The organism is Paenibacillus sp. FSL R7-0026 (assembly GCF_038004485.1).
Taxonomy (GTDB): domain Bacteria; phylum Bacillota; class Bacilli; order Paenibacillales; family Paenibacillaceae; genus Paenibacillus; species Paenibacillus xylanexedens_A.
Window position 1 is genome coordinate 1672474 of record NZ_JBBORG010000001.1, and the last position, 57671, is coordinate 1730144.

Consider the following 57671-nt stretch of genomic DNA (forward strand, 5'->3'; position numbering starts at 1 on the left):
ACAAAGCATTCTGAACAAATCAGTGCAGGTTATGGATGAACATCTAAGGCACATTGTTGTATCCTCTTTTTCTTTTATGCTCAATGAAACGTTCACCCAAGTCATGAAGGACGTGGGAAAAAATAAAACATCTCATTATTATCAGAATCTCTCGCTGCTGCAAACGTCGTTTGCTCAATTGAAGCTCGTAGAGCCACTGATTGATACCGCATATCTGACAACACCCATCGGTGATTTTTTCTCGACCAAAGATTTTCCGAATCGCAATAACTCGTTCAACAGGGAATATGGACGCTACGTGAAGCTGCAAGGCTGGAATACGATGTGGTTTGGTTCACATCAGAGTCAGTTATTCCAATCCCAAGGAAATGTGTTATCTCTGTTGCTCAAACCCATTGTGATCGATAATCATACTTATTCGAATGAATACATGGTCGTCAATATGAAGGAAGAGGCGATGCGAGACATTCTGACGCAGGATCTCATGAATAACCAGATTCAGCTGTTTTTGCTGCACAAAAACGGAAATGAAGTCATTCGGCCCAGGTCCCGAAATTACGATTTCATTATGGAGCCTGACTTTACTCAACAGTTTAGCCGTGGCGATGCTGGGGATTTTACCTACAGGAACGATCAGGGGGAGGACATGCTTGTTAACTATTCGGCATTGTCGATGAACGAGGATTGGGTCATGGTAAGTGTACAGTCCAAGGCTGACTTGTTGTCCCCCCTCCAAAAGATACGCTGGCTGATCATCCTGATCATGTTGTTTTGCATTTTGCTCGCACTCGGGTTGTCCAGGATGCTGGCCTCCGCTCTGCTGAAGCCACTGAACAAACTGCGACGCCTGATGGTTGAGGTGGAGTCCAATGATCTGGATGTACGGTTTCGCAGCAAGTATGACGATGAAGTCAGCGCTGTAGGGCATCGTTTCAATCGGATGTTGGACCAGATTCAGATTCTGTTTGAAGAAGTACGGACAACGGAGCAAGACAAACGACGGTTTGAAGTCAAGGCGCTTCAGGCGCAGGTTGATCCTCATTTCCTCTACAATACGCTTAATACGATGTTCTGGAAAAGTGAGAGCGGAGAGAAGAAGGATGTAAGTGAGATGATCGTCTCCTTATCCTTGTTATTCCGTCTGGGACTGAATGATGGGAAAGACATCACCAGTGTGGAGCAGGAGATCAAACATGTTGAACAATACATGCAGCTTCAGCAAAAATGTTACGAGGATCTGTTCGTTTATCGGATTGAGGTGGGGGACCCCTCTTGTTACGCTGTTGATATTTTAAAAATATTGCTTCAGCCCTTGGTCGAGAATTCCATCCTGCATGGATTCAATGATAAAGAAGATTTGGGTGTTATCCTGATCCGCATTGATCGTCAGGGTGACACACTACGGCTGGAGGTGGCTGACAATGGATGTGGGATGGATGTAGCCAGCATCTATGCTGAGGAGGCTCCTGACGGGGGACGCAAAGGTTATGCTCTATCCAATCTCCATGGCAGATTAAGCCTGCACTACGGGGATGTGGCCTTGATTGTATTTCATAGCAGTACAGATGTGGGAACAACGGTTGTTATCACGATTCCGATCACCTGAGGAGGGGCAGTATGGGCGAATTGACGATGTGTGTTATGGATGATATCCAGGCAGTTGTAAAGGGCATATCTTCAACTATTCCGTGGGAAGATCATCAGGTTCGGATTGCAGGCACGGCGAGCAATGGTGAGCGCGGTTGGTCCTTGTTGATGGAGCAGCAACCCGACATCGTGATTAGTGATATCAGGATGCCCAAGTTGAGCGGGCTGGAGCTAATGAAGCGGGCATTGGATGCCGGATTACGAGCCAAATTTATTTTCATCAGTGGTTATTCGGATTTCCAATATGCACAGGAGGCCATCAAGCTGGGTGCATCCGATTATTTGCTCAAGCCGTTTACCCCTGAAGAAATACTCGGTGCGGTGTTGAAGGTAAGACAGGTGATTAAGGAAGAACAGGCACAGTGCAAACAGTTGGAACAGCTGGAGCAGAAGGTGGAGAGCAGCAGTCAATACGAGCGTCACAATTATCTCCTGGGCTTGTTGCGTCATGAAATCGGGGGATTCCTGAATGAAAGTCGCTGGAACGAGCTGCATATTGATCTCGATTCATCCAATCTTCTCGTCATGGTCATCGAGGTGGATGGTTATACGCGATATGGTTACACGATGCATCTGGATGCCGAAATCGTTCCTTTTGCGGTCCAAAATATTGTGGGAGAAACCATAAACCGTTATACCAAGGGCGTTGTTTTACGGGAAAACCGATACCGGCTTGCAGCCATATTGAACACACCAAGCCAGATCGACGTCTCCGAGCTACTGGAGCAATGCCGCCAAAATGTGGAGCGATTCAGCAAAAAAACAGTCTCGATTGGTGTTGGTACGATTGCCCGCAGACCACAGGAGATCTGGACGTCCTACGCACATGCAGATCAGGCGATATCCTATCGTTTTTACAGTGAAGGAAATTGCATCCTCCAGTATGCTGAACTGGAGAATCAGGCCTGTGTGGCTCCGGTGTATCCTTTGGAGAAGGAGAAAGAGCTTTTTTACGCACTCAAATGTGGTAATGAGAGCACCTGTCACCGCATCATTGATGAAATTCTCGAAGAATGGCAGGTTTCCGAAGGTTTTCCCGAGCCACTCACGATGATTCGTTTGCTGTCTGGACTGGCTTTTGCCATCTACCGTGCCTTTTGTGATGAGATTACAGCAGAGGAACGCTTGCGTCTGGAGGCCGACCTGACAGTACTTGAGGCAATGCGCTCCTTGACGTTTGAGGGCTGGAGGGGATATATCAAACATTTTAGCAGTATGGGTTGCGAGATTATGGACAAAAAACGACTCACCGATGTCAAACAGGCGATTAGCAAAGCACAGGAATATATCAGTCTGAATCTTGCAGAAAATCTGACGCTGCATGCCTGTGCCCAATCCGTGCATTTAAGTCCGAGTTACTTTGCCAATGCCTTCAAAAAGGAAACGGGCATAACGCCGATTCAATATATTACTAAGATGAGGATGGAAAAGGCCAAAGAGTTGCTGGTTGCAGGTGTACAGGTGCAAGAGATCTGCCAGAGGCTGGGTTATGAGGACAGGCCTTATTTCAGCGGTTTGTTCAAGAAATATTGCGGTATGACGCCAACCTGCTTCCGGCAAATGTATGAGAACTGAAAACAGATACGGATCGTCATTTTTCCCACCATGCAAAGTCAGAATGTCCCTCACCTCCATGAAAGCGTAGCGATTATCATTACGTTAACGGATAACCAAACGGGTTGTCCAGACAAGCATAAGGGGGCATATCAATGGTTAAAAAGTGGATGGTGACTACGCTAAGTGCATTGCTGGCGCTAAGTTTGGCAGGTTGTTCTGCTGACAGTGGTACTTCGGCAAATAGCGAATCGGGGACCAGCGGGGAGAATGCCGGAGGGAAAACCAAAATCATATATTGGACACCAGACCGCCATGATGCTGATTTTATGAAATCCAAGATCGATGAGTTCAACCAGACGAACAAGGACAACATTGAAGTGGAGATGACCGTGATGGGGGACAACTATCCACAGGCGGTCGATATTGCTTTTGCCAGCAAGCAGGCACCCGATGTGCTGCAAGTTAATGATTTTCAGACGTATTATCAGAAGGGGTATCTCGCCCCGATCGATGGATACATGAGTGATGAGATGAAGGCTGTATTTAAAGACAGCTTGATTGAAAATAAAAACACGATTGATGGAAAAATATATTCCCTCCCCAATACAGGGCAGGTCTGGCGGCTTGTGTATAACAAGGATATTTTCAAAAAGGCAGGGATCGAGAGTCCGCCAAAAACGTTGGCTGATATGGTTGCGGATGCCAAAAAAATTACCGAAGTTGGTAAAAGTGAAGGCATCTATGGCTTTGCCAGCCCATTCAAGAGTAGCAGCGGCTTCTGGAGAGCAGCCAATACGATTGCAGGTGCAAGCAATAATGTTGGTATTGATGGTTACAACTACAAGACTGGCCAATTTGATTTTGGGATGTACAAGGATATCGCAATGGCGCTTCGTCAGATGAATCAGGATGGCAGTATGCTGCCAGGGGTAGAAAGTCTGGACATCGATCCGCTCAGAGCCCAGTTTGCTCAAGGTAAAATCGGAATGTACATTAACCACTCCGGTGAACCAGGTGTATATAAAGATCAGTTTCCTACAAAAGAAAATTGGGCAGCCGCTCCTGTGCCAACTAATGATGGAACGATCAAGGGCGCTTCACAAGTCATCGGGGGCTCCTACATCGGCATCAATGCAGATTCTGCCAACAAGGAAGCCGCATGGAAGTTTATGGAGTATGTGTACAGTACAGATCTTCAGAGTGAGTATTACGAAAAGGGATACGGAATCTCACTGATTCCTGCTGTATTAAGCTCTGACAAAAAACCAAGCATTCCGGGCATTGAAGGTTTCCTGCCCAAACGTTATGATGCCATTTTCCCGGCAAATCCAAGTGTGGTAACCGAGAGTTCACTGGAAGGCACCAAATGGAGTGAGGCTTTTTCAATCTTTGTATTCACGGGTGGTGATCTCGATACTGTGATCAAGGATCTGGATACAAGGTACAATGCAGCTCTGGAGAAAACCAAAGCGGCAGGGCTGACCAACATAACTGCTGACCCATCGTTTGATTCTTCCAAACTTCAGGGTAAATTGTCCACAGAAGACTAATAAACGTTCATAGCGGCCGTGGTTTAACCACTTCGGTCGCTTAGTCACAAGGAAAGGGGAAAAGCAAAATGATTATTAATCATGCGTCTATCGATGCACATATCGTGAACGAAACGAGTTCCCGGAAGATCTTGGGTATGGGCGGTACATTAATGATGGTGGAGGTTACCTTTGCTAAAGGTGGTATTGGAGAAGTTCACTCCCATGATGCGCACGAGCAGGTCAGTTATATCGTCAAAGGAAGCTTTGAGGTACAGGTCGGTGAAGAAACTCGCATCTTAAAAGCAGGGGATAGCTTTTATGCCGGTTTTAACGTCCCGCATGGGGTCAAGGCACTGGAGGACTCCGTCATTCTGGATGTGTTTACCCCGTTCCGTCAGGATTTCCTTGAGGTATCCCAATGAGCGATTTTTACCTTTCGGCAACGGATCTGCAACGGGCTGCCCAATATTATGAAAAACATTTTCCGGAAGAAGCCCGAAATTCGCTCACGATTGCCAATCGTGCCATCCTGAATGAATTTATCGTTCCTTATACCAACGATCTGAATCGCTGGATTCCGATGGGGACACCTGTGGACTGGCTTCACAACCCGACCAATGATCTGGAGTTCACATGGGGCATCAATCGACACTGGCATATGCTCGATCTGGGCAAGGCGTATCTGATGAAGGGCAATCCGCTATATGTAGCAGCATTTATTGACCACTTCCGTAGCTGGAGACAGCAAAACCCGGTACCTGTAAATCTGGTTTACGACGAGGCTGTGTTCTTTCAAAAACCCGGTCCGTGGCGCCTGCTGGAGACAGGGCTACGTGTGCAGTCCTGGATATCGGCATATAAATATATGGAAGCAAGTCCACTGCTAGACGAAGGCTTTCAGGCGGAGTTTCGACAAGGTCTGGACGAGCACGCCGAGTTTTTGACCCGTTACCTCGGCAGCACGGAAATCAATCATGCTATTATGCATATGCAAGGCTTGTTCATGATCGCTACGTTCTACAACGAGCACCCGCGAAGTCCACACTGGCGACAAGTGGCGATGGAACGTCTTGAGTTGTGTTTGCTGCATCAGTTGGGTGAAGAAGGGATACAGGTTGAACTGACAACACATTACCACAATGCCAGCATTGAGATGTTTGGCACGCCTTATCGATTGGGCGAGATTTCAGGGCATCCTTTCTCGGCATGGTATGCCCGCTGTCTACGCCAAATGGCTGCATTTACTGAGGCGCTGATTCGACCAGATCATCAGTCTACCGGTATTGGTGATTCGGATTGGGTTGGCGATGGACGACAACGACTGACCCTGCTTGGCGCGATCCTGGACGATGATGATTTGATGGCTCGCGGAGCGGATAGCTCGGAGTGTCTCTGGTTGCTGGGTGTGGAAAAATATGAGCGATGCCTCAGACTACAGGCTTCTTCTTCTCCGGTGTTGTCGAGCCGAGCCTTTCCGCAGACAGGATATTATGTCATGAGGGACAAGTATCAATATCTTTTTTTTGATGCGGCTGCCATGGGCGGAGCACACGGACATGCGGACGCGCTGAATGTGGAGTGGATGTGGAAGAACCAGCTTTTCTTCACGGACACCGGACGTTATACGTATGAAGAAGGGAAATGGCGTCGGTATTTTAAAAGTACGCGGGCGCACAATACCGTCACGGTGGATGGTCTGGATCAGACACCTTATCTCTCCACACAGCAATGGGGTGAACCGGAGGCTCAGGCCACAACGTTACGTTGGGAGAGCAATGACAGCTATCATTTCATTGATGCTTCGCAGGATGGATATACGCATTTGCCTGATCCAGTTACACATCGCCGGTGGATGCTTGCAGGGGTGGAGATCCCTATACTACTAATTGTAGATTGGCTGGAGGCAGAAGCAGAGCATACGCTGGAGCAACGTTTTCACCTCCATCCGCAAGCGGATATTGCGTTGAGAATGAATGAAGCTGGAGAAATGATGGCGGATATGAGCTATGAGGCATCTTCCGTAACGCTGACGATGCAATGGGTCACGTCAGGCATTGGGAAGGGAGCCTTCGCGTTGACGGAGCAGCCCGGCTGGGTATCTGAGGTATATGGCTCCAAATCGGAAACATCGGTCATCCAGGGCAAGACTGCTTTTTCGGGTAAAGTGGGGATTCTGACGTTGTGCCTGCCCGCGGATCACACAGATCAGGTTACACATGTTACCACATGCCAACTGGAACCTGACCTGATGAGATTGGCATTATCTTATGTGCAAGGTGAGGAAAAAGGGTATATTGTGATTGACAACGACACGCTGCAATGGACGAAAGAACAGAAATAAAAAAACAGTAAAGCAGGAGCAGATGCTCGCACTTGGCGAACATACACTCCTGCTTTTTCTAATCCACTTACTTGACTTTCCTTTTTCGTTTTACTCTGGCGGGTTTTTGCGAAACGGGCTTGGGAATGGCTGACTTTTTGGACGTTCCGGGAGGTCTGTTGCGATATACCCATAAGGCGTACTCCAGCGGTTGAGTGATGGCTTTATAATAGATATCCCGCTCCCCGATGCGAGCGAATACTTCACGCGCAGGTTTGGGATTAACTTCAAGCAGGTAGATACGTCCGCTTCTGTCAATCGCCAAATCCAGTGCCAGTTCACACAGGTCCCCATACGTATCTTCCAGAAACGAAGCAACATCAATGCCAAACGTTTCTGCAGTTGTGTTAATTTCTGCCCGGAGGTCGTCATCTTCGATCCATTGCTTCATGAGTCGGTTCATCGCTATTGCCTGACCGCCGCCATGCAAATTGGAGGTCACGCTTTTTTCTGCACCCATGCGTCCAGCACATCCAGTAAGCTCCCATTGTCCTTCACCGTTTTTCTGAACGAGCATGCGATAATCATGCACACGTCCATTCGGAAGCTGAAGTTGAATGCCCTTTTGTACAAGATACTTGTCTTTCATGTTCCAGTGCTGGAGCAACGCGCCAAGTCGTGATAAATGAACTTTACGTGGAGTGATGATACGACGCTTCTGATCCCGCCCCTGAACAAGCACCGTATTCGCTTCGCTACTGCTGCGTTCAATGCGCAGTATACCACGTCCGCCTGTTCCATTAATGGGTTTTAGGTAGACCAGAGAAGAAACTTTGAGCATCCGGTTTACATCGGACATATCTTGAAATAGAGCGGTTTCCGGCAGGTGTTCACGAAAGTTGGCTTTTTGTAAAAGGGTCTGGTGGATGGTCCATTTATTGCGCAGTGGCCTGTTCAGAAAGAGCAGATGCCCATATTTCTCACGAAAGGCAAGCAATTGCTGGAACCTTCGGTTACGCTGAATCCGGCAGCGATCAAAGATCAGGTCCGGGAATGATCGCCACTCCCTGGACCAGCCTTTTCCCTCATGAAAAACCATGGCTTCAATTTGTTTGCCGCCGGGGTGTACGTCGGCTGGTGTGAATACATAGATATCGAGTCCCCGCTTGCGCCCTTCAAGAATCATTCTGCGATAAACGCTTCGTTCTTCAAGAGCGCGATGTTCATTTAAGTACAACGTCATAATGCCCAGAACAGGTGAGGACACAAACAATCACCTTCTTTTTGCAGTATTCCTGTCTATCATCGTTTAGACTGACGGGCAAGATAAGCGCTGTAGTGAAATATACGTTCCAATGACCGCCGTCTGATCTGTGGTTCATCAAACTTCATGGGCTTTGCATTGGCTTCGAAGAACCAGAGTTCCCCCAGATCATCAATGCCCAGATCCATGGACATTTCTCCGAGCGTGTAACCTGATCCCCGTTCGACCTGTCTTGCGATCATTAATGAAGTGGACTTCACTCGTTTCATCAGGGTTGTTGACATTTCTTCGCCAAAAAGATCGGTCAGCAGCTTCTCAGGGTCTTCTACGCTCCCGCCGCGCGGCACATGCGTTGTAATGCTGCGGGAGCCAGCAAGTCTCGCTCCTACACCGGTTACGCTCCATTGGCCCTTGGTGTTCTTTTGTACAAGAACACGCAAATCGAAGGGGCGTTTACGAGAGGATGCCAGTTCAATGCCTTGTTGCATGATATAGGGCGTAAGTCCGGTTTCTTTGCGAATTCGTGCCCATAACTTGGCAAGTGTAGATGCTTTATAGGTCGTGCTTCTACGTGTGGTTTGTATTTTGAGTCGATAGGGAAGCCGTTCTTTTTCCTGGAATTTAAGCATCATGATTCCTTTGCCAGCTTTGCCACTCTCGGGCTTAAGGTACAGATAGGGATACGCCCGTAGAACGGCACCCAGAGAAGAAGCACTTCGCATCCGCCGAGTATAAGGGATCAGTTGCTGAGTCGATTTGGATTTCTTGAGCCATTCGAACAGATCCCATTTGTTGAAAAAGAATGGGTTATACAGTTCGATTCCTGATTGCATGCATTCGTCAATTTTACGCTGAACGGAAGGTTTTCCTTCGTCTTCCCGGTTGGGAATACGATTGTACAGAACATGGGGAAGGGGGAAAGGTTGTGAAACCCACTTTCCACTCCCCTTGTTGTACGTGTATCCTTTCACGGTGGGACCACTCACGTTCAGATCTCGTACAGTTACAATGTACACCACGTATCCCATGCTCTCGCCTGTCTGTAAGATATCCTGAAAATTTTGATGATTTCCCCTGAACATGCGCTGTTTATCATGCATGGTCAAAACAGCAATGACAGGTTTGAAATCATCATGGAGGGTCATCAAATCTCTTCCTTCTTCCGGAACTTGCTCAAATACAGGCAGTGTTCCAAGATGTGCTCCACCGACGATTTGCCCTCCACCCGGAGTGAAGGGTGACGGAAAATGGAGCGCCCGGGTTTGGCGTTCGCTTCGAACATCCATACATGTTCCTCCTGATCAATGCCCAGATCAAAGCCAATCTCACCAATCAGATGCTGGTGCTGGGTTTCAATCGCCTGGGCCAGTGTAATAGCGACGGATTTGGCCTGCTGAAGAACTTCTCCCGCACGATCGCCGAAGTTGCGACTGAGCGCCTGCTCAGGAGTCATTAGGGAGCCGCCATTTTTGATGTGTGTTGTGACGCTGCCACGTCCTGCCTTTTTGGCTCCAATCCCGACAACAACCCATTGATTGTTACCGTTTTTGTGCATGTGAAAACGGAAATCAATTGGACATTCATCAATCTCAATTAAACGTATTCCCTGCTGAACTACATATCCGCGTAGCTGTTTGCCATGTCTACCCTGAAGCATGCGCATCAGACTGTTGAAGGAACCAAAACGCAGGAGTGCATTACCACCTTTTTTGCGATAACGTGCGAAATATCCGCGTTTCGGCGAATAAGTCAGGCGGTAGATCCCGTTCCCCAGACTTCCTGCAGTAGGCTTATAGTAGACGAACTGATGGCGTTCCAACATTTCCTTCATCTGTTCAACGGAAGGATTGGTAATTGATTCTGGGATATACCGTCCTGCTGCCGGCTCGTTCTCCAGCAACGTATAGATATCCGATTTGTTGAAGAAGCTCCAGTTGAAGAACGGAATTTTTCGGCGAACAAATCGTTCCCGCAGTTGGTTGATGGCTGGTGAGAAATCTGAGCGTCTGCTCGGCAATCGGTTGTAGACGACATCGGGCAGAGGTACCGTTCTACGGGTAAAGCTTCCGTTCTCATTCAGAAAAAAACCGGATACCGTCTCATTCTGCCAATTGATATCCCGGGGAGTAAAGGCATAAATATAGGATTTTCGACTACCTTCACGGAGTAACTGTTTGATGAAACCAGTACGGGAACCGAATGGATTCGTGCTCGTCGCAGGCCCATCAGAGAGTACGCCGATCAGTGGACCTAACTGGACCTCATCATTTTGCAAATTCCGGAGATAAATACTGCCCCGTTTGGGAACGTTCATCATATTACGGATACCTGAAGCGAGATACAGATGTTTACCTGCTTTTTTGATTGGTTTGATCGTTGCAGGTACCCGGTCACGCCCGAAGCGAAGGTGCACCGTTTTTTTGCCGGACAGGTTGAGGCTCTTCATTAAAGCGTTGGATACATAAACCACTTTATCCGGTTGCTTGGTGAAATGCAGATTGCAAAAGGTCAAACTCATGATTTATCCTCCTATCCTGAAAAGATCCTTGGGCTCCATGGCAAGCGGGCGCTGCGGGCCTCAGCCGCCGTGAATCGGGATGGGTTTCAGGCCAGCTTTGCTGGATGTATTCGGCAATTTCATTGGACGAAAGACGTCCGTGAGAACATGTTGTTGCAACAGATAACGGGCATAGGCAAGCGGCCGAGTATAAGTTAGGATATGCATGCGTCGGTCGCCCGCTTCTGCGAATGAGGTGCGGCCTGGTTTGGAGTTGACTTCAATTAGCCAGAGTTGGCCCTCTGCATCTGCTCCGAAATCAAGCCCCAATTCGGCTAACCTGCCGAAACGGCTTTCCAGCAGGGTGGGGATAAGAGTAGCAGTCTGCCGGATGCTCTTCAGCAGAGTTTCCGTGCGGATCGTTCCATATCGCTGGAGCAGATATGCGTGGGCAGGATATGCTTTACCCCCACCGTGAAGATTGGACGTGAGTGAACCTTCGGGTCCTTCCCGTACCATACATCCGGTAAGCGTCCAGCGACCTTGCCCATTCTTTTGCATTAGAGCCCGTATGTCGAATGCTCTTCCATGATGGCTAAGCTCCAGATATGGCTGCACGATCATCTTACGCTCAGCCTGATGTAATGCTAGCCAGGAAGATACAGCCTGGGTATGGTTGAATGTAAGAAAAAAGGGTTCATTGTCCTCGTTACGCCCCTCCACGACCCATGTTGATGGAGTCGCTCCCTGAGACAGGCGAAAGGTATTTTTGCCATGAGTCCCGGATACCGGTTTGAAGAACAGTCCTTTGGGCCAACGGTCCAGCCATGTTTCCCAAGGAATATGCGATCCTATCCGGGTTGTGGGAGCAAGTTGTGACCTCAATTCAGGATTTCGGGACAACACACGATGTACCTCCCATTTTCCTGGAAGGGAAGAAGACCAATAACGGTGTTGATCTGTGCCGTTGGTTGGTATCCATTCCTTAAGCTGTTGTCTGACGTACCTGGAGATAGGGCGAAGACAACGATCCATAATGAGATCGACTGCAGGAACAGGTACCGAATTCCACTTCCCTTGATGATAGACATATCCCCATTGAAGAGGGAGATGGACTGCATCATTCGATATCGGGATCACAATAATCTGAAGGGCGTATTTCATGCTCCCCAAACTGAGACGACGGCAGAAAAGTTCATCCGTAAAGGGAGGTGAGCCTTCGGTTGCACGTACCAGAATGGCCAGTGTCTTGGTCTGAGATAATGGAAACATTGCGCTGCACCTCTCCTCTATCAGATTTGTTTCCAATAGGGAATAACTTTTCAAAAACCCGCCAGGTACGTAGAATATTCAAGCATGGCTTTGACGGAAGGGCGGATCTTGCTCTCACTCAGTGGTGTATTATCATTCTTGGATGGTTTGGAGTTGACTTCGAGCAGCCATACGCGCCCAGTGGTGTCTAGAGCCAGATCAATACCAAGTTCACCAAAATGAGCAGGGATGGCACTTTCGATCCCTTTTGCGATATCCAGTGCTGCGGTGTGCAATCCTGCATATGCGGAAGCTTTGGCTGATCCAGACAACTGTGTTTTGGCAACAGCATCCTTGACGGTGCTAAGACTTCCACCCCGTGCCAGATTGGATACGTAGTGACTTCCGCCCGCAATCCGGGCGACGATGGAGGTTACACTCCATTTACCTGTACGGTTCTTTTGCACGAGCGCACGGAAATCCACGGGTCTGCCACTGTTGTCAATGAGAGTCAGCCCTTGTTGGATCTGATAACGCGTTGTTTTCATTTTCCCCGACATACTGGCATACAGTTTATCCAGAGAAGTATACGTTTGTTTCCGGGTACCCCCGACGCCAGTCGCCAGAGTCAGGAAGCTTCCGTCAGTCTGACGTGAGACCCGGATGATCCCTTTGCCTAAAGAACCACGTACGGGCTTCAGAAATACAACCGGATGTCGGTTGCACATCGTCTTGAGCATGGCGGACGTCTTGAGCAAATGAGACTCGGGAAGAACTCGTTTAAGCGTTGAAATGGACTTGAGTGCGTCAAACACTTCGTTTTTGTCCAGAAACTTTTCATTGAAGGTTTGCGTGCCGTAGAGCGATTTTACTTCTTTCATAAAATGCTGTACGCTAGGTTTGTTCTCAAGCTTGCGGGACGTTAGCCGGTTATTGACGACGTCTGCTACAGGCAGAACAGTCTTTTTCCAGCCGTCATCATACACCCAGCCTTTCATATAACCCGTTACCGCTCCAATATCCTCCGGTGTGAAAAAGGATACATAGGCGCCTTGCTTACGGCAGGCGTTCACCAGTTCTTGACAGAACATCGTGATGGAGCCAAAGGGCCGATCGGGCTGATCGGGATAATCCTGGCTAACCAGTACACTGATGTAGGGTCCAAGGCGAAGCGTACGGCTGGCTGAACGATAGGATACCCTCAGGACCGAACGCGGAACGAGACCGGTCTTGCTGGCAACTGTCTGATTGATGCGCAGCCCGTCATACCTTGGTACCGGAATAACAGTGACTTCGCGGCGGAAAGAGCCAAATTGCAGCTGAAGCGGCCTTCCTGAAGGGATTTTAAGCGCCTTAAGCACCCCTTCGCCCAGCATGATGACGTCGTCCTGCAGGATGCCCGAGCCGGTAACCTGAATCGTTACTTTTTTAGTGGACATCACGGATCTCCTTCCGGGCGGCAACTTGATGTCTGATCTCGAAGTTGAACGGCATCTGAACATGGCATGTGCTTCATCATATGAGGACATATAACCCTTGGTGATTGACCCATATGGATTAAATGCATTTGATTTTGAGGCAGGTTATGGATGGCCTGTTTCAGATCGCCCTTGTTTGACAGGAGAGAAAAGCGTGTATTAACACGGATGAACAAACCAATCTGAGGAGGAATAATAGTGAACATTTATGACAAAGCCAATGATTTGGCCAAAGCACTGAGAGAAAGCAGCGAGGTGGAAGAGATTACTTCCGCGATGAAGCTGATTGAAGCTGATCCGGATGCAAAAGCAATGCTGGATAACTTCCGTGATCAACAAATGGAATTGCAACAACGTATGATGAGCGGGGATATGCCAGCTCCGGATGAGATGGAGAAAATGGAGAAACTGTTTGAAGTACTGAGCTTGAATCTGAACATCCGTCGCTTGTTTGATGCGGAGCGTCGCCTCAGTGTCATCATTGAAGACGTGAATAAAATTATTGCTGATAGCCTGGGTCATCTGTACGGTGGCGCTGAAGCGTAAAAAGGTAGTTCAAAAAGTCCACTTTTGATTACGAAGGATGCCTAGCGGCATCATCAGCATCGAATATGAAATTCAGCCGAAATAAGCGGGGGCTTACGAAGGTTGTTTCCTTCGGAAACATTGTGGTTGCTCACGTAGTTCTCCTACGCTCCGCTACTCCATTTCTAGCTTCATTCCATCTTCTCGGTACTGAAAACTGATCTTTTTGAACACGTACTAAAAGGTTGTCTTGTTTTTTGCCTGAACCTTTCATATTAGCTCTTTATCGTTCATAGACTAGACATATAGAGTCGATCAAGAACGAAGGAGCTGTGAATGGTGAAGAGGTTGAAAAAAGCAAAACATGTGATCTATCTGCTTATTGCGTTGTCGATGCTGGTCATTGCACTGCCGCGGATTTCCTTTGCTGGAGGAATGGACTGGGTTAATATTTTTGGCATCGTATGGGTGCTGTTCTCCTTATTAATCGTTGGTGCACATCTGCATTTTATTCTCGGTGTTGATGAAGAGAAGAAACGTGCACTGGAAGCCGTTCGCCGGGCGAAGCTGCGGCAGTGGGAGATGAAACTGCTGGACAAGCAGGAGCGGAGCGAGTCTGTATAAGGTACACAATGAGATCCAACATGGAAGACCGGAATCCCTTGATACAAAGGGTCCGGTCTTTTTTGGTACATACAGAATTAGCGGTTAATCGGATGATTAAATTCAGATGGCGAACTTGCCTACGAGAATGGGTAGGGGTGGGGTTATTTTCCTAAAGCCGTGTTATAATAGATACAGTATAGTACAGATGCATCTTCGGGGGTGGTACAGTTGGACGGACAAGAAGAGAACGTAACGAAGCATGAACAGTTACTTCAACATATTGAACAACTGAAGGTTGGCAGTAAAATATCAGTACGTGGACTCGCGCGGGAGCTGGGTGTAAGTGAAGGGACAGCGTATCGTGCGGTGAAAGAGGCGGAGAACTTCGGGCTGGTCGTGACCAAGGAACGAATTGGAACGGTACGGATCGAGAAGAGACCTCGGGGCATGTCGGAACAGTTGACCTTTGCTGATGTTGTGACCATTGTTGAGGGCCATGTGCTGGGGGGGAACGAAGGTCTCGCCAAACCGCTGCACAAGTATGTGATTGGCGCGATGAAGGAACAGGCAATGGCCCGTTATATTGACGCTGGGAGTCTGCTGATTGTGGGTAACCGTGAAGATGCTCACTCGCTTGCCCTCGAACAGGGAGCGGGCGTGTTGATTACGGGTGGTTTTGGGACAAGTCGTGAAGTAAGAATTATGGCTGACGAGCTTGGGCTACCGATTATTTCATCCAGACATGATACATTCACGGTGGCTTCAATGATTAACCGTGCGATCTTCGACCGGCTGATTAAGAAAAAAATTATGCTTGTTGAGGATATCATTGGTCAGAAACCTCGCTTGCAGGTATTGAAGGTGACCAGTTCAGCCGCAGATTTTCATATGTTGGTTTCAGAGACGGGTGAACATCGTTTCCCGGTCGTGGATGAATGGAACCGGGTCATCGGGATTGTGAGTCTGAAGGATGTCAGTGAGCTGAAAGAAGATCAAAGTATTGAGAAATGCGTGATACGCCGCCCGATTACGGCCTCATTGCAGACATCTCTTGCTTCTGCTGCCCAGATTATGACCTGGGAAGGCATCGATTTTCTGCCAATCGTGGATCGGAATCGCAAACTGATTGCGTCCGTCACACGCAAGGAAGTGCTACAGGCCATGCGGGATGCACAGAAGCAGCCACAACTGGGAGAGACGTTTGATCATCTGATCTGGAACGGGTTTGCCGAGGAGCGCGGTGATCAGAATGAACTGTTATTTCACGGATTCATCATTCCTCAGATGGCAACGGATCTGGGTACGATCTCCGAAGGTGTTCTGTTGAATGTGATGACACAGGCTGGCCGGCGGGCAGCGTGGGATGTTACAGGGAACGACCATGTGGTGGATAATGTAACAACTTATTTTGTTCGACCGGTACAGATTGAGGATCAGATCCTGGTTCGACCGTTAATTCTGGAAACCAGCCGTCGAACGTGCAAAATGGACATTGTGGTTACCCGTGAAGGCAGTGTGGTATGCAAAGCGGTAATGACATTGCAGTCGATTGACCATGCCTAATAGGGTACGTTGCCTCGGGCATAAACAAAGAGAGTACTCCCTGATCAAGAAGCTCTGCCGGGTTGCGCTGTCGCGCGGTTCTGGCTTCGCTTAACGAAGGGGAAGTACTCTCTTTTTGCACACATAACAAAAGCGCTTCAACGAATCATGCAGATTGTCCGGAGGTTGTACCTGATCCATTACTGGACCGTTGTTGAAGCCGCGCATAATAACTGCGGTTACGTATTCCGGCAAATACATTATACGCACCCATAATCAGAAATAGCGCTTCCACAACCACAGATAAAGTGGAACCTGTGAAGACAAACATCAGAATCAGTGCAAGCACGACAAGCATGCCACCCATCCAGATATTTGTCCACGAACGGTACAGACCGGCGCTGGTAGCATCCGAACTTCTGTGTGAACGAATACTGTTCAACGCTGCAAAAACCATGGCAACAGCAAAGATGGCGATTAGTGCATATTTGAGTACATCAATGAACACAAAGACGCAGCTCCTTTTCTGGAAAGCATTTACTGCCCTTATTGTACCATGCAGAGATGCAGACAAGGGCAGTTTTTTGCTGTTAAGCAGGAACGTGCATGCGAATCTGTACCCAAACTTGCAGTACGCCTTCCATAACCAGCATCGTTTTGACCTGAACGGTGTATTCCTTTTCCCTGACCGAGTACACTTTCTGATTCAGCATGATTCGCGTCATTTTGCTATACTCATCGATGTTGAATACATCTCTGCCCCGAAGTACCTCAAGTTCGTCTCCGAGCTTCTGTAACATCACTTTCAGAGAAGCTTCGTCTGGCCCCTTATCCGATTCTTCTGCACGGACCTTGATTTCCTTGATAACGGTTTGGCGTTTACTGTATTTTTTCAGCGTTTTGATATCCTCCTCATTCTGATGCAGCTGAAGCTGCAGCTCCTGATTGTTCAGCCACAACGCATTGTAACTCAGGTGAAATACGCCGTTGTAGACGACACATCCAGCGATCATTCCCAGAACAAACACAGCGGTCATTCGCATCAGCGGGCGGTAACGGGAAAATGGCGGAACTCTCATGAACGCTGTTCCTGTCTCATATTAGCTCCGGCCTCCGCCGCACACCCATTTCACTAGCTCGGTTCCCATATGCGCGCCCATAAAAGCAGAGATCAAATACAGGATTTGTTTGACCGCCGGAGACAGGTTACCATCCAGGAAATTGCTCTCGATGACACGCATGGGATCTATTGTGCCGCCAACAGCGGCTGCGAGTGCCCATATCTTTATTTTTCCAGAAATATCGAGCATCGTCTGTGTCGGAGGCTGAAGAGAGATCACTGCTCCAATACCTCCGATCATCGCGCCGCCCAGCACGATTCCAAACGCAATAAAGAAATCAAGAATGGCTTTGGACAAAAATGTGCTCACTGGCAACACCCCTTTCAGACCTAGCAGCACACCTCCTGTCTTCGGTCTGTCACAGGGGGAGCGGCTTGTACTTCTATTGTATGGGCGTGCCCCCGAACGTTATGATAAAATAGAATAATAAAGTCTCCTTTTAAGAGGTTGTCACGAATTTTAATAGGTGATTCCATTTTTTTATTTATTTAATTCATATATATGAGATAGATAGGGTAGCAGACGGATCAGAAGATCGATGCTGCGACTATCTGCGGCGAAAGGAAGAAAAAAAACATGAGTTCTTTTGTGCATTTGCACGTTCATAGCGAATACAGTTTGCTGGACGGCGCTGCGCGTATTCCGGATCTCGTGAATAAGGCTGCAGATCTCGGAATGACGACACTTGCGCTGACCGACCATGGCGTGATGTATGGTGCAATTCCTTTTTATAAAGCATGTATGGAGCGAGGCATCAAGCCGATTATAGGGTGCGAGGCATACATGACAGCAGGGTCCCGCAAAGAGCGGGGAAGCCGCAAGGATCAACCGATTCATCATTTGATTTTGCTGGCCAAGAATATGACGGGTTACCGTAATCTGATGAAATTGTGCTCGATTGGACATCTCGAGGGTTTTCATTACAAACCCCGTGTAGATATGGAAAGTCTGGCTGCCCATCACGAGGGTATTATCTGTCTAAGTGCGTGTCTGGGCGGAGAAGTACCACAGCATCTGCTGCATGGGCGAGAAGAAGAGGCGAGACGTGCGGCGTTACGCTACAAAAATATCTTTGGTGCCGACTTCTATCTGGAACTTCAGGATCACGGGCTTTCGGAGCAAAAAAGGGTAAATCCGCAGTTGATCAAACTGGCTGCCGAGCTGGAGATTCCGCTTGTAGCCACCAATGATGCGCATTACCTGTCCGAAGAGGATGCTGAGCTTCAGGATGTGCTGATCTGTATCGGAACGGGCAAGACCGTGGATGATGAAAATCGGCTCCGAATCGGAACGAATCAGCTCTATCTGAAAAGTGAAGAAGAGATGGCTCGTTTGTTTCCTCATGTACCGGAAGCTCTGGCAAACACCGTCCGCATTGCGGAGTCCTGTGAGTTGAAGCTGGAATTTGGCAAATCGATTTTGCCTGAATATAGACCTCTTCCCGATGGACTCAGTCCTTCGGCGTATCTGCGTCAACTGTGCGAAGAAGGAATGGAGGAGCGTTATGCGCAGTCCACACGTTGGACAGATGCGGAGCTTCGATCCGAACTCGAACAACGCTTGGCGTATGAACTCGGTGTAATCGACAGCATGGGATTCTCGGATTATTTCCTGATTGTTTGGGATTTTATCGCCTATGCGCATAAACAAGGCATTGTTACTGGACCAGGCCGGGGCTCCTCGGCAGGTAGTCTGGTAGCGTACACTTTGCATATTACCGATGTTGATCCGATGAAATACAACCTGCTCTTCGAACGATTCCTGAATCCCGAGCGGATCTCCATGCCGGATATTGATATTGACTTCAGCGATGAACGGCGTGATGAGGTCATTGATTATGTCGCACATAAATATGGCAAAGCCCATGTCGCCCAGATTATTACGTTTGGAACGATGGCTGCCCGTGCAGCTGTACGTGATGTTGGGCGGGCCCTGAATGTGCCTTATGGTGAAGTGGACAAGGCTGCAAAGCTGATTCCGGCGCAGCTCGGCATTAACATCGAGCGGGCCATGGAAGCTACACCTGAACTGAAGGCGCTGTATGAAACCAAGCCCAAGACGCGTGAACTGCTGGATATGGCGATGAAGGTCGAAGGTATGCCACGCCATGCTTCGACGCATGCAGCGGGAGTGGTTATCTCCCGTGACCCGCTGACCGATGCGGTGCCACTTCAGGAGGGCAGTGAAGGGACAGCGTTAACCCAGTATTCCATGGAAAACCTGGAGTCTATTGGGCTGCTTAAGATGGACTTTCTTGGTTTACGTACCCTCTCAATCATTGAGCGGTGTGTACGCTGGATTGGGGAACATGGAGAAATTCCGGATTTCCGCCTTATCCCCGATGATGATCCGTTAACGTACGAGATGCTTGGGCGAGGGGACACGATGGGCATATTCCAACTGGAATCTGCCGGGGTACGCCGTGTGCTGAAAGAGATGAAGCCAAGTAGTTTTGAAGATGTAATCTCTGTACTTGCCTTGTACCGTCCGGGTCCGATGGAGTTCATATCCAAATACATTCAGGGCAAGCATGGACAGATTGAAGTGGATTACCCCCATGTGGATCTGGAGCCTATCCTGAAAGATACGTACGGCATCATCGTGTATCAGGAACAGATCATGCAGATAGCCTCCCGGATGGCGGGTTTCTCGCTGGGTGAGGCAGATTTGCTCCGCAGAGCCGTCTCCAAGAAGAAACGGGAAGTGCTGGATCTTGAGCGAGGACACTTTGTACAAGGCAGCCTGAAACAAGGGTATAGCGAAGAAGAGGCAGACCTGGTCTATGATATGATCGTCAAGTTTGCCAACTATGGCTTCCCGCGTGCTCATGCCGCGGCATATGGTGTGCTTGCGTTCCAGACGGCGTATCTGAAGGCGCATTATCCGGTTCATTTTATGGCATCCATGTTAACAGCCGTAATGGGTAGTCATCGGAAAGTGGCAGAGTACGTGGTGGAATGTCGACGTATGGACATGGAGGTGCTTCCGCCGGATGTAAATGAGAGCGGTATTCTATTTACACCTGTATTTGTGCCGTCCGGCAGCGCAGGAACTGGGGATCAGAGCAAGGTATCGCAGCAGAATGCGGGAGCAGATGCAGAGAGTGACGCCGGAAGCCTTGCCGAAGAACATGCCACGAACAGTAACGGGAGTTCCTTGAGGGAAGATCACGTTCATGGGCATTCGGGACAAGCAGAATATGGTGAAGCACCTCTGCCGGATGATCCCGGTCCTGAACCGGAAGAGGACAGTGGCGGATATGAGTGGCAGGCAGCGACATCCATGCCTGAGGCATCCGACAACCGGAAGGAACCGGGATTGGTGACGGCTTCTTCAATGGAAAATGGTAATGACCAGGGGAAAGAAGCGTCTTCTTCGCGCGAGGATGAGGAAAAATTAACGGGTGCAATACGATTTGGTCTGGCCGCTGTGAAAAATGTCGGTACCCAGGCAATGGAAAGCATTATGATCGTAAGGCAGGAGAGACCGTTCGACAGTTTGCTCGATTTTTGTCGTCGTGTGGATCTGCGTGTATGCAACAAACGTGTGATTGAATCGCTGATCCAGGCCGGAGCTTTTGACACATTACCTGGGCACCGGGCCCAATTGCTGGCGATGCTGGATGAGACTGTTGAAGCGGCGTTGAAATGGCGCAAAGAACGTGAGGATCTGCAGATTCAATTGTTCGACTTTGTTGAGACGCCAAACTGGGAGATTGAATACCCGGAAATTCCTCCTTATTCCTCAGGGCAGCAACTGGAGTTAGAGCGTGAGTTGTTAGGCTTGTATCTCTCTGGGCATCCGCTGGATGACTATGAAGATGTGCTGGAATCGAGTGGGGCTGACCGGATCATGGAGCTGACCGAGGCGGCTGACGACACGATGACTGTCGCCGCGGGTATGGTTGTGTCTGTGAAGTCGATTACGACGAAACAGGGCAAGGCTATGGCGTTCATGGAGCTGGAAGACCAGATTGAACGCTGTGAAGTGGTTCTCTTTCCCGAGGTATGGCGGCGTAGCCAGCAGCATGTTGGGAAAGGTGAACTGCTCGTCGTGCGTGCCAAAGTGCAGCAGCAGGACGAAGGGTTTAAGCTGCTGGCTGAGGAAGTGGTGCCGTTGTCACCGTCGGCACTGGAGCAGCAGCTGCGCAGCCGTGACCGGCGCGTCAAGCCCGGCAGCGGCAGCTCTTCGCGCCCGGCGCAGTCGGCTTCGCCGCGGCGACCAGCGGGCGCAGGAGCCGAAGCGCAGCGCAGCAGCGCAGGCGGGGATGCTTCCGGTGCGCGTAGCAGCGGGAGCCAAGGCTCGGCAGCGACGCGCAGCGATGCGGCGGGTACGGGCGCAGCCACGGCGGCGGCTTCCCGGCCTGGTGGTGCCGCTGAGGCTGCTGGAAGCCCGGCGCAGAGCCGCGAACCGCGGGCCGTGGAGCAGCGGGTGTTTGTGAAGATTGCCCCGCATGCGGAGAAGCCTGAGCTTCTGGCACGTCTGAAGCAGCTGCTTCAGGAGCACCCCGGCCCTGTGGCGACAGTGCTCTTCTATGAGCAGCAGCAGAAGCTGCTTGCGCTGAGTGATGCCTACCGGATTAAGCCATCACCAACCTTGTTCTCCGAGATGGAGAAAATGCTGGGTGAAGGCACAGTCAAAATTAAATAAGAGGCTGTCCCGTAAGTGATAGCACCTATCCATAGTATGAAACCTGTTTGGCTCAATGCTGAACAGGTTTTTTTTGATTATTTTAGTGCGAGCGCGGTTCCCTGACGACAGGGTTTAAACAAACGAATTGCAGACTTGTTATAGGCCAGCTCCAGACCAGAGCGGAATGTACAATCCTGCAACATGTCCAGGGTGTGACTGGTCTCAACCATCCGCACATTTTATGAACATTTTAACAGGTTGCTGCATACACTTGAGAACACCGAAGGACCTCGCGGTCCTCGGGGGATTGATGCGGGAGGTCGAGATATGTCATATGAAATCGTAGAAGCCATGCTGGCCCGGCGGGGTGTACGGATTGATGCAATCGCAGCAATTGTATACCGTCTGCAAAAAGGGTACCACCCCGAGCTGACCTTGGACGACTGTGTAACCAGCGTGAAATCCGTTCTGCAGAAACGAGAGGTGCAATATACGCTCTATACGGGTATTGCTCTCGACGAACTTGCGGAGAAAAAACTCTTGCCCCAACCGTTACAGGCTATTATGGAAGCGGATGAATCTCTGTATGGAGTGGACGAGACTCTGGCCCTCGGCATTACTCATGTGTATGGTATGATTGGTTTAACCAGCTTTGGTTACCTGGATAAAGAAAAAATAGGTGTAATTCATGATTTGAACGAACACACAACAGCCATTCATGTTTTTTTGGATGATCTGGTCGCAGGGGTGGCCGCTGCGGCTTCTGCCCGAATTGCACACAAAAATATTAAAGCCAAAAAATACCCCTCAGACCTTTAACCCCCTGTATTTCCATGCTTATATGCTGTTGTCACTCCAATGGCTCATATGAAGTCATCAAGGGCGGCCGAGGCTGCCCTGATAGGCTTGATGCTGCTTATCGATGGGGATGAACAAGAAGATTTCGTCAACCATATGAGTTATTCGTGGGGGACTAATGTCCCTCATGATCCCGAATTCTCCCCAAAGGTCCTGAACCCTTTCTTGCAGAAAAAAAGTGAGGTATGTTATCATTAGTCCAATATACGGGCTCTGAACATTAGCTTAGGGGGCGGACAAGGCATGTGGACGGTGATTTACATTGCACCGACAGCAAAGGTTGCGGACAAGATCAAGACCAAGCTTTCGGAAGAAGGTTTTCTGGTACAGACCCGTCCCATCAGTTTATCCAAGCAGCAATTTGAGATTCGCGTCCCTTCTGGGGAATTGGAAGAGGTCCAGGAAGTGCTGAATTCCATTCTGCATTCCTGATTTGTTCGACATCAACGTGCCTTGGCAGATGAAGAAGTACCATCGGTACATAAGGGACTAATCGCGTAAGCGGAGAGAGGAATCGACTTGCATGTATTGTATGCTGCTGTCCTTCCTTCTTTTTTTGTTAGGACAAGGACCGACCTGGTTGCTCCCGGAGACCCTACCAAGATAGATTCAAACATCGGCGCAACAATCTTTCGGTTTTTGCAGGTAACATCAATCGTGCTGACAGAAGCCGGTGATCCTTGCCCTGTACCGGCGGATTTTTTTGTTGTGAATGCTGGACAAGGCCCATGGCAGCGTGTGGGTCGTAAGCGGTTTACCGTAACACGCGGATGAAGCTGCCACAAGCAGCGCTCTGCAGGTTGCGGCCATCAAATCAACGGCTGGAGAGGTGTAGTTGTGTTCAAAGATATATTCCAGAAGAAACGGAAGTACGCTACCATACCTTCCGAGCGTGCACTTCCCGGCGAAGGCCAGGAAGTCCTAGAACGCCCAAAACGTGAAATACCTGAAGGGCTTATGAACAAGTGCAGCAAATGCGGCACCATTCAATATAGCAAGGAATTGGAGAAAAATCTGAAAGTATGTCCTGCCTGCGGTTACCATATGCGTCTTAACGCTATGGAGCGCATTGCTATGGTACTTGATGATCAAGGATTTGTTGAGTTTGACGCTGATATGATTTCGGTTGATCCACTTGGCTTTCCTGGATATAGCAACAAATTGGAACAACAGCGTCTGAAATCGGGCCTGAAGGAAGCGGTAATTACAGGGGAAGGAACCATTGAGGGCCTGCCTGTAGTTGTGGCTGTCATGAGCTTTGATTTCTTCACAGGCAGCATGGGTTCTGTTGTAGGGGAGAAAATTACCCGTGCCATTGAGCATGCAACAGAGAAGCGCTTGCCAATGATTATTTTCTCCACATCAGGTGGTGCCCGGATGCAGGAGAGTATTCTCAGCCTCATGCAAATGGCCAAAACAAGCGCAGCTTTATCCCGTTTGGATGAACAGGGCGGGCTGTACATTTCGGTCATTACGGACCCAACGACAGGTGGAGTCTCGGCAAGTTTTGCGAGCTTGGGCGATATTAACATTGCCGAACCTGGCGCTGTATTTGGTTTTGCCGGCAGAATCGTTATCGAACAGACGATCCGTCAGAAGTTACCTGATGATTTCCAAACGGCTGAATTTAATATGCAGCATGGTCAGTTGGACATGGTTGTGCACCGGAAAGAACTTCGGGCCACTCTTGGCAAGCTTTTGGATATGCATAGTGAAAAAGGAGGGGTCTAAATGGCGGGTGAGTTGCCATATGAAGCGCCTCTGGTTGAGATGCGCAAAAAGATTGATGAACTCGTACAGTTTGGACAGGAAAAAGGCATCGACTTTACGGACGAGATTGCCCGCCTGGAAGAACGTTACCATAGACTTGAAGAAGAGATCTACACTGGCATAACAGCAGCTCAGAAGATGCATCTGGCGCGTCATCAGCAGCGCCCAACAGCGCTGGACCTGATCCAGCTGATCTTTACAGACTTCATTGAGCTGCATGGTGACCGCATGTTCGGAGACGATCTTGCGGTTGTTGGCGGACTTGCCAAGTTGAATGGAAAGACAGTAACGGTAATCGGACAACAGCGGGGGAAAGACACGAAGGATAATATCGCCCGCTTTTTCGGCAGCGCTCATCCAGAAGGTTTCCGAAAAGGACTTCGTCTGATGAAACAAGCGAACAAATTTGGCCGTCCTATTATTACGTTTATTGATACTAAAGGGGCGTATCCGGGTAATACTGCAGAAGAGAGAGGTCAATCGGAAGCGATTGCTCGCAACCTGATGGAAATGGCGAAGCTATCGGTTCCTGTTATTGTTGTGGTCATCGGCGAAGGTGGAAGCGGCGGTGCCCTCGCTATGGCTGTGGGTAATCGTGTGTTGATGCTGGAACATGCGATCTATTCTGCAATCTCTCCGAACGGCGCTGCTTCGATTCTCTGGAAGGATGCATCCAAGGCAGATCAGGCGGCTGAAGCAATGAAAATAACAGCCAAAGACCTGTTGGAGATGGAAGTCATTGAAGAGATTGTCCCTGAGCCACGCGGCGGTGCTCACCGGGATTATGAAGCGTCTGCTGCTTTCATCAGTGAAGCTTTGGTCCGTCATCTCGACGAGATGAAGGGTTGGAGCGGGGATCAGCTGAAACAGGATCGTTATGAGAAATTCCGTAAAATTGGATCGGTCACGTTTGAACCTCAAGCATCCATTGAAGCCCCTCAAGAGCTTGTAGAAGTCGATGTTGCGAGTAATTTGTCGGGAAATGCTGAATAATGTGACGAATTTCCTATACAAATGAGCAAAAGTATAGTAAATTTAATAGTTGGAAAAAGAAAAATAGATAAAGAGTAATACCTTTAAAATCGGAGGAAACCCAAAATGCGCAAAACGAAAATTGTATGTACCATTGGTCCATCCAGTGAATCTCTGGAGAACACCAAAAAATTGATTATGGCCGGTATGAATGTGGCCCGTCTGAACTTCTCCCACGGTGATTTCGATGAGCACGGCGGACGGATCATTGCGATTCGCCAAGCATGCGAAGAGTTGAACAAAACAGTAGCGATCCTGCTGGACACCAAAGGACCGGAAATTCGGACAGGTAAACTTGAAGTTGAACCGATCGAATTGGTTCAAGACGAGTACATCACTTTGACAACAGAAGAAATTCTGGGAACCAAAGAACGTCTTTCCATTACGTATACAGATCTTCCGAATGATGTTGAACCGGGATCTACGATTCTGATCGACGACGGTCTGATCGGACTGACTGTGGTGGAAGTGCAAGGCACCGAGATCAAATGCCGTATCGTTAACGGCGGATCGATCAAAAGCAAAAAAGGTGTTAACGTTCCGGGCGTTGCCATTTCTCTGCCGGGTATCACCGAAAAAGACGCTAACGATATCGTATTTGGTATCGAACAAGGTGTCGATTTCATCGCGGCTTCTTTTGTACGTAAAGCAAGTGACGTACTTGAGATTCGTGAATTGCTTGAAAAACACAATGCTGGACATATCCAAATCATCTCCAAAATCGAAAACCAACAAGGTGTCGATAACCTCGACGAAATCCTTGAAGTGTCTGACGGCCTGATGGTTGCTCGTGGAGACCTGGGTGTTGAGATTCCTGCGGAAGAAGTACCATTGGTACAAAAACGCATGATCCAAAAATGTAACGTTGCAGGTAAACCGGTTATCACAGCTACACAAATGCTGGATTCCATGCAGCGTAACCCGCGTCCAACACGTGCGGAAGCAAGTGACGTGGCGAATGCGATCTTCGACGGTACGGACGCAATCATGTTGTCCGGTGAGACAGCTGCGGGTAAATACCCAGTTGAATCCGTTCTGACCATGTCCCGTATTGCTGAAAAAGCAGAATCTGCTCTGCCTTACCAAGAGTTGTACCTGAAACAACGTGTTGCTCAACAAACAACTGTTACAGAAGCAATCAGCCAATCGGTTGCTCTCCAAGCTCAAGATTTGAACGCAAAAGCGATCATTACTTCGACTGAATCAGGACATACTGCACGCATGATTTCCAAGTATCGTCCAGAATCTCCAATCATCGCTGTGACAACGGAAGATAGAACTTCCCGTCGTTTGGCTCTGGCTTGGGGTGTAACTCCTGTCAAAGGAAGACTGGTTGATTCCACGGATGCTTTGTTCGAAAATGCAATTGAAGGCGGCGTAAAATCCGGACTTGTTAAAGAAGGAGACCTGGTTGTGATCACAGCTGGTGTACCTTTGGGTCGTTCCGGTTCTACCAACCTGATTAAAGTAAGCCAAATTCCAAACAACGCTTAATAGCGTCTTGGATGGAGAAGCAACAGGAAAGAAGCAATGGGGCTTTATTGTCCCGTTGCTTTTTTTCCATCTTATTGACACTTTACAACGATGTAACACGTATGAATGATAGAGCGAAGGAGGCCGATAACGTGCGAGAACAGAGCAATGGTAACTGGTATGCGGCACGTCTTCGTGTACGCTATCAAGAAAGTGACCAGATGGGCGTGGTCTACCACGCGAACTATTTGAATTGGTTTGAAATCGGTCGAACTGAGATGATTCGCCAAATGGGGTATACATATCGTAAAATGGAGGAACAGGGGTTACTGCTTCCCGTAACCGGATTGGATGTGAAGTATCACAAGCCTGCCCGATATGATGATGAGATTATCATTTTCACCCGTATTGCTGCATTTAGTGGTCTGCGACTGAATTATGAGTATGACGTAAGACGCATGTCTGAAGAACCTGATGAGCATATGGCGATTGGAGAACGGGTATGGTCAACTGATGAATCACTCCCCGGTGAACGGCTAGTTACAGGTTCTACCCAACATGTATGGGTGAATGGGGACTGGAAGCCAGTTCGGCTGGATAAGGCAGCCTCTGAGTTATACAGCGCGCTTGAAAAGGTGTGGCTTTCGGGAAAGGGGTAATACGTCAATGCGAAAATGGATGTGGGCTTTACTCTTAATCATTCCGGTGATTGAATTATTTGGTTTTATTCTGATGAGTGACTGGATCGGAGCCGGAAAGACATTGCTTCTCATGATTCTCACGTCCTTGATTGGTATAGCAATGTTGCAGTTTGAAGGGCGAAAAGTACTTGTGGACGCCAAATCCGAGATGGAGCGTGGCAAGGTACCAGGAAGAAAAATGGTCGATGGTCTTTTTATTTTTGTCGGTGGTTTCTTGCTTTTGATTCCAGGTTTTGTGACGGATCTGATCGGCTTTACACTGGTATTTCCATTAACACGTCCGGTGTACCGTCTGTTCTTCCTGGGGTGGCTGGAGAAAAAAATGAAAAGTGGCAAAATTACGTTTTATCGTCGTCCGAAATGAAACACCAGTTGTTTTGCATAATGGAAAAGGCTCCGCTCAGCAGATGATTTCTGTTGATCGAAGCCTTTTTCTATTTTCCTGGGCGCTCATAAGATGATGCCTCATCGGACACGGCCGTTGATGATATACGTTCTGAGGTCTCGTAATACGTTAGCCCGATTGAACGCATCGAGAATCACGAGACTGACAGGGCCAATAATCAAGCCCAGAACACCGAACAACTTCAAACCCACAAACATGCCAACCAGCGTGGCGAGTGGGTCGAGCCCTACACTGCTTGCAAGTACCTTCGGTTCAATAATCTGACGGGCAATCAGTAAGATCAGATAGATAATACTAATGCCAATACCCAGATACAGATCCCCATTCATAAAGAGGTACGCTGCCCAAGGCACCATGATAAGGCCAACACCCAGATAAGGAAGCAGATCGACCAAACCAATCATCAGAGCGATGGTGAAGGCTGAATTGACTTGCAATATAAGCAGTCCAATCATGACGAATAGTGCTGTAATCGAGATCATGATCAATTGTGCTCTTGCGTATCCGAACAGTGCCTTCTTAAGGTCAGTCCAGATGTCGGATATCGGCTTGCGAATGGAAGAGGGTACCCATCCCGATACGGTGATGTTGTGCCTGGTCCAGCTTTTGCTAATGAAGAATGTAGACAACAGAACAACGATTAATACCGCGCCCATGTTCGGCAGGGAAGTCAGCAGACTCAGAATCATGTTGAAAAATCCGGTGACCAGATCTGTGACGGCTGTACCCACCGTTTCAGTTGTTTTACTAATATTGCTGTTGATGGTTTCCTGGTAGTTGGGATTTTCCTTGTAAAATTCATTGATCTGCGCAGTCAAACTTTGAATGGTGTCATTCTGGGTCCAACGCACAAACGTGTCCTTGATCTCATCAATATGAAGATCAAAGCTTGTCGTAAGTGAAATGACTTCTTTTACCATGCGGGTAATCGCCGCAGACAGCACCACCGCAATGGCTCCAAAATAAAGGATCAATGAAAGAGTCACAGCCAGCCAGCGCGGGAATCGTGCTCGATGCTGAAGCAGTTTCACTAATGGATTCATGGCATAGGCGATAATCCAAGCAATCGCAAAAGGGTACAAAAGCGGGAACAGCAAGTATATGGCAACGGCGATCAGAACAGCCGCAATGATAACCCATAAGCCACGGAGCAGGCGTTTCATTATTATTCTATCCAAGCATCAACTCTCCTTATTTCAATTAAGCCGACCTATGTATGATCCATGAAGCAGTATTAAAAATAGATGGCTATCTTAATTAATATAGAGCATTTACAAGGTTTTGAAACGCCGGGATGTTACCAGATCTTGTTCAAAAGCGGATTTTTGAACAAGATGTATGGGGATTCTTTCTTTTGCCTAGAGTATGCCTTAGTATTACAGAATATAGCAATAGAAAGTTCTACATACGACAGGATTGGTTAAAAAACATTAAATGTCAACCTTGTTTTTGTAAATGCTTTCAAAAATGCTTTATCGGACCGATAAAGAAGTTTGATGTGCGAATGAACTCTCATCATGTTCACATAAACGACAAAATCCAGTATGATGTTATAAGTAAATACCGATTGACAGATAGGAAAACCGCAGTTTGAAATATTTGTTAATTTTAAAATGAAAATGTTTACAAAAAGAGAATAGGTGCATTTTGGCACTTATATGACACTCTGGAATGGTTCCTGATTTCGCTTATTAAAGGAGAGATGTAATATGACAGCTACCAAAGGTCTGGAAGGCATCGTTGCGACAACCTCTTCGATCAGTTCTATTGTAGACGGTGTGCTCACATACCGTGGTTACGATATCGACGATTTGGCTGAACATGCCAGCTTTGAAGAAGTTGCCTATTTGTTGTGGTTTGGTAAATTGCCAACAACGGATGAACTGAAATCCCTTCGTAAAAGCCTGAGCGATTACGCGCCGATTCCGAGCGAGTTGATTGCACAAATCCAATTGTATCCGAAAAACGTCAGTACCATGGCAGCACTTCGTTCCGCTGTCTCTGCACTTGCACTGTATGACGAGCAAGCGGATGAGATGACAACGGAAGCGAATGAGAACAAAGCGGTTAAGTTGCAAGCACAGTTGCCAACGATTGTGGCAGCCATCGCCCGTATCCGTCAGGGCAAAGAACCTGTGGCTCCAAAAGAAGGCGCTTCCATCGCAGAGAACTTTTTATATATGATGACTGGTGAAGAACCATCCGAGACCGCAGTGAAAGCATTGGATCAAGCCCTTGTCCTGCATGCGGATCACGAGTTAAACGCTTCGACATTTGCAGCCCGTGTAACGGTTGCTACGCTGTCGGATATCTATTCCGGTGTAACTTCCGCCATCGGCGCACTGAAGGGACCACTACATGGCGGTGCTAATGAAGCTGTTATGAAAATGTTGAATGAGATCGGTACGCCTGATCGTCTTGAAGCGGCAATTCAGGAAAAACTGAATAATCGTGAAAAGATCATGGGCTTTGGACATCGGGTGTACAAAAACGGTGATCCACGCGCCAAACATCTACAGAAGATGTCCAAGGAACTTGGCGAGATGAACAATGATACGCGCTTGTATGATATGTCTGTGAAGATCGAGGAACTGGTAACAGGACAAAAAGGACTGAAGCCTAACGTGGACTTCTATTCTGCTTCTGTATATACCCAACTGGAGATCGAACAGGAATTGTTCACTCCGATCTTTGCTATCAGCCGGGTGTCTGGATGGACTGCGCATATTTTGGAACAGCTTGCGGACAATCGCATCATTCGTCCACGTGCGGAGTACACTGGCCCTATAGAACAGAAATACGTTTCTATTGAACTTCGCTAATAGCCGCAAAAACAGTATAATAATATGGACGAGGTGAAGGGTTGGAAAGCAGAGGCTTTACTAACTTAAGCTCTCAGGACCCTTCTCTCAACAAGACTAGTGGTATGATGAATACTGCATATATGAAACCTAGGAGGAATTTTAACTATGAAATTAGAAAAATTTGCTCACCCAACTGAAGGCGAAAAAATCCAAATTGATAACGGTACACTTCAAGTACCTAGTAATCCAATCATTCCATTTATCGAAGGTGACGGTACAGGCCGTGATATCTGGAAAGCTTCCAAACGTGTATTGGATGCAGCTGTTGAAAAAGCTTATGATGGCAACAAAAAAATCGCATGGTATGAAGTGTTTGCTGGACAAAAAGCATTCGATACATACGGAGAGTGGTTGCCGAATGATACACTGGAAGCCATTCGTGAGTATATCGTAGCGATCAAAGGACCATTGACTACGCCAATCGGTGGCGGTATTCGTTCCCTGAACGTAGCCCTGCGTCAAGAGCTTGACCTGTACACATGCTTGCGTCCTGTTCGTTATTTCGACGGTGTACCTTCTCCGGTTAAACGTCCTGAGTTGGTAGACATGGTCATTTTCCGTGAGAACACGGAAGATATCTATGCAGGAATCGAGTATGCTGAAGGTTCTGAAGAAGTGAAAAAAGTGATCCAGTTCCTGCAACAGGAGATGGGTGCTAACAAAATTCGTTTCCCTGAGACTTCTGGTATTGGTATCAAACCAGTTTCTTCCGAAGGTTCGAAACGTCTGGTACGTGCAGCAGTGCAGTACGCAATTGACCATAACCGTAAGACGGTTACATTGGTACACAAAGGTAATATCATGAAATTCACAGAAGGTGCCTTCAAAAACTGGGGATATGAAGTGGCTGAAGAAGAGTTCGCTGACAAAGTATTCACATGGGCACAATACGACATCATCAAAGAAAACGAAGGTACAGATGCAGCGAATGCAGCACAAAAAGCTGCTGAAGATGCTGGTAAAATCATCGTAAAAGATGCGATTGCCGATATCGCTCTGCAACAAGTATTGACTCGTCCAGGCGAATTTGATGTTATCGCAACATTGAACCTGAACGGTGACTATTTGTCCGATGCACTTGCAGCGCAAGTTGGCGGAATTGGTATCGCTCCTGGAGCGAACATCAACTACGTAACAGGACATGCTATCTTCGAAGCAACTCACGGTACTGCACCTAAATACGCGGACAAAGATGTCGTGAACCCTGGTTCCGTTATTCTGTCCGGAGTAATGTTGCTTGAGCACTTGGGATGGCAAGAAGCAGCTAACCTGATCTACAAAGGTATGGAAACATCCATTAACAATAAAACAGTAACGTATGACTTTGCACGTCTGATGGACGGCGCTACTGAAGTGAAATGTTCTGAATTCGCGGATCAAATCATTAAAAACCTGTAAGGGGAGATGTGAATCTTGACTATTCAGCGCAAAAAAATCACAGTAGTCGGCGCCGGTTTTACCGGTGCTACGACCGCATTAATGCTTGCCCAAAAAGAACTCGGGGATGTTGTGCTGGTTGATATTCCTCAACTGGAGAACCCGACGAAGGGGAAAGCACTCGATATGATGGAAGCAAGTCCTGTTCAAGGATTTGATAGTCATATCGTCGGTACTTCCAACTACGAAGATACTGCAGGTTCTGAGATTGTAATCATCACCGCTGGTATCGCCCGTAAACCGGGTATGAGTCGCGACGATCTGGTCAATACGAATGCGGGTATCGTGAAGTCCGTTTGTGAAAATGTGAAAAAATATTGCCCTGATTCCATCGTCATTATTCTAAGCAACCCGGTTGATGCGATGACTTATGCTGCTTATCAGACCCTTGGTTTTCCTAAAAACCGTGTTATCGGTCAGTCAGGTGTTCTGGATACAGCACGTTATTGTACCTTCATTGCGCAAGAGTTGAATGTATCTGTTGAAGATGTTCGTGGATTCGTTCTTGGCGGCCACGGAGACGATATGGTGCCTCTCGTTCGTTATTCGAGCGTGGGGGGCATTCCAATCGATACCCTGATTCCGGCTGACCGGATCGAATCCATCGTTCAGCGTACACGTGTTGGCGGTGGTGAGATTGTGAATCTGCTTGGTAACGGCAGTGCATATTACGCACCGGCGGCTTCACTTGTTCAGATGACCGAAGCGATTTTGAAGGACAAGAAACGTATCATCCCAGTGATCGCTTATCTTGAAGGTGAATATGGTTATAATGATCTGTTCCTCGGTGTACCAACCATTTTGGGTGGTAACGGCATTGAGAAAATATTCGAACTTGACCTGACAGCGGAAGAAAAAGCAGGATTGGACAAATCTGCTGATTCGGTTCGCAACGTCATTTCGGTAGTAAACCTGTAAGTTTGAAAACTTTTTGAACAGAAGCTAAAAGAAAACCTCCGGTAAACCCGGAGGTTTTCTTTTCTTTGGATAAGTTCCCCAGTATAATGGGATGTGATGTATAGCACACCGAAAATGTTGAGGAGGATGAAAATTTTGACAATGATTATGTATCTGCTCCATATTGTTGGAGCACTGGCGATGGGATTCTATTTGATTCTGCCATTTGTGGTCGGTAAAATCCGTACTTTGAATGCCGCAGCACAAGAGGGAGCCTTTGCATCACTTCGTTCTTTGAACAAAGTCGCGCAGTATGGACTTGTAATCCAACTTCTTACTGGTGGTTACCTGATGACCAAAGGTGAGTATTCTCATGTCTGGATGGCTGTCGTTGTTGTTCTGCTCTTGGCTATTGCGGCAATTGGAGGAATTATGGGTAAACCGCTGCGACTCGCTGCAGAAGGTGTGAAAAACAAACGTGATGTGGGTCCTGAGCAAAGCAAGATCCGTATGTTCAGTACACTTCTGGCTGTATTCTTGCTAATCATGGTGTACCTGATGGTGAATAATCAGGTGATCTAAGTGCGTTGCGGACGGTTAATCCACCCTACGAAGATGTATTTTTAGTTGTTGGTTAAGCGTTTGCAGGCGTAATTAGGACAAGCCGGATGAGATGTAAGATGGTGTTTCGTTGAAACAAACAAAAAATAGACAGCCTCATTGGCTGTCTATTTTTTGTTATTACCAAGATAAAATCAGCAGTCCTCAGTTTATTTGAACTGGAACTAGAGGGATGACTACCATACATAACAGTATGCATATTCCATCAGACACGGTCTACATTGGCTAGGTTGTACTCACAGTATACGCACGCACTGCATTTCGACCATTGCGCTTGGATTCGTACAAGGCAGTATCAGCGTCGCGTAACAATGACTCCAGCGAATCCGATCCTCCATTGTACTGGGCAATACCAAAGCTTGAGGTCAGCGTAATAGGCACTCCCTTAACATCCAGGGGGTCATTTAACAAGGCAACTCTCAGTTGTTCGGCAAGTTTCTCGGCTTCTTGAAGTGACGTATTCGGAAGAGCGATGACAAACTCTTCGCCTCCATATCGGGCAAACAACATCTCAGGGCTTAAATATCGATTACAGACAGAGACCACATGAATGATGGCCTGATCGCCAACATCATGCCCGTACGTATCGTTGATGCGTTTAAAGTAATCAATATCAAATAAAATAAATGAAACAGGTTGCGGATTAAGCTGAGCTTCACTCAAAATCTCCCGTCCTTTATGCAAAAATTGAGTGCGGTTATAGATTTTGGTCAGACCGTCGAAATAAGCCAGCTGTTTTAGCTGTTCTTGCAAGAAACGTTGTTCTGTTATATCGATTAACATAATTAGACTGCCCACAGGCTGTGCATCCTTGTTATACACGTAAGATGTCCTGACCTGATAACAGACGGTCTCTCCATTTAACTGCCAGTACAGATCGGTTTGCAATCCTTCTCTTCCGTATTCAACGGGAAACGTCTTTCCAGCAAGATTAAGCCAGATATCATCCAAGGGTTGGCCAATCATGGTTGTATTAAGCTCTGGCAACATGTCACGCAGAGATCTGTTGTAATCGACCAGTCGATTGAAACTATCCAGTACAATAACACCTTCACGCATGCTCTCGAAAATACTGTCTTTGGCGATGGGGACGATGGTCAGTAGACGTGAGGATAGAATCGCCCAGATATACATGGCAGATGTGATACACATGAGTACGGGTACGGGGTCCATCCCGCCGGGAGTCAAACCAAGCAAATACAGAAAAGCTGCGACCATAGGAATAATCTGTGAAGTAATGAGAGTAAGTAATTGACGACGATACATCTTCTTGGTATGTCTCCATTGTCCAATCAGAATAAGGCAGGCACATAACAGACAGGAGAAGGTGAATGCACCATGTACAACATACCATTGACCCACTGCGATATCCATCAGAGGAACGGGACTATCTTCTCTTAGCCATACTTTTTTATAAAATAGATGATGAAAGTCATTGGTTGCAACCATACCTAGTGTAATGGAAGGGATTACAAACAGCGCGGCAGTTACCTTTTTGGATAACGTTTTTCCAGTGTACTTTATCATCAACATGAGGCCAAGAGATGCGGAGAAGGGCATGCCTATATACTCCACGGTGGTCCAAAACTTCATCTGTTCCAGCGTGTTGCTGGCCAGCTCAATCGCATAACCAAAAGTGTATATGGAGAGTGCAGCTGTGTAGAGAATGAATATCTTGGAACTGGGGATCTCGGATCTTCTGAAATAGGTATATAAACACAAAAAGACATTCAGCACGGCTGAAGTAGCTACGAGTGTTATATATGTATTAATATGCGATTCCATTGTCAGGTCTCCATGTTAGGTTAGAATGATTAAACCAATAAAAATGAGAGTTAAAGCACATCAGTATACTGTACATTGTACATCAGCCCAAGCAGCATAGGAATACACTTTGTATCATGAAACAGTCTAATTTCGAATAAATTTCGAATTTTTGCAAAACAGGCATTGAAGCAAATCGGTTGTTTGACATCCAAAGAGAGTGGTAAATAACGATTAGAGACAGCGCGCTGAGGCTTAAGTTGCTGTTCATCGCAGAAGAATAATCTGAACTGTTCATGCCATCCTACAGAATGAGACTTTTTCAGAGAACGAAAGACAAGGAAGATTGCAGTTAGAGTCCATGTCTTCTGTAATCCAAACATGTTCACATTTTGAGAGGAGAATGTTAGATGTCAACCAATACACAACAAAATCAAAAAACAATGCCAGCACAGCATCAGGATCAACGCCCCGGTATTGAATCGGAGATGCATCCTAGACCGGAATTTGAGAAGCCTGAATACAAGGCAGCAGGTAAACTGACGGGTAAGGTGGCGCTTATTACAGGGGGTGACAGCGGAATTGGACGTGCTGTTGCTGTTACGTATGCCAAGGAAGGCGCGGATGTCGCGATTGTATACCTGAACGAGCACGAAGATGCCAAGGAAACGAAACGTCAGGTCGAACAAGAAGGACGCAAGTGCATCTTGATTGCAGGTGATATTGGTGATGATGCCTTTGCGAAGAAATCAGTTCAGCAGACAGTAGATGAACTGGGCAAACTGGACATTGTCGTGAATAACGCAGCAGAACAGCATCCACAGCAGAATCTGGAGGATATTACGCCAGAACAGCTGGAGCGTACATTCCGTACCAATATCTTCGGCATGTTCTATGTGACACAAGCAGCCCTTCCACATCTGAAGCAGGGCAGTACGATTATTAATACAACCTCCATCACAGCCTATCGCGGAAGCCCGACCCTGCTTGACTATTCATCTACCAAAGGAGCAATCACTTCGTTCACTCGTTCGCTGTCGATGAATGTGATTGAGAAGGGAATACGTGTCAATGCCGTTGCACCAGGGCCGATCTGGACACCACTCATTCCATCCACATTTGATGAGAAAAAAGTAAGTGAGTTCGGCGCAACGCAGCCAATGAAGCGGCCAGGACAACCGGATGAACTGGCTCCCGCTTACGTATACCTTGCTTCGGATGACTCTTCGTATGTGAGCGGACAGGTGATGCATGTGAATGGCGGCGAAGTGGTGAACGGATAATACGTTAAGGACGTTTAGATTCAGGATAAGATTGATTATATAGAGAGGCGTATCGTTTTCAGCATGGCTGAGCGGTGCGTCTTTTTTATATCAGGTGAATATGTATGTCAAAGATACGGTTAGCACCTGTTTACAAAAGTCGGCATCTCTGTTGATACAACTATGATATTTTATTATTATCCTTGTCTGACTGCATTTGATAGCGTATTACAAAGTACTCACTGAAAAGATTGGGAGTCCCCTAATCTGTGATATGATAGATCGAGCAATTATACTCGGAGGGACAAGTCATATGAAAATGAGCAAACAGAATGCAGCACATTATGTATGGGGTGCACAGTGCGACGGTTGGCATCTCGTTCAAAATGAAACACTGAGCATTATTCATGAACGAATGCCCGCAGGAACGGCTGAAATACGACATGTTCATTCGGTAAGCCGTCAGTTTTTTTTCATCCTCAGCGGTGAAGCATGTATGGAACTTAATGGAGAAACGTTTGTGCTGGAAACCCATGAAGGAATAGAGATTGCACCCGGGATGCCGCATCAGATGATGAATCGGAGCGACGAAGAAGTGGAGTTTCTTGTAATTTCCAATCCAGGTACCCGTGGGGACCGAATTGAACTGGATTCAATGTAGAGCAATTCATAAGATATTAATCTGATCATAAAGGAAGAGATAGATGAGACCGTTCCGAATTCGCCTTGCCATCATTATGATGGTGCTGATCGGCGTATCCGTCATTGTGGCTGGATACACGATGGGCAGAGTGTTTAAGACTACGCATATAGCCGCATTGGAGCAAACCATGGTGCGCGAGATTAATTTGCTCAAAGCAACTTTTCCATTCCATGATGCAAGTGATCCAACCTCGGAATCCACACGAAAGTATTATTCAGATCGGGCGCTGGAACTGGATCGTCTGACGGATTCCCGGGTAACCTTCATCAATAAAGACGGCATGGTCATTGGAGATTCCGAGAGTGATCCGGCATCGATGGATAATCACTTGAACCGTGAGGAGATTAAGGGTGCCGTCGGAGATGGATACGGACAATCCATACGTTACAGTGAGACATTGGGACAGGACATGCTGTATGTAGCACTACCTGTGAATTCGGATCAAAGTGACATGATTGAAATACCTAGCGGCAAATTTGATGGGTACATCCGCCTTTCCATGAGTCTGCATGCGGTTGATCAGGGTCTTCAGCGTGGTTGGATGATTATGTTTGCTGCACTTGGGCTATTGTTCTTAATTGTCGCGTTTGTCAGTTATCGGGTTGCACGCGGATTAACCTCCCCCATTGAGCATATTACGAAAGTTGCTCATCGGATCACCAAGCTGGAATACGATGCCAGAGTTGATGTAACGCGTAGAGATGAGATCGGACAACTGGGGCTTGCGATCAACGGAATGGCAGACAGCTTGCAGTCCCAACTGAAGACGATCCGTGACAATGAAGCGTTGTTACAGAGTGTCCTCGCGAACATGACCGGAGGTATTGTCATGATCGACGCAGGGCAATCCATTGCACTGGTCAATCGGGAAGCGGAGCGTATGCTTGGTATTCAGGCAGGAAAGGTTACGGGTAAGCCTTATACTGAATTGAAAAGACACTACGAATTAACACGTACCATTGAAGAGAGTGTTGCACTGAAAGAACGGATGCATGAAGAAGTAAGTGTGTTCAACCCGGAGGAAAAATTGATTCGTATTGATGGGGTACCCATGTCCGAAGATGATGGCGGGTATCGAGGCATGTTGTTCCTTTTACAGGACGTGACGGCGATCCGTAGACTGGAGTCGATGCGTAGTGAGTTTGTCGCGAATGTTTCTCACGAGCTCAAGACACCAGTCGCTGCGGTCAAAGGGTTTGCCGAAACGTTGCTCAGCGGCGGTGTACAGGATAAGGAGACAGAGCGATCATTCCTGAAAATCATCTATGATGAAGGAGATCGACTTAACCGATTAATTGGGGATATTCTGGAGTTATCCAAAATTGAATCGAAACGCGCGCCGCTGCAATGCTCCCCTGTGCATGTACACTCTTTCTTCGAAATGGTGCTGGGCACCTTGTCCAAGGTGGCGGAGAAAAAGCAGATTCGTCTGGAAATGCATGTTCCGGAGGAGCTGTACATTGAAGCGGATGAGGACAAGATGAAGCAGATTTTCATCAATCTGTTATCCAACGGCATCAACTATACCCCCGATGGTGGACGAGTGAAGTTACAGGTGACGATGGATAACGATGATGAAGTTGTCTTTGCGGTGTCGGATACAGGCATTGGCATACCGAAAAAAGATTTGCCGCGAATCTTCGAGCGGTTCTATCGTGTTGATAAAGGCAGATCCCGTAATTCAGGGGGCACAGGCCTTGGACTTTCCATCGTTAAACATCTGGTGGAACTGCATCATGGCAAATTGTCTGTAGAGAGTGAACTGGGCATGGGGACAACGTTCCGTGTGATCCTTCCATTCATTCAGGAAGAAGAGATGTAGGCGTCTGGTTAGGGCGTGTCTCAAAATTCGCTGAAGTGCATCTTTTACCGCCTTTTCGCCCCCTGCTGCGTCACTTTCCCTTGACGTGCCCCGGCACGCCTGCGGAAAACTTCCTGGCTTGGAACGAAAATTCGGAAAAATCTGCTTCCTTCAGAATTTTCAGACACGCCCTATCAAAATGTAAAAAGTGTGTATTGTTTTACACCGCGTTAACAAATTAGTGCTATGATAGAAAAAGTGTTGTGGCAACAGACAACCTATGAAGAGAGAAGGGGTATCATGGCACAGCGTTTACTAGTTATTGAAGATGAACCTACATTATCAAGATTACTCACGTATAACCTGACACAGGAAGGTTACGACGTTACGGCAGAGGATCACGGATCTGCAGGATATGATCGGGCATTGTCCCAGGAATTTGATCTCATTTTGCTGGATTTGATGCTTCCAGGCATGAATGGTCTGGACATTCTGAACAAGTTAAGAATACAGGGTGTCAGTACACCGGTTATCATTCTGACGGCCAAGAACGGTGAAGCTGAGGTTGTACAGGGACTGAAATCGGGTGCCGATGATTATATTACCAAACCATTTGGTGTATCAGAGTTATTAGCCCGAGTGGATGCGGTATTAAGACGTTATTCCAATGGCGAAGATTTACCACAGCTTGAGGACAAAGATGGCTCACGAATTATTCTGGGAGAGCTGGAGATCTATCCTTTGAAATATGAAGTGACACTGGGTGGACAATCCATCAGTCTGCGTCCGAAAGAGTTCGAAGTACTTCTATATTTGGCCAAAAAGCCGGGTGTGGTACTGACACGGGATGATCTGATGAACGCTGTGTGGGGCTTCGATTATATCGGAGGTCAACGAACGGTGGATGTTCACGTCAGTTCATTACGTAAAAAGCTGGAGTTGGACCCGGAATCGGTTCACATTGATTCCATTCGTGGTGTAGGTTATAAATTGGTTGTCAAAAGAAAAACTCCCCATCATTCAAGTTAGCAATGATCGGGGAGTTTTATTTTACGTTCGTTTAACATAAAGGAGGATTTTACTTTACGTAGAGGGAGTAGCATGGACTTATCTGGGTGATACTTTATACCTACATAATCTATCTCAAGACGGAGCTAATACGTAAAGGAGATTGCGCATTTATGCCCATGTTGCTCGAAGTGAAACCTGACCAGCCTCATGTTGTTTTACATAGTGAAGAATTAATAACATCCGAAATAAAGCATAGTGAAGAAACAGTTGTTGCTGAAGAACCTGTAATCCATTTACATGACTATTATCGTCAGGTACCTGTCGCGGGGGTCCATACAACCTGTGGAGAAGCTGCGACGATGATGAATCAGGATCAGGAGCACCCATGTATTGTACTGTGTGATGAGCAGATGAAACCTACTGGATTGTTAATGCGAGAGACGTTATATCGGATGTTAAATGGCCGTTTTGCCGCAGATCTATTCTACCGTAAGCCAGTCATACAAGTAGTGAATACATCTCCCGTTATAGCAGATATTCATATGGAAGCCTCAACCATTATTGATATCGCACTTGGACGGAATGAACAGCATTTTTACGATTGTCTGCTGGTTACGGACCAAGGCAGACTGCTTGGTGTGCTGACGATGCGTGACGTAATGTCGCTATCCCGCAGATTGCAACAGGCTGTTACGGAAGAGCGTATACGTACAGTAACCGAGAGCAGACAGGAGATATCCAGAATCAACGATGCGGTCACCAAGCTGGTGAATGCAGCGAATCAGACCGTTCATGAGGCCCGTGAGATCATGGCATTGTCCAAGCAGGGCGAAGAGAGTTTGAAACACGTTGATGCTTCCTATAACCGGGTACATCAGCATATGGAGAGTCAAGGACAACATGCGGATCACATGCTGAATTCGATCAAAACAGGTTCAGGCATGGCACAATCCATTCGCTCCCTGGCAGATCAAAGTGGTCTCCTCGCCCTGAATGCTTCCATCGAAGCAGCTCATGCTGGTGAATATGGACGAGGGTTTCAGATTGTTGCAGGTGAGATTCGAGCGCTCGCAAAACAGACCCGTGAGGTTGCGGGGAACATGTCTTCATTGTTAGAGAATATTGGTGGATTGACCCTTCAGACTGTTGAACTGGTTAAGGCAAGCGGAGCGGAGATTGACGACAGTTCGGTACATGTCACCGCAGGGGGAGCAACGTTCCGACAACTGAACAGTGCGGTGAGAGATTTGTCTCGTATAGCAGAGGAGATTGCCATGGAAGGCGGGAAAGCTGGAGAAGTGGCAGAGCACATTCGTACGAAGCTGGATGAGATGGTTTCGAATAGTGAGTAATATAAAGTAGTCAATAAGACAGACATCAGGAATCAGATTGATCCATCAAGCAGATCATGAAGGTTAAGGATGTCTTTTTTACATTCCGTTAACATGAAAGTGATACTGTTTTTACAATGAAAGGGTAGGATATTAAAGATGGCCGAGCAGCGATGACAGATTATCAGCATCGGTCTCAACGTAAAGGGAGTTTCCGTGTCCCTGCAGCGAAGGAGAAGTGAACATCCATGAAGGACCTCATTCACATTGAAAATCTTAATTTATATTATGATACGCATCACGCGCTTAAAAATATATCGATGGATCTGCCGGAAAAAACCGTTACTGCGTTCATCGGGCCGTCAGGTTGTGGTAAATCGACATTGCTTCGCACGTTAAACCGGATGAATGACATGATTCCGGGTGTTCGTGTGGAAGGACAGGTTATGCTGAATGGCTCTGACATTTACAGTAACGAGATTGAAGTGGAGACACTGCGCAAACGAGTTGGCATGGTGTTCCAACAACCGAATCCTTTTCCAAAATCCATTTACGATAACGTGGCTTATGGACCGCGCCTGCACGGGGTAACCCAAAAGGCTGAACTGGATCAGTTGGTGGAACAAAGTCTTGTCCATGCTGCACTGTGGGATGAAGTGAAGGATGTATTGAAAAAGTCGGCACTTAGTTTGTCCGGTGGACAACAACAGCGTCTCTGTATTGCACGGGCGCTGGCTGTACAGCCTGACGTTCTGCTGATGGATGAAGCAACGTCTGCACTCGACCCAATCTCCACATTGAAGATTGAGGAGTTAGTGAAGGAATTGCATCACAAGTACACGATCGTTATGGTTACCCACAATATGCATCAGGCGGCACGGGTATCCGGACGCACGGTATTTTTCCTGAATGGTGAAGTGGTGGAGGCAGCTGATACGGAGACGTTATTCTCCACACCGCAAGATTCCCGGACCGAGGATTATATATCTGGAAGGTTCGGTTAAGCGAGCTGAGTTGGAATGATCCCGGCATAACCGGAGATGATGGATAAGGAGGACATGAAATCTATGATTCGCAGAAAAGAATTTGATCAGGAGCTTGAAGAGCTGCGTACCTTGCTCAAACAAATGGGTGAACATGTAGGATCAGCATTGGATGGTGCTATTGAGAGTTTACAAACGATGAACGCGGAGAAAGCTCAGGTCATCATCAAGAATGATGCGAATCTGAATGCCCTTGAAGACAAAATTATGGAACTTGGCTCCAAACTGATCATCACACAACAGCCGGTCGCGAAGGATCTCAGACGTATTATCGTGGCATTCAAAATCTCCAGTGATCTGGAGCGTATGGGAGATCTTGCGCTCGATGTGGCGAAGGTGACACTCCGGATGGATGGACAGAAGTTGATTAAACCTTTGGTGGATATCCCGCAAATGGCAGAAATCGTGAAATCCATGATTGATGAATCCATCGAATCTTTCCTGAAAGAAAACACAGACTTGGCCTATAAAATGGCTCAAACGGACGATCAGGTAGATCAACTGTACAGCCACATGATCAGTGATCTCTACACGTTAATGACAGAGCATCCTAATCAGGCTTCACAGGCTATGCTGCTGATGATGGTTGGACGTTACATTGAACGTATTGGCGATCATGCAACCAACATTGGTGAGAGCACGGTGTACCTGGTGACAGGTAAACGTCCGGATCTGAATCAATAGGAAGAGCATTACTTTGGAATTGGGGAATTAGTGCTGATTAAGTAATGCAATCATATGAATGGAAAAGGACTTTCTCTCAGGTAGGCTGTGTACAGCTGTCTGTGGAGAAGGTTCTTTTTTGCGATTAAATGTGAAGTGAAAGAGGCTATTCTTTTTGATGTGACAGGTGGGTATGGTATCATGAGAGTAGATGTAATTTGAAGAGGTTGACCATATAATACGCGAGGTGCTGGAATGGACAAGTTTATTCTCATAGATGGAAATAGCATTATTTACAGGGCGTTTTTTGCAATGCCGCCTCTGACCAACTCGAAAGGTCTGCATACCAATGCGGTATATGGCTTCACTACGATGCTGCTGAGACTGCTTGAAGAGCATAAACCTACACATGTCATGGTTGCATTTGATGCAGGCAAAATCACGTTCCGCCACGAAGGGTACCAGGAGTACAAGGGCGGACGGGAGAAAACACCACCAGAGTTGTCAGAGCAATTCCCTTTGCTCAAAGAACTGCTGAAAGGACTTGGCATCGCTCAGTTTGAGCTTGCTGGATTTGAAGCGGATGACATCATCGGAACGTTAACCAAACGCGCAGATGAAGCGGGCAGACAGGTGCTTGTTGTATCGGGTGACAAAGATATGCTGCAGCTTGCTTCCGAACATGTACATATCGGGCTGACACGTAAAGGGGTAACCGATATTGAACTGTATGATCCTGCTCAGATTAAGGAGCGTTATGGTCTGACGCCGCTGCAAATCATTGATCTCAAGGGTCTGATGGGCGATGCGTCCGATAACATTCCGGGGATTCCCGGGGTTGGAGAGAAAACAGCGTTGAAACTGTTGCACCAGTTCGGATCGGTAGAAGATGTGCTGAACGGCACAAGTGAGCTGAAAGGCAAGATGAAAGAAAAGATCGAGGCCCATGCCGAAGATGCCCGGATGAGCAAACAACTCGCGACGATTCACCGGGAAGTTCCGCTGGAGCAGACGTGGGAGGATATGCAATTCGCTGGATTAAAAGAAGAACATGCTGGCCCTGCATTGGCTAAGCTGGAATTTAAATCCTTGCTCGAACGCCTGTCGTTCAGTGGCAGCATCGGTTCTGAACAGGAAGCGGTCCCTGCTGCCGAAGTTGAATCCTCCATTGCAACAGAGGACAACATCAGTGAGCTGTTCAGTTCCCTCGATTCCATTGATGTACTCCACGTGGAGACACATGGGGATAACCCGCACCAAGCGAAATTGATTGGACTTGCTGTAGGTTCTGCTGGAACATATACGTTCATATCTCCCGAATTGCTTCATTCCGAGGCAGCGGCTCCAGTGCGGGCATGGCTTGGTAATTCAGACCAGCCAAAACGCGGGTATGATCTTCATCGTGTTGACCTGGCCCTGCATGCGCATGGCATTGAATTCGCTGGTGCGTCATTTGATGTACAACTGGCTGCTTATTTGCTTGATCCAACGGAATCCAACCAGACGATTAGTGGACTCACGACCAAGTATGGTCTGCCGTCACTTGTGGAGGATGACACGGTTATGGGCAAAGGGGCCAAGTACAAGGTACCGGAAGTGGAGATCTTGGGTGATTTCCTATGCCGCAAAGCTGCTGCAGTAGCAGCCATTATTCCACTTCAGGAGCAGGTGCTGGAAACGGATGAGATGAATTCGCTGTTCCATGAACTGGAGATGCCGTTGTCACGCATATTGGCGGACATGGAGAAACAGGGCATCAAGGCCAATACGGCCGATCTACAGGCTTTGGGCAGTGAGTTTGAAGAACAGATCAGCAGGTTGATGGCTGAGATCTACAAGCTGTCAGGAACGGAATTTAATCTGAATTCACCAAAGCAACTGGGTGAGATTTTATTTGATAGACTGGGCTTGCCAGTGGTGAAGAAAACCAAAACGGGCTACTCCACAGATGCTGAAGTATTAGAGAAATTGGCCCCTTATAATGATGTGGTCAAGCATATTCTGCAATATCGTCAGCTTGCCAAGCTGCAATCCACTTATGTGGAAGGATTACTGAAAGAGATATCCGATCGCGATGGCAAAGTGCACACGTATTACCGTCAGACCATTGCTGCAACGGGACGACTTAGCAGTCAATTCCCGAACTTGCAGAACATTCCGATCCGGATGGAAGAAGGTCGCAAAATCCGGAAGGTATTTGTTCCTTCCGAACCTGGATGGTCCATTTTGGCAGCAGACTATTCCCAGATTGAACTGCGTGTACTGGCCCACATTTCAGACGATGAGCGCTTGAAGGAAGCGTTTGTCAACGATATGGATATTCATACAAAGACCGCTTCGGATGTATTCGGCGTGAAGCCTGAGGATGTGGATGGGGATATGCGTCGTTCCGCCAAGGCAGTTAACTTTGGTATCGTGTATGGAATAAGTGATTATGGCTTATCACAGAACCTGCATATTACACGTAAAGAGGCTGCGCAGTTTATAGATCAGTATTTTGAAGTATTCCAGGGTGTCCGCCGATATATGGATGACATTGTGAAGGAAGCTCGTCAGGATGGTTACGTCAAAACGTTGTTGGAACGACGTCGTTACCTGCCAGAGATTAACGCCAGTAACTTCAATCTGCGTTCCTTCGCAGAGCGTACGGCGATGAATACACCTATTCAGGGAACAGCGGCAGATATCATCAAGCTGGCCATGGTACAGATGGATGAAGCGCTGCGGGAACGCAAGTTGAAGAGCCGTATGTTGCTTCAGGTGCACGATGAACTTGTATTCGAAGTGCCTGCGGATGAATTGGAACTGATGAAAGAGTTAGTGCCTTCAGTTATGGAAAAAGCATTGGAACTGTCGGTTCCGCTGAAAGCAGAAGTCAGCTTTGGTGATAACTGGTACGAAGCGAAATAAATCAACTGCTGCGCGGTTTTTCCGGTATTTTACAAAAGGACTTTCCATGTTTGAGATATAAGAAAAGGGTCCCGCTGAGTGCCATCTTCCGTTATAATATAGGGGAGGTGAGAACATCATGCCGGAATTACCGGAAGTCGAAACAGTCAGAAGAACATTGAATCAACTTATTGTGGGCAAAACGATTGATCATGTTACCGTTAGCTTGCCGCGGATTATTCAGCGGCCGGACGACATAGATGCATTTGCAATGGAACTCGCGGGACATACCGTCATTGGGGTGGAGCGCCGCGGCAAGTTTTTGCGTATTTTGCTGGACGGGCTGGTGCTTGTCTCCCATCTGCGGATGGAAGGAAGGTACGGTGTGTACGAGCAGCATGAAGATGTGGAGAAACATACACATGTGATCTTCCATTTTAATGATGGTACGGAATTGCGTTATAAGGATGTGCGTCAGTTCGGTACGATGCATCTGTTCAATGCAGGTGAGGAACTGGTGTCCAAACCTTTGCTGAAGCTGGGACTGGAGCCGCTTGATCCAGCCTTTACGGTAACTGCATTCCGCGAGGCGGTTGGCAAGCGTACAACCAAAATCAAGGTTGTACTTTTAAATCAGGCATATGTGGTTGGTATCGGGAATATTTATGTGGACGAGGCTCTATTTCGCGCAGGTATTCATCCCGAGACGATCGCCAAGACACTGACCGAAGCTCAGTTAACGGTGCTTCATGAAGCGATTGTGGCTACGTTGCAAGATGCAGTGAATGCGGGTGGATCTTCCATCAAGTCCTATGTGAATGGACAGGGTGAGATGGGGATGTTCCAGCATCAACTGAAAATCTATGGACGCAAATCAGAACCTTGTACAACTTGTGGTACGTTAATTGAAAAAACGGTGGTTGGTGGCCGTGGCACGCATTTTTGTCCGAACTGTCAGCTGCTGTAACATGAACTGAATGAACGAAATGATGAAATCATAGCACCCTTGGATTCCTCCCTCCATATACTGATATGGCAGAAATAAGCGGGCGTATACCCATACTGGCATCTTCAGTTGGCACGAGTACCGCACAGAGGAGGAGTCCGGGGTGCTGCATCATTTTATTTCATTGCTGGCGCTTGCTTTGGCGCTTAGTTTAGATGGTTTTGGAGTCGGGATTACATATGGGTTACGGAGGACTAAGATTCCCCTGTTATCTATCGCTGTTATTTCGATCTGTTCGGGATTGGTTATTGCCTTGTCGATGCAAGTAGGTGTGTTGTTGTCCCATGTGGTGTCACCGGATATTGCTTCGATCGTGGGAGCCGTCATATTGATAGGTATTGGTGCATGGTCACTGTTGCAACTAATTCGGAAGCAAGGCAAAGAACAGCTGGAAACAGACACTGGAACGGGTGAGGCAGCAGAAGCAAAGGTAACTGGAGTGGGAGAAGCACAAGAGAGACTGTCGGATTCAAAGGGCAGGAATCAGGTGCTCGCACTGGATCTGGAACAGTCGGCTTCAAGTGGATCACTGGAACGAATGGTATTTACACTGGAGCTGCGCAAGCTGGGCGTTGTCATTCAGATCCTTCGCAGTCCCTCCAAGGCGGATATGGATAACTCGGGGAGTATATCTGCCCAGGAAGCGATGTGGCTTGGTATTGCCCTGTCTCTGGATGCGTTTGGAGCAGGATTGGGAGCGGCACTTCTGGGATTCCCTACACTATGGACAGCACTCATTATTGCACTGTTTAGTGGGGCGTTTCTGTCACTCGGCATGAAGGTTGGCCTTCGATTCTCAGCTCTGCGCTGGATGCGAAGACTGTCTGTATTGCCAGCGCTATTGTTAATGATTATGGGAATAATGAAGTTGTTATGAGGTGAAACGATGAATATAGGCTTAACCGGCGGGATCGCGACAGGCAAAAGCAGTGTTTCCGCCTATCTCGCCAGTAAGGGAGCGTTGCTCATCGATGCAGACGTTATTGCCCGGGAAGTTATGATGCCCGGGCATCCCGTGTTGGCCGCCGCTGTTAAGCGGTTTGGACAAGCCATACTGAACGAAGATGGAACACTGGATCGGAAAAAGCTTGGGAGTATTGTTTTTCAACAACCAGAGGAACGAAAGGCACTGGAGGCTATTACACATCCGGCGATCCGAAGAGAGATGCGCGAACGGGCTGCTGCATACGAATTGCAACATCCGGATAAACTTGTGGTGTCTGATATTCCTTTGCTCTATGAATCAGGTCTGGAGGACGGTTTCGAGGAAGTCATGGTTGTATATGTCCCGAAATCGGTGCAACGAGATCGCTTGATGAGTCGGGATGGAATGACTGCAGCACAGGCTGAGGCTCGAATGGATGTACAGATGGATATTGAGCGCAAAAAACAGCTGGCAGACATTGTCATCGATAACAGCGGCTTATGGCCTGCGACGGAGCAGCAAATTGACTCATATCTACAGCGTAAGGGTTTGTTATGAAAATATTGCGTAAGAAACGTGTACTGCTGTTGATGTTTGTGTCCTTTGTACTGGTGTTATTTCTGAATACAAACTGGATGGCATGGTTCTATCCGATTCATTATAAGGAAGAGATCCGTGCCCAATCTCAGAGCTATGAGGTTGATCCGTTTCTGATTGCTTCCATTATCAAGGTGGAGACTAATTTTAAGACAAGCAAGGAATCCAAACGAGGAGCCATTGGGCTCATGCAACTGATGCCAGACACGGCCAACTGGATACTGGAACAAGCCAAAATTCCCGACACTTCGCTGGAGGAATTAAAGCACGAGCCTGAACGCAATATTCAGTTAGGTACATGGTATCTGCGGAATCTGTCCGATCAATTCGATGGCAATGAAGCAGTTATGATCGCTGCCTATAATGCGGGTCCAGGCAAAGTGAACAGTTGGCTTAGAGATGGTGTATGGGATGGCTCGTTCGATACGGTGAAAGATATTCCGTTTGGTGAAACGCGTCACTATGTACAAAGAGTCATTTACTATTATAATCAGTATGTAAAGATCTATAATACGTTCTAAGTATATAAGTAGAAGCACAGAGCAGGCCGGTTATTCACCGGCCGCTCCATGCTCCTCTGTGTAGCGTATTACGATGCAGATATTATTGGTATTGACCTGCCAATTGCTGTTCTGCAATTGTTACCAGACGCTTCGTGATGTATCCACCGATCGAACCGTTCTCGTAAGAAGTCATGTTACCTTGGTATCCGTCTTGTGGGATGCTGATTCCGAGTTCTTGAGCAACTTCATATTTCATTTGCTCGAGTGCTGCGGAAGCTTTAGTTACCACCAGGTTGTTGGAGTTACCGTTGCTTTGTGCCATTGCTGTTCACCTCCTCGTGAGTTGGTAAAAGTATTATGTCTCGGCAATACATTTTTCATTACAAAATCAGTACAGGGAATATGTGGTAAAAAGTAAAACGTGGGAAGTGATCTGTTTTGAAGTGTCCTTATTGCGGTTATATGGGTACCAAAGTGCTTGATTCGCGTCCGGCCAACGAAGCAAAATCCATTCGTCGTCGCCGTGAGTGTGAGCAGTGTGCCCGAAGATTTACAACGTTTGAGATGATTGAAGAGACTCCACTGATTGTTATTAAGAAAGATGGCAGCCGGGAAGAGTTCAGCCGGGATAAGATTCTCCGCGGGCTTATTCGTGCCTGTGAGAAACGTCCAGTCTCCGTAGAGACCCTGGAGATGATGGTATCTGAAGTGGAGAAATCTCTGCGTAATACAGCTGATGCTGAAGTAGAGAGTCGCCAGATTGGTGAGCTGTTGATGGAACAGTTGTTTCCGGTCGATGAAGTGGCGTATGTCCGTTTTGCGTCGGTATACCGCCAGTTCAAAGATATCAATATGTTCATGAAAGAACTGAAATCCCTGTTGTCCAAAGACAATCTGGAGGATTAGTGAAGTGGGGAAAGGGAGAAGAGCAGTCTGGAGTTCCAGTCCGTGTGTACCAGAGAAATCGGTTGTTCTTCTCCAATCACTTTGGATCTTAAAAAGTGATTGACAGCTAAAGCTGGATTTTATATGATATAGGAGTCGCCTGTGGAACGTAGCAGTGTTGGACAAGTTATCTATTTCATATCCTGGGGCCTTAGCTCAGCTGGGAGAGCGCATCAATTGCATGCACTACCAGGAAAAAAGATCATAGAAAAGACAGTCACAAGGAAATACCCTCACGTTCAGCGAAGAAATAACATCTAACTTTACTTGTGTAATTAAATCGATCACGCAATTTCCCTATAATAGATACAGCTCTATCGACTTAATGTCGGTGGAGCTTTTTTTGTGTTCGCATAAATCCCTTTTTTGTTCCCCTTCTCAAATGAAAGAAGGTCTGATATATTTATTTCACAGCCAAGGACGACATACATAGAATCCAATAAGAGAAAGGATGCTTAGGTTCATGACAGAAATTTGGCAGGGTTGGACGTTTACTACCGATCATCCAGAAAGTAAAGACGGAGTTCCTGTCCTTGTGTCACCAAGTGGACGTACCTACAAACCTGATGATATAGAACCTCCGCGTTATTCTCAGGCAGAGCTTGCCAAAGCTTTGGGCGTGTCTACGGCAGCTATACGGGATCGTATACGGAGGGGAACAGTTCCCGAATATGACGGACATACATCATCTGGACGCGGCTACTGGTTCGTAAGTACAATCAAACATTTATTAGGATCGGTGATGAGATGAAAAAAATCATTTTGGCTATTGTCGTATTTGCTTCAATTTTTGCTATGGTGTATTTCAATTTAGAGCCTGGGGATGATCCACAACCTCCTATTAACGAAAACGCCCCTGTAGTTACAGGTGAAGTTATTGAGTTGATTTTCCCTGCTGATCGATATCCAGAGACAGCAGAACACATCCAGAACGCCATAGAGAGCGGTCATCCATCAACATGCACCATTGACCGTAATGGAGCAGATGACAACCGCAAAGAATCCCTGAGAGGCATCGATACGAAGAAGGGTAAGGATCGCGATGAATGGCCCATGGCAATGTGTGCAGAAGGTGGAGAAGGTGCAGATATCGAATACATAAGTCCATCAGACAATCGTGGTGCCGGTAGCTGGGTAGGAAACCAGTTAGAGGGATATCCGGACGGTACATTAGTAGAGTTTATATTTGAATAGAGGGGCGAGTTTAAATGCTTATATTTTCAGGTTGGGATATAGTAGCAGCAATTATTGCATGTATAGGGTTGATTGTCTCACTTAAAAAGAGAGAATATATTAGCGCTGGTGGATTCGCAGTATGCGCAACAACTTTTTTGATTATTATAATTTCATCGCCAGAATCTTATTTCTAAACGAAATGTACAAACAGAAAAGCTAAACGATAATCCATAACTTACCGCCTCAATCCTTCGTAGCAAAACGCTATAATTGGGTTGAGGTGTTTTTATGTTTATTAGCCCTATGTTATTAGAGACGGCACCAGGACCATTCAGCCACTCCGATTACCTTTTTGAACCTAAGGTTGATGGACACCGGTTGATATATTCGCAACAATCCGGCAATGTCCGGTTATATACACGTCACAACAATGATTGTACCCAGCAGTACCCTGAATTACTGCTGCCCTTTGACTTTGACATCATCTTGGACGGGGAGGTTGCTTGCACCGATCCACTTACAGGGTTGAACGACTTTGAGGCAGTCATGAGCCGGTTCAGCACTCGGCAGCACTCAAAGGTTCAGCAGCTCACCAAGACATTGCCAGCCACTTTCGCCATATTTGATATCTTGCAGTACAAAGGACAGGATATCCGTAAGCTACCTCTTGTAGAGCGAAAGGCGATTCTGCAAGGGTTACAACTGCCATCTAATAGCTTTGGAGTGGTGCCGCATATTGAAGGCGCAGGAGAAGCCCTATACGCCCAGATAGAGGCAATGGGCATGGAGGGTGTAGTTGGCAAGCGCAAAGACAGCCAGTACGTCAGCAGGCGGTCTAGAGACTGGCAGAAGGTCATCAACTGGTCACATGCCGATGTATTCATCACAGGATACAAAAAGGCTGAGTTTGGATGGCTTGCTGCTGTTCCAGATCCGACAGGCAAGATGCGTCCCGTAGGGATCATTGAGCATGGCCCAAGTCCAAAACATAAGCAAGCATTCCGTGGTGTATGCCAGCAGCTCGTTACTGGTGAGGATAAGTACAACGTTTACCTGGAACCAAGGATACAAGCCAGGGTCAAAATGCGTAATTGGACCAAATCAGGCTTGCTACGTATCCCTGTGTTTGATCAATTTATTGTGTGATTATATATTGTAAAGACAATACAGGAGGTGCTTTGTATGTGTGGTAGATTTACAATCACTGATCCATTAGACACAATAATGGACAGGTACTATGCATCTATTGCTGATGGCTTTGAGTACAAACCAAATTACAATGCAGCACCTATGCAGTTCATTCCCACGATTATAGGCAGCAAGGACGGAAATAGATTGGGCTCACTCCGATGGGGCCTGGTACCCGTTTGGGCCAAGGATGACAAGATTGGAAATAAGATGATTAATGCCCGGGCTGAGACACTGGCAGAGAAGCCAGCTTTTAAACGTCTGATCAGCTCCAAGCGCTGCATTATTCCGACAAACGGATTCTATGAGTGGCGTAAGGAAGGAACGGCGAAGCAACCAATGCGCATCTTGATGAAGGATGACCGCTTATTCTCGCTTGCCGGCCTGTACGATACTTGGACAGATCCGGACGGGAACAAGCTGAGCACGTGCACCATCATTACTACTGAACCGAACAGTCTCATGGAGGACATCCACAACCGTATGCCGGTTATTCTTCGCCCTGAGGATGAGACTGAATGGCTGGGTAGAGATAACGAAGATGTTCAATCGCTTTTTGAATTATTAAAGCCATATGAAGCGTCAGAAATGCGAGCTTACGAGGTGCCGAAGGAAGTCGGTAATGTGCGAAACAATAGTGAAGACCTCATAAAGAATGTTGGTTAATTAAAAAGAGCAGGAGGGATTAACCTCGCTGCTCTTTATTCTTGTATTCTGAACTCGAAAGTTTCTCTTAAATACCTCTTGCCCATGATCTTGACAGCTAGTGGACTATACCCCTCTACAGTTCCTCCATAATCAATCAAATTGCTTACATCCTCCAATACATGCCAAACCGCTACCCGATCTTGTCTTACCGCTGCCGTGAAAAAATCGATGTCCTCAATCAACACCCTATATGTATGGTTCATCCTATTCACCTCATGTTGTAATTCTTCGTAATCTGTCATATTTCCTCTCTTTACTAACTATTGTTTATGCTGAATATAGCCCCATAATATTGCGTTAAATTTGCTGTGATATTACGGTAAAATCGCGGCAATGTTGTGCGCTGCTAGGTTTTCAGGGGTGTATAGTTATAGCATGGAACAAAAAGAGAACAGCACCCGACACAAACCATTACCTGTTTGACGGTGGTAAGCTAGAAGACGAGCGGCGACAGTTAGCCCCTTGCAATAAGACCTACACTGGAGCCGCAAGGGTAGCACAAGCGGGAATGCTGTTCTTTCTGTTCTAAAATGAAAAAAACTCCTGCTATTTAAGCAGGAGCGTCAGAATGTTTGAAATTACCACTGATATTCTCAGTAGCTTTTCCAAGCTTTCTGGCGTGATTACTAATTCGAATCGAATTTTCATCGCGACTCCCCCTTTCCAACGGCGGACGCTTAAGCGCCCCAGCCCATTCTCGGGCAAGCCCGAAGAACAGAATGTTGGTGGTGGTGAGAAGAGTATATCACAGCCTCGTTAGCAGGTATATTAATAAAAAGGAAAAACCTACCTTCTTGTCGAATGTTGATGTCGAGGGAGGTGATAAGTTTGCCAAAAGTTTTTGTTCATACTCATACAGCTGGTGATCATGATTGGGAGAACGACTATCATGAATTTGGTAGGATTCCGATCGAAGGAGAGTTTTTTGCTTTAGAATCCGATGGGCCTTGGTATCAAGTGGAATTAGTCGTTCATACGCCTTTTGAAGATGATCTTGAAGCAGAGGTTTACGCTGTTGAAGTAGATCACAACAAAATTATGAAGCAGAAATTGAATACTTCTAAAGCTACATTTGAATTTAAGTAAGCACCCACTGCGGTGCTTTTTTTAATGCGCTCCTTTAACTCAACGGTAGAGTCCGGAGAGATCCGGAAAGCGGCGGTTCGATTCCGTCAGGGAGCTTAAAGGAATGGGTTAATTTTTGTTGAATACTTCACTTACAACATGTTGAGTGCTACTTGCGAACAATGAAAAAAGGGGTGAAGTATTTGCTTACTAAAAAGCGGGTTTTAGAAGAATTCTCTCAAGGGTTAAAAGTGCATGGGGCTATTTACTGGTTTAGAGGAGATTCGGTAGATTCAAAAACATTTCATAATTCCTTTGTTATGACCGAGAAGGATCAGCTAGTTTTACCGGATATTAAACGAAGCGTAGTCATTGTTTCAGATGAAAGTGTAGAACAGACTGATAGGGGATTCAAAGTGATTTGTCAAGAAGACGGGGTTTCGGTTGAAGTTCATATTAATCATAATATCGACTAAGTCGCTCAAATGAGCGGCTTTTTCTTTTGAATAACACAGGAAGGGAGTGATGCCATATTCATTTGAGGTAAGAGTTAACAGCACGATCTACTCCGATAAAATTATCCGTTAGGAGTGAGTGAAACATGTATACGCAGCCGCATCCAGAAAGCGGACCAACGAAGGTGTTTGTTGTAAATGGAGACAGTATTGGTACGGGAGAAGGTGGAGGAACTGGAGCACCGCAAACAGTTTCTATTTTGGGTGCCGGTAGTGCGGTGGGAAGTGCAGCGTATCCAGCGTCAGGCGTTGTAGAAAGATCCACAGATATTACGGTGTACTACGGTTCCTCCAATCAGGCGACAACGGGTACGTTCAGTACGTTCTTGATCGACATTAACAATAGACAAAGCATTCTTCCAGGCATACGACAAAATGTGAGCATTGCTCAAGTCACAAGCGCGAATGTGGGTGATGTTGTAACCTACACCATCCCGGCGGGATGCAAGTTGAGAGTTGAATACACAGCTCCAACAGGTGGCGGAACACTGTCCATCAAAGGAGTGGTTGGATAATGTCAAAGGATGGTTTGATAGCAGCGGCGGCGATGGGTGAAGCCCAAAAAGCGAACCGAGGAATCGCTCCTTATAGTTACTCTGATGTAAGGTCGGCTGAGCAGTACACACCTAAATTCAAAAAGGTAGAGGGTGGCCCTATCTTTTCGGCTGCCAAGACAGGATACAGCTCCATATATTGGTTCCGGCCTATCGAGGTCGGGCATATCATCCCTAATGCCAAGGCGAGATTTTACGCAACGTACAGCACTAACCATAATGCTCGCGGAGGAATTGGTCTTGCGTATTCTAACCATCCAGGCGGACCATGGACAAACCACGGGGAGATTTACGTGGATACAGTGGAAGGGAATTCAACCGAAACTCCGTTCGTTGTCTGGAATGAGTTTGAGAAGTTGTTTTTCATGTACTATCAACAAAGTGGAGCTGGGATAAATCAATCTACACTCCTCGCAACTTCGCCGGATATGATTAACTGGACAAGGGTTGGGATTGTGCTTGATAAGCCCGATAACTTCCCGGGGGATGGTCACACCGGATATTTTGCAGTGATGCGCACGGCTGGTAAATGGTATGGATTTTCCGTCATGGGCGGCGGTGACTTTGGTCGTAAAGCGTTGTGGGGTTCACCAGATGGGCGAAGTTGGGTTTGTCACCCACATGTGATGCTTGGCGGTAATGATGCAACACTCAACAGCACTGAAAACTTTTCCCGTTCCAACGCCGGACTATTTGTTTATCGTGGACAAACCTGGTGGTTGGGAATGTTGTCCGCATACGCATCTGGTGGAGCAACTACGGTTGCGCGCCCAGCTATAGCATTAATATCAGATGACTGGCGAACACTCAAAGAAAAACCAAGTCTGATTATGGACATACCAACATTACCATGGGAAACGACCAACATGCAGTCCATGACAGTAGCTGTGTTCGATGGCATCATCTACGTTTATTACAACACAGACAATAATGTGGGCCTTGCCTACTCAGTGGAGGTGTAGAGTATGCATATTGTCGGTCCAGATGGGAAGCCATTTCCTTACGGCAAGATACACCGAAGTTTAGTTGCCGATTTCAATGACGGAGCATTACCGAGTTGGTTAGAGGTGGCAACAAAGCTTGCAGCAGATGCGAGTGAAGTTGTAGGTTCGGGAGCAAGCTTTTCAGCTTTCCCAGCAGTTCCATCATTAACCGTTACATCACCAAGAACGACGAATTCTTATGCAGACCTTCGCACGAAACTGAAATTCAATCCATTGAACTATACAGCCATTAAATTCACGCTCGAAGGTCTGAGATTCGCCGGAAATACATGGCAGCAAGTTTCTATTGGCATCAAGAATCCGGAAAGCACAGCTGGGATAACGCTTTTGCAAACCAATACATCAGGAGCAAGTGCCTTGATTAAGACCTACCGATCATCAGGCAATGGTGGTAATGTTGATAAACCTGTCAAGATGTCTATTCACACCATCGGATTAGCGGGTGATGAGGGACAGAACAGCAAGAACTTATCTGTCTTACTCTTGACTGGTAAACAATATCCTTTGGCACAGCAGCGTCAGTTCGTTCTGCTGATGAATGATGATCAGGTCGGGGCATATGAAGAGATAACGGGCTTGCTGACACCGGGCGATTACATTTGTTCAGCCAGATTGACGACATTGGGTCTTCCAGCGGAGCAATCCGAACGTTTTATCAGAGTTTCTAAACTCAAAGTTGATCTGTGGAGTAACTGATAATTGAGGTGATTAGATTGGACAGATGCAAAGGATGTGGAAGAGAGATAAACAAGTCCAGGAACCCGGGTGATAAACCATCGGCGCGGATCATATGTGATGACTGTTACAATTCTTCGCGGAGTCTATCAGATGTAACACCGCCACTGCTTGTGATAGAGGTTAAAGACTTGAACAGCCTGCCAGTGATTAAGCTAAACGGAAAAGATGTGTCCGGGCTGGTTGAGGTTAGTTACTTGTGGTCAACCAAGGACGGTTTGACACCTGGTCGCCATGAGTACGCGGTTGAAC

At 47.2% G+C, this 57671-nt stretch carries 54 protein-coding genes and 1 tRNA gene (1 of these 55 running past the window's edge); 43 read left to right on the top strand and 12 right to left on the bottom strand.

Annotated features, from left to right (window positions below):
• The 5 genes from MKY44_RS07625 to MKY44_RS07645 form a co-directional block, all read left to right on the top strand.
• On the top strand, nucleotides 1–1606 hold the 3' portion of the coding sequence (locus MKY44_RS07625; RefSeq protein WP_341006630.1) for a sensor histidine kinase. The gene continues 146 nt to the left of window position 1, outside the view; only the last 1606 of its 1752 coding nucleotides appear in the window; its start codon lies off the left edge, out of view; its stop codon occupies nucleotides 1604–1606.
• 11 nt (nucleotides 1607–1617) lie between these two features.
• The gene (locus MKY44_RS07630; protein ID WP_341006631.1) at nucleotides 1618–3222 is read left to right on the top strand and encodes a helix-turn-helix domain-containing protein; all 1605 of its coding nucleotides are present in this window, start codon (nucleotides 1618–1620) and stop codon (nucleotides 3220–3222) included.
• Nucleotides 3223–3356: 134 nt separating this feature from the next.
• Nucleotides 3357–4754 (top strand): ABC transporter substrate-binding protein, encoded by a 1398-nt coding sequence (locus tag MKY44_RS07635; protein WP_341006632.1) that lies wholly within the window; start codon nucleotides 3357–3359, stop codon nucleotides 4752–4754.
• Nucleotides 4755–4822: 68 nt separating this feature from the next.
• Nucleotides 4823–5158 (top strand): cupin domain-containing protein, encoded by a 336-nt coding sequence (locus tag MKY44_RS07640; RefSeq protein WP_341006633.1) that lies wholly within the window; start codon nucleotides 4823–4825, stop codon nucleotides 5156–5158.
• On the top strand, nucleotides 5155–7077 hold the full coding sequence (locus tag MKY44_RS07645) for an alginate lyase family protein (RefSeq protein ID WP_341006634.1): 1923 nt from the start codon (nucleotides 5155–5157) through the stop codon (nucleotides 7075–7077). Before MKY44_RS07640 ends, MKY44_RS07645 begins: the two co-directional genes overlap by 4 nt.
• A 67-nt stretch (nucleotides 7078–7144) precedes the next feature.
• Here the strand turns inward: MKY44_RS07645 and MKY44_RS07650 are convergent, their stop codons facing one another.
• From MKY44_RS07650 to MKY44_RS07670, 5 genes are read right to left on the bottom strand one after another with little or no spacing between them, the layout of a single operon-like run.
• A complete protein-coding gene (locus MKY44_RS07650; protein ID WP_341006635.1) occupies nucleotides 7145–8323 on the bottom strand; it encodes a YheC/YheD family endospore coat-associated protein in 1179 nt (392 codons plus the stop codon).
• Between the two features lie 35 nt (nucleotides 8324–8358).
• Nucleotides 8359–9465: a YheC/YheD family endospore coat-associated protein gene (locus MKY44_RS07655; protein ID WP_341006636.1), complete on the bottom strand. Its 1107-nt coding sequence runs from the start codon at nucleotides 9463–9465 to the stop codon at nucleotides 8359–8361.
• Nucleotides 9465–10838 (bottom strand): YheC/YheD family endospore coat-associated protein, encoded by a 1374-nt coding sequence (locus MKY44_RS07660; RefSeq protein ID WP_338593327.1) that lies wholly within the window; start codon nucleotides 10836–10838, stop codon nucleotides 9465–9467. The genes MKY44_RS07655 and MKY44_RS07660 overlap by 1 nt, the downstream gene beginning before the upstream one ends.
• A gap of 60 nt (nucleotides 10839–10898) precedes the next feature.
• Complete coding sequence (locus MKY44_RS07665; protein WP_341006637.1) at nucleotides 10899–12089, bottom strand: YheC/YheD family endospore coat-associated protein; 1191 nt, start codon at nucleotides 12087–12089, stop codon at nucleotides 10899–10901.
• Nucleotides 12090–12139: 50 nt separating this feature from the next.
• On the bottom strand, nucleotides 12140–13507 hold the full coding sequence (locus MKY44_RS07670; RefSeq protein WP_074094376.1) for a YheC/YheD family endospore coat-associated protein: 1368 nt from the start codon (nucleotides 13505–13507) through the stop codon (nucleotides 12140–12142).
• A 237-nt stretch (nucleotides 13508–13744) separates the two neighbouring features.
• On the opposite strand from MKY44_RS07670, the gene MKY44_RS07675 reads away from it, so the two are divergent.
• From MKY44_RS07675 to MKY44_RS07685, 3 genes are all read left to right on the top strand, one after another.
• Nucleotides 13745–14092, top strand: a complete 348-nt coding sequence (locus MKY44_RS07675; protein WP_036609862.1) for a YlbF family regulator — start codon at nucleotides 13745–13747, stop codon at nucleotides 14090–14092.
• A 318-nt stretch (nucleotides 14093–14410) separates the two neighbouring features.
• A complete protein-coding gene (locus MKY44_RS07680) occupies nucleotides 14411–14695 on the top strand; it encodes a hypothetical protein (protein WP_085981456.1) in 285 nt (94 codons plus the stop codon).
• 210 nt (nucleotides 14696–14905) lie between these two features.
• Nucleotides 14906–16240, top strand: a complete 1335-nt coding sequence (locus MKY44_RS07685; protein WP_341006638.1) for a DRTGG domain-containing protein — start codon at nucleotides 14906–14908, stop codon at nucleotides 16238–16240.
• Between the two features lie 145 nt (nucleotides 16241–16385).
• Here the strand turns inward: MKY44_RS07685 and MKY44_RS07690 are convergent, their stop codons facing one another.
• From MKY44_RS07690 to MKY44_RS07700, 3 genes are all read right to left on the bottom strand, one after another.
• On the bottom strand, nucleotides 16386–16727 hold the full coding sequence (locus MKY44_RS07690; RefSeq protein WP_341006639.1) for a YtpI family protein: 342 nt from the start codon (nucleotides 16725–16727) through the stop codon (nucleotides 16386–16388).
• Between the two features lie 82 nt (nucleotides 16728–16809).
• Nucleotides 16810–17298, bottom strand: coding sequence for a hypothetical protein (locus MKY44_RS07695; protein WP_036609856.1), 489 nt, complete (start codon nucleotides 17296–17298; stop codon nucleotides 16810–16812).
• Between the two features lie 21 nt (nucleotides 17299–17319).
• Nucleotides 17320–17649, bottom strand: a complete 330-nt coding sequence (locus MKY44_RS07700; RefSeq protein ID WP_026081169.1) for a YtrH family sporulation protein — start codon at nucleotides 17647–17649, stop codon at nucleotides 17320–17322.
• Between the two features lie 267 nt (nucleotides 17650–17916).
• Here MKY44_RS07700 and MKY44_RS07705 point away from each other — a divergent pair, with 267 nt between their 5' ends.
• The 8 genes from MKY44_RS07705 (at nucleotide 17917) to MKY44_RS07740 (ending at nucleotide 28170) form a co-directional block, all read left to right on the top strand.
• Nucleotides 17917–21990, top strand: coding sequence for a DNA polymerase III subunit alpha (locus MKY44_RS07705; RefSeq protein WP_341006640.1), 4074 nt, complete (start codon nucleotides 17917–17919; stop codon nucleotides 21988–21990).
• Between the two features lie 309 nt (nucleotides 21991–22299).
• Nucleotides 22300–22791: a phosphatidylglycerophosphatase A family protein gene (locus MKY44_RS07710; RefSeq protein WP_036609851.1), complete on the top strand. Its 492-nt coding sequence runs from the start codon at nucleotides 22300–22302 to the stop codon at nucleotides 22789–22791.
• Nucleotides 22792–23073: 282 nt separating this feature from the next.
• Complete coding sequence (locus MKY44_RS07715) at nucleotides 23074–23262, top strand: hypothetical protein (protein WP_017689496.1); 189 nt, start codon at nucleotides 23074–23076, stop codon at nucleotides 23260–23262.
• 405 nt (nucleotides 23263–23667) lie between these two features.
• Complete coding sequence (gene accD, locus MKY44_RS07720) at nucleotides 23668–24561, top strand: acetyl-CoA carboxylase, carboxyltransferase subunit beta (protein ID WP_339240998.1); 894 nt, start codon at nucleotides 23668–23670, stop codon at nucleotides 24559–24561.
• Nucleotides 24562–25593: an acetyl-CoA carboxylase carboxyltransferase subunit alpha gene (locus MKY44_RS07725; RefSeq protein WP_315936561.1), complete on the top strand. Its 1032-nt coding sequence runs from the start codon at nucleotides 24562–24564 to the stop codon at nucleotides 25591–25593. It abuts the gene before it with no gap.
• 105 nt (nucleotides 25594–25698) lie between these two features.
• On the top strand, nucleotides 25699–27126 hold the full coding sequence (gene pyk / locus MKY44_RS07730) for a pyruvate kinase (RefSeq protein WP_017689492.1): 1428 nt from the start codon (nucleotides 25699–25701) through the stop codon (nucleotides 27124–27126).
• Between the two features lie 101 nt (nucleotides 27127–27227).
• Nucleotides 27228–27764 (top strand): acyl-CoA thioesterase, encoded by a 537-nt coding sequence (locus tag MKY44_RS07735; protein WP_076318369.1) that lies wholly within the window; start codon nucleotides 27228–27230, stop codon nucleotides 27762–27764.
• 7 nt (nucleotides 27765–27771) lie between these two features.
• A complete protein-coding gene (locus MKY44_RS07740) occupies nucleotides 27772–28170 on the top strand; it encodes an FxsA family protein (protein ID WP_036609835.1) in 399 nt (132 codons plus the stop codon).
• 101 nt (nucleotides 28171–28271) lie between these two features.
• Here MKY44_RS07740 and ytvI read toward each other — a convergent pair whose 3' ends face one another.
• Nucleotides 28272–29390 carry a sporulation integral membrane protein YtvI gene (gene ytvI / locus MKY44_RS07745; RefSeq protein ID WP_105598059.1) on the bottom strand — a complete coding sequence of 373 codons (1119 nt, stop codon included), beginning with the start codon at nucleotides 29388–29390 and terminating at the stop codon, nucleotides 28272–28274.
• Nucleotides 29391–29921: 531 nt separating this feature from the next.
• Between ytvI and citZ the strand changes: the two genes are divergently transcribed.
• The 4 genes from citZ to MKY44_RS07765 all read left to right on the top strand — a co-directional run bounded on the left by citZ (nucleotide 29922) and on the right by MKY44_RS07765 (nucleotide 33992).
• Nucleotides 29922–31034: a citrate synthase gene (gene citZ / locus MKY44_RS07750; protein ID WP_341006642.1), complete on the top strand. Its 1113-nt coding sequence runs from the start codon at nucleotides 29922–29924 to the stop codon at nucleotides 31032–31034.
• Nucleotides 31035–31181: 147 nt separating this feature from the next.
• Nucleotides 31182–32474, top strand: coding sequence for an NADP-dependent isocitrate dehydrogenase (gene icd, locus MKY44_RS07755; protein ID WP_036609828.1), 1293 nt, complete (start codon nucleotides 31182–31184; stop codon nucleotides 32472–32474).
• A 15-nt stretch (nucleotides 32475–32489) separates the two neighbouring features.
• The gene (gene mdh, locus MKY44_RS07760; RefSeq protein WP_036609827.1) at nucleotides 32490–33431 is read left to right on the top strand and encodes a malate dehydrogenase; all 942 of its coding nucleotides are present in this window, start codon (nucleotides 32490–32492) and stop codon (nucleotides 33429–33431) included.
• Nucleotides 33432–33566: 135 nt separating this feature from the next.
• Nucleotides 33567–33992, top strand: a complete 426-nt coding sequence (locus MKY44_RS07765; protein ID WP_017689485.1) for a hypothetical protein — start codon at nucleotides 33567–33569, stop codon at nucleotides 33990–33992.
• A 264-nt stretch (nucleotides 33993–34256) separates the two neighbouring features.
• On the opposite strand, the gene MKY44_RS07770 is transcribed toward MKY44_RS07765, so the two are convergent.
• Entirely contained in the window at nucleotides 34257–35816 is a 1560-nt protein-coding gene (locus MKY44_RS07770; RefSeq protein WP_341006643.1) for a histidine kinase N-terminal 7TM domain-containing diguanylate cyclase, read from the bottom strand.
• 389 nt (nucleotides 35817–36205) lie between these two features.
• Between MKY44_RS07770 and MKY44_RS07775 the strand changes: the two genes are divergently transcribed.
• The 12 genes from MKY44_RS07775 to MKY44_RS07830 all read left to right on the top strand — a co-directional run bounded on the left by MKY44_RS07775 (nucleotide 36206) and on the right by MKY44_RS07830 (nucleotide 49547).
• Nucleotides 36206–37078 (top strand): SDR family oxidoreductase, encoded by an 873-nt coding sequence (locus MKY44_RS07775; RefSeq protein WP_341006644.1) that lies wholly within the window; start codon nucleotides 36206–36208, stop codon nucleotides 37076–37078.
• A gap of 292 nt (nucleotides 37079–37370) precedes the next feature.
• Nucleotides 37371–37718, top strand: coding sequence for a cupin domain-containing protein (locus MKY44_RS07780; protein ID WP_341006645.1), 348 nt, complete (start codon nucleotides 37371–37373; stop codon nucleotides 37716–37718).
• Nucleotides 37719–37761: 43 nt separating this feature from the next.
• Entirely contained in the window at nucleotides 37762–39582 is a 1821-nt protein-coding gene (gene pnpS, locus MKY44_RS07785; RefSeq protein WP_341006646.1) for a two-component system histidine kinase PnpS, read from the top strand.
• A 279-nt stretch (nucleotides 39583–39861) separates the two neighbouring features.
• Nucleotides 39862–40590 (top strand): response regulator transcription factor, encoded by a 729-nt coding sequence (locus MKY44_RS07790; protein WP_091032528.1) that lies wholly within the window; start codon nucleotides 39862–39864, stop codon nucleotides 40588–40590.
• Nucleotides 40591–40742: 152 nt separating this feature from the next.
• Entirely contained in the window at nucleotides 40743–41924 is a 1182-nt protein-coding gene (locus tag MKY44_RS07795) for a methyl-accepting chemotaxis protein (protein ID WP_341006647.1), read from the top strand.
• A gap of 227 nt (nucleotides 41925–42151) precedes the next feature.
• Nucleotides 42152–42907, top strand: coding sequence for a phosphate ABC transporter ATP-binding protein PstB (gene pstB / locus MKY44_RS07800; protein WP_036609821.1), 756 nt, complete (start codon nucleotides 42152–42154; stop codon nucleotides 42905–42907).
• A 63-nt stretch (nucleotides 42908–42970) separates the two neighbouring features.
• Nucleotides 42971–43630: a phosphate signaling complex protein PhoU gene (gene phoU, locus MKY44_RS07805; protein WP_341006648.1), complete on the top strand. Its 660-nt coding sequence runs from the start codon at nucleotides 42971–42973 to the stop codon at nucleotides 43628–43630.
• 234 nt (nucleotides 43631–43864) lie between these two features.
• Nucleotides 43865–46519: a DNA polymerase I gene (gene polA, locus MKY44_RS07810; protein WP_340936400.1), complete on the top strand. Its 2655-nt coding sequence runs from the start codon at nucleotides 43865–43867 to the stop codon at nucleotides 46517–46519.
• Nucleotides 46520–46637: 118 nt separating this feature from the next.
• Nucleotides 46638–47465 (top strand): DNA-formamidopyrimidine glycosylase, encoded by an 828-nt coding sequence (mutM, locus tag MKY44_RS07815; protein WP_341006649.1) that lies wholly within the window; start codon nucleotides 46638–46640, stop codon nucleotides 47463–47465.
• A gap of 142 nt (nucleotides 47466–47607) precedes the next feature.
• Complete coding sequence (locus tag MKY44_RS07820) at nucleotides 47608–48381, top strand: manganese efflux pump (protein ID WP_445670641.1); 774 nt, start codon at nucleotides 47608–47610, stop codon at nucleotides 48379–48381.
• Nucleotides 48382–48390: 9 nt separating this feature from the next.
• The gene (gene coaE / locus MKY44_RS07825; RefSeq protein WP_341006650.1) at nucleotides 48391–48987 is read left to right on the top strand and encodes a dephospho-CoA kinase; all 597 of its coding nucleotides are present in this window, start codon (nucleotides 48391–48393) and stop codon (nucleotides 48985–48987) included.
• A complete protein-coding gene (locus MKY44_RS07830; protein ID WP_062833563.1) occupies nucleotides 48984–49547 on the top strand; it encodes a lytic transglycosylase domain-containing protein in 564 nt (187 codons plus the stop codon). The genes coaE and MKY44_RS07830 overlap by 4 nt, the downstream gene beginning before the upstream one ends.
• Nucleotides 49548–49629: 82 nt before the next feature.
• Here MKY44_RS07830 and MKY44_RS07835 read toward each other — a convergent pair whose 3' ends face one another.
• Nucleotides 49630–49851 (bottom strand): alpha/beta-type small acid-soluble spore protein, encoded by a 222-nt coding sequence (locus MKY44_RS07835; protein WP_017689472.1) that lies wholly within the window; start codon nucleotides 49849–49851, stop codon nucleotides 49630–49632.
• Nucleotides 49852–49967: 116 nt separating this feature from the next.
• On the opposite strand from MKY44_RS07835, the gene nrdR reads away from it, so the two are divergent.
• From nrdR to MKY44_RS07860, 5 genes are all read left to right on the top strand, one after another.
• Nucleotides 49968–50435, top strand: coding sequence for a transcriptional regulator NrdR (gene nrdR / locus MKY44_RS07840; protein ID WP_026081166.1), 468 nt, complete (start codon nucleotides 49968–49970; stop codon nucleotides 50433–50435).
• 502 nt (nucleotides 50436–50937) lie between these two features.
• Nucleotides 50938–51225, top strand: coding sequence for a hypothetical protein (locus MKY44_RS07845; RefSeq protein WP_341006651.1), 288 nt, complete (start codon nucleotides 50938–50940; stop codon nucleotides 51223–51225).
• Entirely contained in the window at nucleotides 51222–51668 is a 447-nt protein-coding gene (locus MKY44_RS07850; RefSeq protein WP_341006652.1) for a NucA/NucB deoxyribonuclease domain-containing protein, read from the top strand. The genes MKY44_RS07845 and MKY44_RS07850 overlap by 4 nt, the downstream gene beginning before the upstream one ends.
• A 270-nt stretch (nucleotides 51669–51938) precedes the next feature.
• Nucleotides 51939–52796, top strand: a complete 858-nt coding sequence (locus MKY44_RS07855) for an ATP-dependent DNA ligase (RefSeq protein ID WP_341006653.1) — start codon at nucleotides 51939–51941, stop codon at nucleotides 52794–52796.
• A 36-nt stretch (nucleotides 52797–52832) separates the two neighbouring features.
• Entirely contained in the window at nucleotides 52833–53504 is a 672-nt protein-coding gene (locus tag MKY44_RS07860) for an SOS response-associated peptidase (RefSeq protein WP_341006654.1), read from the top strand.
• 35 nt (nucleotides 53505–53539) lie between these two features.
• Here MKY44_RS07860 and MKY44_RS07865 read toward each other — a convergent pair whose 3' ends face one another.
• Nucleotides 53540–53749: a hypothetical protein gene (locus tag MKY44_RS07865; RefSeq protein WP_341006655.1), complete on the bottom strand. Its 210-nt coding sequence runs from the start codon at nucleotides 53747–53749 to the stop codon at nucleotides 53540–53542.
• Nucleotides 53750–54374: 625 nt separating this feature from the next.
• Here MKY44_RS07865 and MKY44_RS07870 point away from each other — a divergent pair.
• The 6 genes from MKY44_RS07870 (at nucleotide 54375) to MKY44_RS07895 (ending at nucleotide 57380) form a co-directional block, all read left to right on the top strand.
• Complete coding sequence (locus tag MKY44_RS07870; RefSeq protein ID WP_341006656.1) at nucleotides 54375–54632, top strand: hypothetical protein; 258 nt, start codon at nucleotides 54375–54377, stop codon at nucleotides 54630–54632.
• 28 nt (nucleotides 54633–54660) lie between these two features.
• Nucleotides 54661–54728, top strand: a tRNA-OTHER gene (locus tag MKY44_RS07875).
• Between the two features lie 86 nt (nucleotides 54729–54814).
• Complete coding sequence (locus tag MKY44_RS07880; RefSeq protein WP_341006657.1) at nucleotides 54815–55087, top strand: hypothetical protein; 273 nt, start codon at nucleotides 54815–54817, stop codon at nucleotides 55085–55087.
• A 125-nt stretch (nucleotides 55088–55212) separates the two neighbouring features.
• The gene (locus MKY44_RS07885; RefSeq protein WP_341006658.1) at nucleotides 55213–55641 is read left to right on the top strand and encodes a hypothetical protein; all 429 of its coding nucleotides are present in this window, start codon (nucleotides 55213–55215) and stop codon (nucleotides 55639–55641) included.
• A complete protein-coding gene (locus MKY44_RS07890; RefSeq protein ID WP_341006659.1) occupies nucleotides 55641–56642 on the top strand; it encodes a hypothetical protein in 1002 nt (333 codons plus the stop codon). Before MKY44_RS07885 ends, MKY44_RS07890 begins: the two co-directional genes overlap by 1 nt.
• Before the next feature lie 3 nt (nucleotides 56643–56645).
• The gene (locus MKY44_RS07895; RefSeq protein WP_341006660.1) at nucleotides 56646–57380 is read left to right on the top strand and encodes a hypothetical protein; all 735 of its coding nucleotides are present in this window, start codon (nucleotides 56646–56648) and stop codon (nucleotides 57378–57380) included.
• The last annotated feature ends 291 nt before the right edge of the window (nucleotides 57381–57671 follow it).

Bases quoted from the DNA above. Each gene is read 5' to 3' on its own strand.
- MKY44_RS07705 (WP_341006640.1), top strand. From the start codon at position 17,917: ATGAGTTCTTTTGTGCATTTGCACGTTCATAGCGAATACAGTTTGCTG.
- MKY44_RS07775 (WP_341006644.1), top strand. From the start codon at position 36,206: ATGTCAACCAATACACAACAAAATCAAAAAACAATGCCAGCACAGCAT.
- MKY44_RS07885 (WP_341006658.1), top strand. From the start codon at position 55,213: ATGTATACGCAGCCGCATCCAGAAAGCGGACCAACGAAGGTGTTTGTT.
- citZ (WP_341006642.1), top strand. From the start codon at position 29,922: ATGACAGCTACCAAAGGTCTGGAAGGCATCGTTGCGACAACCTCTTCG.
- MKY44_RS07670 (WP_074094376.1), bottom strand. From the start codon at position 13,507: ATGTCCACTAAAAAAGTAACGATTCAGGTTACCGGCTCGGGCATCCTG.
- MKY44_RS07835 (WP_017689472.1), bottom strand. From the start codon at position 49,851: ATGGCACAAAGCAACGGTAACTCCAACAACCTGGTGGTAACTAAAGCT.
- pyk (WP_017689492.1), top strand. From the start codon at position 25,699: ATGCGCAAAACGAAAATTGTATGTACCATTGGTCCATCCAGTGAATCT.
- MKY44_RS07770 (WP_341006643.1), bottom strand. From the start codon at position 35,816: ATGGAATCGCATATTAATACATATATAACACTCGTAGCTACTTCAGCC.
- MKY44_RS07645 (WP_341006634.1), top strand. From the start codon at position 5,155: ATGAGCGATTTTTACCTTTCGGCAACGGATCTGCAACGGGCTGCCCAA.
- MKY44_RS07780 (WP_341006645.1), top strand. From the start codon at position 37,371: ATGAAAATGAGCAAACAGAATGCAGCACATTATGTATGGGGTGCACAG.
- MKY44_RS07715 (WP_017689496.1), top strand. From the start codon at position 23,074: ATGTGGACGGTGATTTACATTGCACCGACAGCAAAGGTTGCGGACAAG.
- MKY44_RS07725 (WP_315936561.1), top strand. From the start codon at position 24,562: ATGGCGGGTGAGTTGCCATATGAAGCGCCTCTGGTTGAGATGCGCAAA.
- coaE (WP_341006650.1), top strand. From the start codon at position 48,391: ATGAATATAGGCTTAACCGGCGGGATCGCGACAGGCAAAAGCAGTGTT.
- MKY44_RS07655 (WP_341006636.1), bottom strand. From the start codon at position 9,465: ATGACCCTCCATGATGATTTCAAACCTGTCATTGCTGTTTTGACCATG.
- MKY44_RS07845 (WP_341006651.1), top strand. From the start codon at position 50,938: ATGACAGAAATTTGGCAGGGTTGGACGTTTACTACCGATCATCCAGAA.
- MKY44_RS07790 (WP_091032528.1), top strand. From the start codon at position 39,862: ATGGCACAGCGTTTACTAGTTATTGAAGATGAACCTACATTATCAAGA.
- MKY44_RS07710 (WP_036609851.1), top strand. From the start codon at position 22,300: ATGTCATATGAAATCGTAGAAGCCATGCTGGCCCGGCGGGGTGTACGG.
- MKY44_RS07740 (WP_036609835.1), top strand. From the start codon at position 27,772: ATGCGAAAATGGATGTGGGCTTTACTCTTAATCATTCCGGTGATTGAA.
- MKY44_RS07860 (WP_341006654.1), top strand. From the start codon at position 52,833: ATGTGTGGTAGATTTACAATCACTGATCCATTAGACACAATAATGGAC.
- icd (WP_036609828.1), top strand. From the start codon at position 31,182: ATGAAATTAGAAAAATTTGCTCACCCAACTGAAGGCGAAAAAATCCAA.
- MKY44_RS07795 (WP_341006647.1), top strand. From the start codon at position 40,743: ATGCCCATGTTGCTCGAAGTGAAACCTGACCAGCCTCATGTTGTTTTA.
- MKY44_RS07640 (WP_341006633.1), top strand. From the start codon at position 4,823: ATGATTATTAATCATGCGTCTATCGATGCACATATCGTGAACGAAACG.
- MKY44_RS07660 (WP_338593327.1), bottom strand. From the start codon at position 10,838: ATGAGTTTGACCTTTTGCAATCTGCATTTCACCAAGCAACCGGATAAA.
- MKY44_RS07665 (WP_341006637.1), bottom strand. From the start codon at position 12,089: ATGTTTCCATTATCTCAGACCAAGACACTGGCCATTCTGGTACGTGCA.
- MKY44_RS07865 (WP_341006655.1), bottom strand. From the start codon at position 53,749: ATGAACCATACATATAGGGTGTTGATTGAGGACATCGATTTTTTCACG.
- pnpS (WP_341006646.1), top strand. From the start codon at position 37,762: ATGAGACCGTTCCGAATTCGCCTTGCCATCATTATGATGGTGCTGATC.
- MKY44_RS07895 (WP_341006660.1), top strand. From the start codon at position 56,646: ATGCATATTGTCGGTCCAGATGGGAAGCCATTTCCTTACGGCAAGATA.
- MKY44_RS07735 (WP_076318369.1), top strand. From the start codon at position 27,228: ATGAATGATAGAGCGAAGGAGGCCGATAACGTGCGAGAACAGAGCAAT.
- MKY44_RS07850 (WP_341006652.1), top strand. From the start codon at position 51,222: ATGAAAAAAATCATTTTGGCTATTGTCGTATTTGCTTCAATTTTTGCT.
- MKY44_RS07830 (WP_062833563.1), top strand. From the start codon at position 48,984: ATGAAAATATTGCGTAAGAAACGTGTACTGCTGTTGATGTTTGTGTCC.
- polA (WP_340936400.1), top strand. From the start codon at position 43,865: ATGGACAAGTTTATTCTCATAGATGGAAATAGCATTATTTACAGGGCG.
- phoU (WP_341006648.1), top strand. From the start codon at position 42,971: ATGATTCGCAGAAAAGAATTTGATCAGGAGCTTGAAGAGCTGCGTACC.
- MKY44_RS07855 (WP_341006653.1), top strand. From the start codon at position 51,939: ATGTTTATTAGCCCTATGTTATTAGAGACGGCACCAGGACCATTCAGC.
- pstB (WP_036609821.1), top strand. From the start codon at position 42,152: ATGAAGGACCTCATTCACATTGAAAATCTTAATTTATATTATGATACG.
- MKY44_RS07695 (WP_036609856.1), bottom strand. From the start codon at position 17,298: ATGAGAGTTCCGCCATTTTCCCGTTACCGCCCGCTGATGCGAATGACC.
- MKY44_RS07630 (WP_341006631.1), top strand. From the start codon at position 1,618: ATGGGCGAATTGACGATGTGTGTTATGGATGATATCCAGGCAGTTGTA.
- MKY44_RS07635 (WP_341006632.1), top strand. From the start codon at position 3,357: ATGGTTAAAAAGTGGATGGTGACTACGCTAAGTGCATTGCTGGCGCTA.
- MKY44_RS07890 (WP_341006659.1), top strand. From the start codon at position 55,641: ATGTCAAAGGATGGTTTGATAGCAGCGGCGGCGATGGGTGAAGCCCAA.
- mutM (WP_341006649.1), top strand. From the start codon at position 46,638: ATGCCGGAATTACCGGAAGTCGAAACAGTCAGAAGAACATTGAATCAA.